The 51813-nt window shown below is 40.9% G+C and carries 51 protein-coding genes; 25 read left to right on the top strand and 26 right to left on the bottom strand.

The features are described 5' to 3' along the window. The 7 genes from ACYVRH_RS02560 to ACYVRH_RS02530 form a co-directional block, all read left to right on the top strand. Window positions 1-216 (top strand): hypothetical protein (locus ACYVRH_RS02560; RefSeq protein WP_461255364.1); only part of this gene is annotated, 216 nt, incomplete at its 5' end. Between the two features lie 201 nt (window positions 217-417). Beyond that, on the top strand, window positions 418-1623 hold the full coding sequence (locus ACYVRH_RS02555; RefSeq protein WP_461255363.1) for an ImmA/IrrE family metallo-endopeptidase: 1206 nt from the start codon (window positions 418-420) through the stop codon (window positions 1621-1623). Then, window positions 1623-1997: a hypothetical protein gene (locus ACYVRH_RS02550; protein WP_461255362.1), complete on the top strand. Its 375-nt coding sequence runs from the start codon at window positions 1623-1625 to the stop codon at window positions 1995-1997. The genes ACYVRH_RS02555 and ACYVRH_RS02550 overlap by 1 nt, the downstream gene beginning before the upstream one ends. An 84-nt stretch (window positions 1998-2081) precedes the next feature. Continuing rightward, window positions 2082-2486, top strand: a complete 405-nt coding sequence (locus ACYVRH_RS02545) for a DUF3842 family protein (RefSeq protein ID WP_461255361.1) — start codon at window positions 2082-2084, stop codon at window positions 2484-2486. 226 nt (window positions 2487-2712) lie between these two features. Beyond that, on the top strand, window positions 2713-4866 hold the full coding sequence (gene glgX / locus ACYVRH_RS02540; protein WP_461255360.1) for a glycogen debranching protein GlgX: 2154 nt from the start codon (window positions 2713-2715) through the stop codon (window positions 4864-4866). A gap of 3 nt (window positions 4867-4869) precedes the next feature. After that, window positions 4870-5481: a 5' nucleotidase, NT5C type gene (locus tag ACYVRH_RS02535; protein ID WP_461255359.1), complete on the top strand. Its 612-nt coding sequence runs from the start codon at window positions 4870-4872 to the stop codon at window positions 5479-5481. Further along, window positions 5478-7142: a B12-binding domain-containing radical SAM protein gene (locus tag ACYVRH_RS02530; protein ID WP_461255358.1), complete on the top strand. Its 1665-nt coding sequence runs from the start codon at window positions 5478-5480 to the stop codon at window positions 7140-7142. The genes ACYVRH_RS02535 and ACYVRH_RS02530 overlap by 4 nt, the downstream gene beginning before the upstream one ends. Window positions 7143-7201: 59 nt before the next feature. Here ACYVRH_RS02530 and ACYVRH_RS02525 read toward each other — a convergent pair whose 3' ends face one another. Beyond that, the gene (locus tag ACYVRH_RS02525; RefSeq protein ID WP_461255357.1) at window positions 7202-7780 is read right to left on the bottom strand and encodes a TetR/AcrR family transcriptional regulator; all 579 of its coding nucleotides are present in this window, start codon (window positions 7778-7780) and stop codon (window positions 7202-7204) included. Between the two features lie 139 nt (window positions 7781-7919). On the opposite strand from ACYVRH_RS02525, the gene ACYVRH_RS02520 reads away from it, so the two are divergent. From ACYVRH_RS02520 to rny, 5 genes are all read left to right on the top strand, one after another. After that, window positions 7920-10601: an efflux RND transporter permease subunit gene (locus tag ACYVRH_RS02520; RefSeq protein ID WP_461255356.1), complete on the top strand. Its 2682-nt coding sequence runs from the start codon at window positions 7920-7922 to the stop codon at window positions 10599-10601. Next, window positions 10601-11104, top strand: coding sequence for a DUF2147 domain-containing protein (locus tag ACYVRH_RS02515; protein WP_461255355.1), 504 nt, complete (start codon window positions 10601-10603; stop codon window positions 11102-11104). Before ACYVRH_RS02520 ends, ACYVRH_RS02515 begins: the two co-directional genes overlap by 1 nt. A 30-nt stretch (window positions 11105-11134) precedes the next feature. Next, entirely contained in the window at window positions 11135-11917 is a 783-nt protein-coding gene (locus tag ACYVRH_RS02510; protein WP_461255354.1) for an outer membrane lipoprotein-sorting protein, read from the top strand. Window positions 11918-11940: 23 nt separating this feature from the next. Then, entirely contained in the window at window positions 11941-13443 is a 1503-nt protein-coding gene (locus ACYVRH_RS02505) for a hypothetical protein (protein WP_461255353.1), read from the top strand. A gap of 211 nt (window positions 13444-13654) precedes the next feature. Next, entirely contained in the window at window positions 13655-15184 is a 1530-nt protein-coding gene (rny, locus tag ACYVRH_RS02500; RefSeq protein WP_461255352.1) for a ribonuclease Y, read from the top strand. Window positions 15185-15349: 165 nt separating this feature from the next. On the opposite strand, the gene ACYVRH_RS02495 is transcribed toward rny, so the two are convergent. Next, window positions 15350-16825 (bottom strand): LuxR C-terminal-related transcriptional regulator, encoded by a 1476-nt coding sequence (locus tag ACYVRH_RS02495; protein WP_461255351.1) that lies wholly within the window; start codon window positions 16823-16825, stop codon window positions 15350-15352. A gap of 248 nt (window positions 16826-17073) precedes the next feature. On the opposite strand from ACYVRH_RS02495, the gene ACYVRH_RS02490 reads away from it, so the two are divergent. Continuing rightward, entirely contained in the window at window positions 17074-17760 is a 687-nt protein-coding gene (locus ACYVRH_RS02490) for a hypothetical protein (protein ID WP_461255350.1), read from the top strand. Window positions 17761-17949: 189 nt separating this feature from the next. Here ACYVRH_RS02490 and ACYVRH_RS02485 read toward each other — a convergent pair whose 3' ends face one another. The 11 genes from ACYVRH_RS02485 to ACYVRH_RS02435 form a co-directional block, all read right to left on the bottom strand. Next, window positions 17950-18876 carry a permease gene (locus tag ACYVRH_RS02485; RefSeq protein ID WP_461255349.1) on the bottom strand — a complete coding sequence of 309 codons (927 nt, stop codon included), beginning with the start codon at window positions 18874-18876 and terminating at the stop codon, window positions 17950-17952. Continuing rightward, the gene (locus ACYVRH_RS02480; RefSeq protein ID WP_461255348.1) at window positions 18869-19867 is read right to left on the bottom strand and encodes a DUF362 domain-containing protein; all 999 of its coding nucleotides are present in this window, start codon (window positions 19865-19867) and stop codon (window positions 18869-18871) included. Before ACYVRH_RS02480 ends, ACYVRH_RS02485 begins: the two co-directional genes overlap by 8 nt. Before the next feature lie 145 nt (window positions 19868-20012). Further along, a complete protein-coding gene (gene mtnN / locus ACYVRH_RS02475; protein WP_461255347.1) occupies window positions 20013-20744 on the bottom strand; it encodes a 5'-methylthioadenosine/S-adenosylhomocysteine nucleosidase in 732 nt (243 codons plus the stop codon). A gap of 11 nt (window positions 20745-20755) precedes the next feature. Beyond that, window positions 20756-21262, bottom strand: a complete 507-nt coding sequence (locus ACYVRH_RS02470; RefSeq protein WP_461255346.1) for a hypothetical protein — start codon at window positions 21260-21262, stop codon at window positions 20756-20758. Then, complete coding sequence (locus ACYVRH_RS02465; RefSeq protein ID WP_461255345.1) at window positions 21234-21422, bottom strand: hypothetical protein; 189 nt, start codon at window positions 21420-21422, stop codon at window positions 21234-21236. Before ACYVRH_RS02465 ends, ACYVRH_RS02470 begins: the two co-directional genes overlap by 29 nt. Then, window positions 21419-21775, bottom strand: a complete 357-nt coding sequence (locus ACYVRH_RS02460) for a YraN family protein (protein ID WP_461255344.1) — start codon at window positions 21773-21775, stop codon at window positions 21419-21421. Before ACYVRH_RS02460 ends, ACYVRH_RS02465 begins: the two co-directional genes overlap by 4 nt. After that, on the bottom strand, window positions 21768-23048 hold the full coding sequence (locus ACYVRH_RS02455) for an HD-GYP domain-containing protein (protein ID WP_461255343.1): 1281 nt from the start codon (window positions 23046-23048) through the stop codon (window positions 21768-21770). The genes ACYVRH_RS02460 and ACYVRH_RS02455 overlap by 8 nt, the downstream gene beginning before the upstream one ends. 144 nt (window positions 23049-23192) lie before the next feature. After that, entirely contained in the window at window positions 23193-23603 is a 411-nt protein-coding gene (gene rplS / locus ACYVRH_RS02450; RefSeq protein ID WP_461255342.1) for a 50S ribosomal protein L19, read from the bottom strand. A gap of 24 nt (window positions 23604-23627) precedes the next feature. Continuing rightward, window positions 23628-24398: a tRNA (guanosine(37)-N1)-methyltransferase TrmD gene (gene trmD / locus ACYVRH_RS02445; RefSeq protein ID WP_461255341.1), complete on the bottom strand. Its 771-nt coding sequence runs from the start codon at window positions 24396-24398 to the stop codon at window positions 23628-23630. A gap of 34 nt (window positions 24399-24432) precedes the next feature. Further along, a complete protein-coding gene (locus ACYVRH_RS02440) occupies window positions 24433-24660 on the bottom strand; it encodes a hypothetical protein (protein ID WP_461255340.1) in 228 nt (75 codons plus the stop codon). A gap of 381 nt (window positions 24661-25041) precedes the next feature. Next, window positions 25042-25473, bottom strand: a complete 432-nt coding sequence (locus ACYVRH_RS02435; RefSeq protein ID WP_461255339.1) for a helix-turn-helix domain-containing protein — start codon at window positions 25471-25473, stop codon at window positions 25042-25044. A gap of 206 nt (window positions 25474-25679) precedes the next feature. Between ACYVRH_RS02435 and ACYVRH_RS02430 the strand changes: the two genes are divergently transcribed. Then, window positions 25680-26066 carry a hypothetical protein gene (locus ACYVRH_RS02430; protein WP_461255338.1) on the top strand — a complete coding sequence of 129 codons (387 nt, stop codon included), beginning with the start codon at window positions 25680-25682 and terminating at the stop codon, window positions 26064-26066. Window positions 26067-26076: 10 nt separating this feature from the next. After that, on the top strand, window positions 26077-27138 hold the full coding sequence (locus tag ACYVRH_RS02425) for a hypothetical protein (RefSeq protein WP_461255337.1): 1062 nt from the start codon (window positions 26077-26079) through the stop codon (window positions 27136-27138). A gap of 204 nt (window positions 27139-27342) precedes the next feature. Here ACYVRH_RS02425 and ACYVRH_RS02420 read toward each other — a convergent pair whose 3' ends face one another. The 5 genes from ACYVRH_RS02420 to rpsP all read right to left on the bottom strand — a co-directional run bounded on the left by ACYVRH_RS02420 (window position 27343) and on the right by rpsP (window position 29582). Beyond that, entirely contained in the window at window positions 27343-27738 is a 396-nt protein-coding gene (locus ACYVRH_RS02420; protein WP_461255336.1) for a PIN-like domain-containing protein, read from the bottom strand. Continuing rightward, entirely contained in the window at window positions 27735-28448 is a 714-nt protein-coding gene (locus tag ACYVRH_RS02415; RefSeq protein ID WP_461255335.1) for a DUF433 domain-containing protein, read from the bottom strand. Before ACYVRH_RS02415 ends, ACYVRH_RS02420 begins: the two co-directional genes overlap by 4 nt. 97 nt (window positions 28449-28545) lie before the next feature. Continuing rightward, on the bottom strand, window positions 28546-29076 hold the full coding sequence (gene rimM / locus ACYVRH_RS02410) for a ribosome maturation factor RimM (RefSeq protein WP_461255334.1): 531 nt from the start codon (window positions 29074-29076) through the stop codon (window positions 28546-28548). Window positions 29077-29084: 8 nt separating this feature from the next. Next, window positions 29085-29318, bottom strand: coding sequence for a KH domain-containing protein (locus ACYVRH_RS02405; RefSeq protein ID WP_461255333.1), 234 nt, complete (start codon window positions 29316-29318; stop codon window positions 29085-29087). Between the two features lie 12 nt (window positions 29319-29330). Next, window positions 29331-29582, bottom strand: a complete 252-nt coding sequence (gene rpsP / locus ACYVRH_RS02400) for a 30S ribosomal protein S16 (protein ID WP_461255332.1) — start codon at window positions 29580-29582, stop codon at window positions 29331-29333. A 203-nt stretch (window positions 29583-29785) separates the two neighbouring features. On the opposite strand from rpsP, the gene ACYVRH_RS02395 reads away from it, so the two are divergent. Beyond that, window positions 29786-31417, top strand: coding sequence for an adenylate/guanylate cyclase domain-containing protein (locus ACYVRH_RS02395; RefSeq protein WP_461255331.1), 1632 nt, complete (start codon window positions 29786-29788; stop codon window positions 31415-31417). 244 nt (window positions 31418-31661) lie between these two features. After that, complete coding sequence (locus ACYVRH_RS02390) at window positions 31662-32147, top strand: S-ribosylhomocysteine lyase (RefSeq protein WP_461255330.1); 486 nt, start codon at window positions 31662-31664, stop codon at window positions 32145-32147. A 28-nt stretch (window positions 32148-32175) separates the two neighbouring features. On the opposite strand, the gene ACYVRH_RS02385 is transcribed toward ACYVRH_RS02390, so the two are convergent. The 3 genes from ACYVRH_RS02385 to ACYVRH_RS02375 all read right to left on the bottom strand — a co-directional run bounded on the left by ACYVRH_RS02385 (window position 32176) and on the right by ACYVRH_RS02375 (window position 33696). Beyond that, a complete protein-coding gene (locus tag ACYVRH_RS02385) occupies window positions 32176-33000 on the bottom strand; it encodes a hypothetical protein (protein ID WP_461255329.1) in 825 nt (274 codons plus the stop codon). Beyond that, window positions 32993-33412, bottom strand: coding sequence for an AAA family ATPase (locus ACYVRH_RS02380; RefSeq protein WP_461255328.1), 420 nt, complete (start codon window positions 33410-33412; stop codon window positions 32993-32995). Before ACYVRH_RS02380 ends, ACYVRH_RS02385 begins: the two co-directional genes overlap by 8 nt. A gap of 77 nt (window positions 33413-33489) precedes the next feature. Beyond that, window positions 33490-33696, bottom strand: coding sequence for a hypothetical protein (locus tag ACYVRH_RS02375; RefSeq protein ID WP_461255327.1), 207 nt, complete (start codon window positions 33694-33696; stop codon window positions 33490-33492). A gap of 226 nt (window positions 33697-33922) precedes the next feature. Here ACYVRH_RS02375 and ACYVRH_RS02370 point away from each other — a divergent pair, with 226 nt between their 5' ends. From ACYVRH_RS02370 to ACYVRH_RS02360, 3 genes are all read left to right on the top strand, one after another. Then, window positions 33923-34549 carry a master DNA invertase Mpi family serine-type recombinase gene (locus ACYVRH_RS02370; RefSeq protein ID WP_461255326.1) on the top strand — a complete coding sequence of 209 codons (627 nt, stop codon included), beginning with the start codon at window positions 33923-33925 and terminating at the stop codon, window positions 34547-34549. Window positions 34550-34758: 209 nt separating this feature from the next. Further along, the gene (locus ACYVRH_RS02365) at window positions 34759-35925 is read left to right on the top strand and encodes an adenine-specific methyltransferase EcoRI family protein (protein WP_461255325.1); all 1167 of its coding nucleotides are present in this window, start codon (window positions 34759-34761) and stop codon (window positions 35923-35925) included. Further along, window positions 35915-36994: an HNH endonuclease family protein gene (locus tag ACYVRH_RS02360; RefSeq protein ID WP_461255324.1), complete on the top strand. Its 1080-nt coding sequence runs from the start codon at window positions 35915-35917 to the stop codon at window positions 36992-36994. The genes ACYVRH_RS02365 and ACYVRH_RS02360 overlap by 11 nt, the downstream gene beginning before the upstream one ends. Before the next feature lie 207 nt (window positions 36995-37201). Here the strand turns inward: ACYVRH_RS02360 and ACYVRH_RS02355 are convergent, their stop codons facing one another. After that, the gene (locus ACYVRH_RS02355) at window positions 37202-37933 is read right to left on the bottom strand and encodes a YesL family protein (protein WP_461255323.1); all 732 of its coding nucleotides are present in this window, start codon (window positions 37931-37933) and stop codon (window positions 37202-37204) included. Window positions 37934-38111: 178 nt separating this feature from the next. Here ACYVRH_RS02355 and ACYVRH_RS02350 point away from each other — a divergent pair, with 178 nt between their 5' ends. From ACYVRH_RS02350 to dapA, 3 genes are read left to right on the top strand one after another with little or no spacing between them, the layout of a single operon-like run. Next, window positions 38112-39485 carry an aspartate kinase gene (locus ACYVRH_RS02350; RefSeq protein WP_461255322.1) on the top strand — a complete coding sequence of 458 codons (1374 nt, stop codon included), beginning with the start codon at window positions 38112-38114 and terminating at the stop codon, window positions 39483-39485. Continuing rightward, window positions 39482-40258, top strand: coding sequence for a 4-hydroxy-tetrahydrodipicolinate reductase (gene dapB / locus ACYVRH_RS02345; RefSeq protein ID WP_461255321.1), 777 nt, complete (start codon window positions 39482-39484; stop codon window positions 40256-40258). Before ACYVRH_RS02350 ends, dapB begins: the two co-directional genes overlap by 4 nt. Continuing rightward, window positions 40255-41157: a 4-hydroxy-tetrahydrodipicolinate synthase gene (gene dapA / locus ACYVRH_RS02340; protein ID WP_461255320.1), complete on the top strand. Its 903-nt coding sequence runs from the start codon at window positions 40255-40257 to the stop codon at window positions 41155-41157. Before dapB ends, dapA begins: the two co-directional genes overlap by 4 nt. Before the next feature lie 7 nt (window positions 41158-41164). Here dapA and ACYVRH_RS02335 read toward each other — a convergent pair whose 3' ends face one another. From ACYVRH_RS02335 to ACYVRH_RS02325, 3 genes are all read right to left on the bottom strand, one after another. Next, window positions 41165-41356, bottom strand: a complete 192-nt coding sequence (locus ACYVRH_RS02335; RefSeq protein WP_461255319.1) for a hypothetical protein — start codon at window positions 41354-41356, stop codon at window positions 41165-41167. An 87-nt stretch (window positions 41357-41443) separates the two neighbouring features. Further along, window positions 41444-42151: an Rpn family recombination-promoting nuclease/putative transposase gene (locus tag ACYVRH_RS02330; protein ID WP_461255318.1), complete on the bottom strand. Its 708-nt coding sequence runs from the start codon at window positions 42149-42151 to the stop codon at window positions 41444-41446. Window positions 42152-42315: 164 nt separating this feature from the next. Then, on the bottom strand, window positions 42316-42648 hold the full coding sequence (locus tag ACYVRH_RS02325; protein ID WP_461255317.1) for a helix-turn-helix domain-containing protein: 333 nt from the start codon (window positions 42646-42648) through the stop codon (window positions 42316-42318). A 172-nt stretch (window positions 42649-42820) separates the two neighbouring features. Here ACYVRH_RS02325 and ACYVRH_RS02320 point away from each other — a divergent pair, with 172 nt between their 5' ends. Further along, on the top strand, window positions 42821-46417 hold the full coding sequence (locus ACYVRH_RS02320; protein WP_461255316.1) for a beta strand repeat-containing protein: 3597 nt from the start codon (window positions 42821-42823) through the stop codon (window positions 46415-46417). Window positions 46418-46447: 30 nt separating this feature from the next. Then, window positions 46448-50839: a beta strand repeat-containing protein gene (locus tag ACYVRH_RS02315; protein WP_461255315.1), complete on the top strand. Its 4392-nt coding sequence runs from the start codon at window positions 46448-46450 to the stop codon at window positions 50837-50839. Window positions 50840-51156: 317 nt separating this feature from the next. Here ACYVRH_RS02315 and ACYVRH_RS02310 read toward each other — a convergent pair. Then, the coding region (locus ACYVRH_RS02310; protein WP_461255314.1) for a M48 family metalloprotease at window positions 51157-51813 on the bottom strand (657 nt) is incomplete at its 5' end.

Genomic DNA, 51813 nt, shown 5'->3' with positions numbered 1-51813 from the left:
ATTATTTGTCCGCCCATCATTTCAACAACAGTCTTGCTGATTGAAAGCCCCAAACCAGTTCCGACTATTGTGCGGTTCTTTTCATTCTCGATCCGCTGGAAAGTATTGAAAAATTTCGGCGAGCAAAACAACGCTTTATTGAAAAATGCCGCCTTGGCTTTTGAGGAGTTTAATTTTACTGAAGCTACGGATTTGTTGTCTGATGTAACTGAATAGGTGCTTCTTAATTAGGAAGAGAAGCTTATTAAGGAAGAAGCACATAGGGGGTTTTACCTATAGAAAACTGGTAATTAATTAAATATATACAAAAAAGCTTAAAATTCATATTGACAATTTTTCTATAGGATATATAATTATTTAAAGATCGTAATATAAATTTATTTTTATTAAGAATAATAACTTTAGTTAGGAGTGTTTATGATAAATTCCGAATTACACAATTGTAAAAATATTCGAGAATTTATATCTGGATTTTATTCAATTTATCCGGATATTAGGGCAAAGGTTAATCGGCTACTTCCGAATAATGAAAATGTGAATTATGCAGAAAACCCTTTTGTCGATATCGAAGCCATTGCAAGAGATATTGGTATTAATAATATTTTATATATTTCACCAGAATTTCTTAAAAACAAACATTCTTTCCTTTTCAGAGACGGTGTCATACTACTAAATAGTAGCGACAGCAAAGAGGAACAACGGTTTTCAATTGCCCACGAAATTGCCCACTTTTTAATGGAAGGTGATAGTAAAAATAGTCCTATTTTCTCCAGAACAATTGACAAGCAATGGGATTCTTTAAAATCACAATTTATAATTAAGAATGAAGCTAAGAATGATAATATTTCCAGGGGAATAAAATTAGCAATTCATGAGGAAATGGAATTAGCGATTGGAGAAGAAATAGCCGACTATTTTGCTGTAAATCTGCTCGTTCCTACCGATCGATTTATTTTATGGAAAAATCATACAGATACTGAAATTGCTAAAGCATTTAAGGTAAGCGTAGAATGCATAAAAAAACGCAGGATTGAAATAAAAGATGAAATTAGCCTCATAGAGCCAACGACGATGAGTAAAACAATTAGTATTACTCGCGGCAGTATTGTTGGTATTGGTAAAGTTAAAATTCCAAAAACAAAAGAGTTAAACCAAGAAATTCAATTACTCTCATTTTTAGATATAAAAAAATCTGAAAATTTATTTATATCTACCTGTATTCATCTGCGTATTGATGGTTATGGTGAAACAGCAGAAGAGGCTGAAGAAGATATGGTTGAAAATGTATACTATTTTTTATGCCAGAATTTTAAAAACCTCTCTCTTAATGATGCATGGGAAAATTTAAAGATGTTACTTAAATCAGATGAATGGTCAAGTGAACTTTGGGATGCATATCATGAAGCTCAAATCCAATTATCAATAAGCGGAAAAACAACTGATAATATCATTTCTTTGTTAGAGAGGCTTAAATCTTTGGAAGATCGTGTAAAAGAATTGGAAAAACAAGTATTGAGTGAAAATTTAAAAGAAACTCGCATTAACCTTGCGGGTGAAATCCGTAAATTAGCGAAAGACTTAATTGTAGATAAAACTTACTTTAAGGAAGCAGATGCGGCATAATGATATATACAGCTGAATCTATTCTAAATGCATTAAAGAAGAATAGTAATTTATCTTTTAACAAGGATTTTTCTACATTGGATTGCCCTTCTCCGAAAACTCATGATGAATGTAACAATGATCCTTCTAATTGTATTAGATGTAAAAAACGGGCATGTAAACAGCCTTTAAATATTTCTTTAAAAGAAGGTGGAATACCTCTAATTATTATAAATTTCAGATTCATGATTCGGCTTAAAATGAATTCTGGTTCTATTCGTATAGGATTTATATATGAAGACGACAATGATTTGAATAAATTGATAAGGCATGAATTTATCGAAAAAAAAGATTTAATAGTTAAAACAGAAAAAGATTTTGCTTCATTGATATAGGATTACGGACAAAAACCTCCTTTTCCCCCTTTGTGAGAATCCTTGGTATTAATATGGTATACTGTTTATGCGGGGAGTAATCACATGAATATACTGATAATAGACGGCATGGGCGGCGGCATTGGCAAATCCATAATTGAGCATATTAAAAGTGAATCCGCCGATACTGTAATTACGGCGGTAGGGACAAATTCAATCGCTACATCGGCAATGCTTAAAGCGGGAGCGGATTACGGCGCGACAGGCGAAAACGCCGTAGTTTTTAACTGTACAAAAGCCGACATTATTATCGGCGTAACCGGCATAGTTTTCGCTAACGCAATGCATGGGGAAATAAGCCCCAAAATGGCGGAGGCGGTTTCCTCAAGCTCAGCGCACAAAATATTGCTGCCACTAGACAAATGCAATGTAACAATCGTGGGGGTTGACAACAAGCCCATCCATGCGTATATAAATGAAATTACCGCAATTTTAAATAACAAGCGTTAAATGCCATTTGTTCTAAACACGGACGTTTATTGGCGCTGTTGCGGGCATGGTTTTCAACAACAATGAAAAGATATTCGCCATTCGGAGATACATTTACCATTACCGTACCAAAAAGCGAGTATTTTCCTAGTAAGTGGTAAAGAAAGAGGGTAAAAGAGCATGAAGAATAGGGAAGATGTGATAAATAGCTATAGTTTTACAACTATTTTTGTGTTATGATTTACTTATGACTCTTATAAATCTTACGGTGGAGACAGGGAAAGCGTTGCCGCTTGGGGCGTCGTTGGCGCATGGGGGCGTTAATTTCGCTATTTTTTCAAGGAATGCCACTGCTGTTACGCTTATCATTTTTGAGTCTGCGGAAAAAAATAGCCCACGATTGGAAATCCCTCTTGATAAAAAGACGCATAAGACCGGAAATATCTGGCATTGTTTTATCAGAGGATTGCAGGCGGGAACTTGTTATCTGTACCGCGCCGATGGTCAGTATTTTCCGGAAAAGGGGTTGCGGTTTAATCCTCATAAAACATTACTCGATCCTTACGCTAAAGCTCTGACTGATATTAGCGAATGGGATTACGGAAAATGCGCCGGTTACGATACGGAAAAACCGGGACGCGATCTTACCTATTCTTATGACGATGATATCGCGCATCAGCCGCGCTGTATCGTAGTTGATGATAATTTTGATTGGCAGGGCGATATGCCGCTAAATTATCCGCTTAGGTTCAGCGTAATTTATGAAACTCATGTGAAGGGGCTTACCGCCCATCCCAATTCGGGAGTGGAACATCCTGGAACATATCGCGGAGTTATCGAAAAAATTCCGTTCTTAAAAGATTTGGGAATAACAAGCGTTGAATTTTTACCTGTCCAGGAATTTAACGAAAATGAAATTATCCACCATCATACGCGCACGGGAAAAAAATTGACTAATTACTGGGGGTATTCTACAGTGGCGTTTTTTGCGCCAAAAGGCTCTTATGCTTCGAATAAAAATCCGGGCGGGCAGGTTAATGAATTTAAAGAGATGGTGCGTGAAATGCATAAGGCGGGATTAGAGGTTATTCTTGACATTGTTTTTAACCACACTGCCGAAGGCAATGAAGAAGGACCGACTTTTTCTTTCAGGGGACTTGATAATTCAGTCTATTATATGTTAAACGAAAACAAGCGTTACTACCAAAATTATTCAGGTTGCGGCAATACGATGAACTGTAATCATCCTGTGGTGAGGACGTTCATTATGGACTGTCTTCGTTATTGGGTTATGGAAATGCATGTTGACGGTTTTCGTTTTGATTTGGGCTCGATTCTTGGGCGTGATCAATCTGGGCGTATAATGGAAAATCCGCCGACTCTTGAACAAATAGCCGAAGACCCTGTTTTAAATTCGACAAAAATTATCGCGGAGGCGTGGGACGCGGGCGGCGCTTATCAGGTGGGATGGTTTCCCGGAGGACGCTGGGCGGAATGGAACGATAAATTCCGCGATGACGTGCGCAGATACTGGAGAGGCGATCCGAAAGAAACGCGGTTTCTGGCTACTCGTATAGCCGGCAGTTCCGATCTGTATCTGCGCGACGGGCGAAAGCCTTTCCACTCAATCAATTTTATTACAAGCCACGATGGTTTTACAATAAATGATTTAGTTTCGTATAACGGCAAGCACAACGAAGATAACGGAGAGAATAACTGCGACGGCAGTAACGCTAATTTTAGTTATAATTACGGTATTGAAGGAACGACTAACGATCCGATTATCAGAACGCTTCGAGAGCGGCAATTAAAGAATTTTTTCGCCACTTTGATGGTTTCGCTTGGCACGCCGATGATTCTTGGCGGTGATGAATTTGGCCGCACCCAAAATGGTAATAATAACGCTTATTGTCAAGATAACGAAACTTCATGGTATGACTGGTCGCTACTTGAAAAAAATGCCGGTTTGTACCGTTTTGTCAAAGAAATGATAGCTTTTCGCCTTAGGCATCATGGTTTTATGCGCCCTGAATTTTACACCGGCAGGGGCGGCGCGTATAACGCAATTCCCGATATTACATGGTTCAATGAGAGCGGGACTTCTATCGACTGGGAAAAGATCGGTTATTATCTGGCTTTACGCCTGAATGGAACTAAAGCGGATACGTTAGCTGATACGGATGATAATGATTTTTACATTATGCTTAACGCGGATTCAGACCCAAAAAATTTTACAGTTGCCGATCCGCCGCCAAAGAAAAAATGGTGCCGCGCCGTCGATACGGGATTGTCAACTCCCAATGATATTCTTTTGCCCGGAAGTGAAGAACCTCTTTCTTCCCAGCGTTCTTATTCTGTTAAAGCCAGAAGCATAGTAATATTAATTTCCAAGGATGTTTAAATTATGGATGACAGCAGTTTTATTTTTGGCGTTGATCTTGACGGAGTTGTCGGCGATTTTTACGGCGAGATGAGAAAAATAGCCGCCGAATGGCTGAACAAACCGATTGAATCTCTTACAAATGAAGTTTCTTACGGTCTTAAAGAATGGGGCATCGATGAATTTGGCGGCTACGACAGATTGCACAGATTCGCCGTAACGCAACGAAATATTTTCGGCAAAATGGAACCTATCAGGCACGCTTCCGCCATTCTGCGCAAATTATCCAGTAAAGGCATAAGAATTCGTATTATCACACACCGGCTTTTTTTAAAATATTCTCACGCTACAACAATTAAACAAACAATAGATTGGCTAGATAGCTACGACATTCCCTACTGGGACATCTGCTTTATGAACGACAAAGGCGCGGTCGGCGCGCACGTTTATATTGACGACACTCCCGAAAACATAATTAGTCTGCGCAAACAAGAATGTAAAACAATAGTATTCAGCAATTCCACCAACCGAGGACTTCCCGGCCCCCGTGCCGAAAACTGGCTCGACGTTGAAAAACTTGTAATGGAAGCCTGCGAAGAATGGAAAACCGGCACCGTGGGACTCTTTGTTAATTGAGCGCTATTGTTCTTACGACAATTAACGCCAAATGGACACACCCCTCTCTCGCGCTGCGCCTCTTAAAAGCCAACCTTGGTTCTCTTGAAACCCAATGTGAAATAATCGAGTTTGCTTTGCGGCAACCGTTATGTGAAAAGACAGCTCCCCTGCTTGTCGCTGCTCCGCGCATTTTAGGCGTCTCAGTCTCAATTTGGAATCATATTGCTACGATAGAACTGCTTGAAGCTCTGGAAAAGCAATGGGCAACTAGACCCATTGTCGTCCTTGGAGGGCCTGAGGTTTCATATTTACCAGATGACGCGGATATTTTTAAGTATGCGGATTATGTTATTCGGGGAGAGGGAGAAAAAGCATTTTGTACGCTATGTGATTTTTTTTTAAATTGCAATAAACTATCCACTATCCGAGAGTCTCTTTTCCCTTCTCAAAAAAACATCTTCCAAAATGAAAATAAAATGATTGGTGCGGGTGCGCAAAGCTCTGTCGGCGACATATGGCTGAATTTCCAAAACGGCCACGCCAAAGCGTGCGTCAATCAATGCCAGCCATCCGGAGCCGGCAGGGCTTTGCGCACACGCACCAAAGAATTCATTTTCAATGTGCAAGATGATTTAGCGGAGATAAAAACAGGCTATCATCTCTATACGGAAGAAGATATTGCGCAAAAATTGATATATGTGGAATCAAGTAGGGGGTGCCCGTTTGAGTGTGAGTTTTGTCTTAGTGCGGTAAAATCGGAAGAGCGTGGGGGCGCGGTTAGGGAATTCCCGCTTGAGCAGTTTTTAGCTGATATGAATACGCTTGTTAATCGCGGGGTGAGGACATTCAAATTTTTGGATAGGACTTTTAACGCTAATATCAAACGCGCTTTAAGAATTTGTGAGTTTTTTCTTCAAAAACTGGAGGAGCGTAAGAGAGCGGGATTTGCTCCTTTTGTCGTTCACTTTGAGATGGTTCCTTCGCTTTTTCCTCGGGAGTTATGTGAAATACTTGCGCGGTTTCCGCCGGATTCACTCCGTTTGGAAATTGGCGTTCAAACATTAAATCCCGAAGTTTCCGCGCGGATTCGCCGCCCCGGGTGGCGGAACAAATCTATTAATCCTGAAAAAGAACTGGAAACGCTTCGCTTTTTGCGGAAAAATACTAACGCTATTATTCACGCTGACCTAATTGCCGGATTGCCGGGAGAAGACCTACAGTCTTTTGGAAGGGGATTTGATAGTCTTTGGCAGGCGGTATGCGAAGACGGCGATGCGGTTAAAAAGCGGGAAGCAAAAAATTCACGAGTGGAAATTCAACTTGGTATTTTAAAACAGCTTCCCGGGGCGCCAATTTCGCGCCACAATGAAACATTTGGTATGCGTTACAATTGCAAGCCGCCTTATGAAATAGAAGAAACTTCGTCAATTTCCAAAGTAGATTTACAACGAGTAAAAAACTTTGCCGCTTTTTGGGAGCGGCTTGTGAATCGCGGCCTGCTGGCTTTGGAAAGCGGATTGGTTTTTGAGAAATTTATGGCGCTCTCGGATTCGCTCTTGTCCCACTTTGGCAAAAACTGGGGGATTGATAAAGATGAATTGATGAAAAGAGCGGCTGATATTTGGGATGACTCAGGTATACATGGATTTTACGATAAAATAACGGACAAAAACCTCTAATCCTCCTTTGTGATCTTTGTTCCTTCGTGATCTTCGTGTGAACTCTTATCGAATAAATATCAAAACTTAATCAGATGATCTGTCCATTTCATCAGCATTTTGGCTAACTGGGGAATCGGCATTGCCATGTTGTCTTTTAGCCAGTGTTGGATTAAACCGATGGCGCCTTGTACGAGAAAAATGGTATAATAGGGCATTGTTTCATCGTTTTGCTGTTTTTCGGAAAAATATTTTGTTATCTGATTGTGCATAACAAAGTGGTATAACAATTTCTTTTGAAAATCAAGATCGCCATTTTCGCTTAACAATACGTGAATGGTGTTGCCGTTATTTGCAATGTGGGTAAGCATTTCTTCGACCATTTGCCCTGTCTCTTTTTTAGTCTGTTTATCTTTATACCTGTTCAGCATATCCTCAAAATAAGCGAGGGTTTCATCTTCTATTTGTTTTAATAAATCGTATTGGTCTTTATAGTGATCATAAAAAGTCGAGCGGCTTATGTCGGCAAGGTCGCATATATCCTTAACGGAAACGCTTAAAATCGACTTTTCTTTCATAAGTTCCATTAAACTTTCGCGTATTACCATCTTTGTATAACGGATTTTGCGGTTTTCTTTTTTTTCCGTGTTGTTTTCCATATTTTCTCCCTACATTTTAATTAAAAATGTAGGGTATCAAACAGGAGCATAGCGTTGTGTAGGATACACTTCAAATCTAATCAAACTGTATGTAGCTTTATATTTACATTGTAGGTTATTTAATAGTATGAATCAAGGTATGGAAAAACTTTTTAAGCATCCGGCGTTGATTGTCGGTATTATTACGATTATCACGGTGTTTTTAGGACTCCAGCTTCCGCGCGCTGAATTGGATAACAATAATATCCGTTTCTTGCCCGATAAAAATCCGGCAAAAATTATCTCGGAGTATATCGATGAAACTTTCGGCGGGCAGGTTATGATTCTGGTCGGGCTTGAGCGCCCTTACCGAACTGTTTTTGAAAAAAGTTTTCTGGAGCGAATTCGGGATTTCTCGCAGAAAGTTGAAAATACCGAATACATTAAATCCGTCAATTCGATTATGTCAACGCAGTATATAACCGGCGATAGCGACACTATTCTCGTTTCGGATTTGGTGCCGGAAGATTTTTCAGGGACTGATGAAGAAATTACCGAACTTATGCGTCGTATAGCATCATGGGATTTGTTTCGCGGTTCCCTCGTTTCCGATGATCTTTCGGCAACGCAGATTCTTATCACGCTGGATGCCCTGACCGCTGATTTTACGCGCCCTGAAGTAACGCTCAGCGTTGATAAAATCCGCAAGATAGCGGGAGAAATATTTGCAGGCGAAGCGGAAGTGTACTTCACAGGACAGCCGATTATCAACACGATTATCAATAGATCCATGATTTCAGATAACATTTTGCTGATACCGTTAGTTGTCATCGTGCTGTTGGCAATGCTGTTTTTTTCGTTCAGGCGATTTACTTTTGTAGTATTGCCGTTTTTAACAGTTATAATAGCGGTTGTCTGGGCTATAGGGATAGCGGCGCTGCTCGGGATAAAACTTTCTGTTATCACAACAATACTGCCTGTTATTTTGGTAGCGGTTGGCAGCGCTTACGGTATTCATATAGTTACACATTATATGGAAGATACTCGAAATAGACCGCTGACTATCGAACCTCAACCAAGCCCGAAGGGCGAAGGTTCCCCTCTTGAAGAACATCGTACTTTGGTTTTGGATTTGGTAAGAAAATTGATTAAGCCGGTATTCCTTGCGGCGCTTACTACAATGGCGGGTTTTATTTCGTTCTGTTTTACGCCGATTGTCCCGATGAGGGAATTCGGGTATTGCGCCGCCTTCGGAGTGATTGCCGCTTTTGTTGTAGCAGTACTGTTTATTCCGTCAATGTTTCTGCTCCGCCCGACTACTTTTCAAAATGGTCAGGTCCTGCCGGAGAAAAAGAAGGAACAAAATAATAACGGCAGTCTGAGCAATAATATCGCGGGAATTTTTACCGGTATTGCAGAGAGAAAAAAATTGGTGCTTACTCTTGCGGGGCTGGCTGTGATCATTTCGCTGTACGGGCTTTCAAAAGTTATAATTGACAATGCGATAGTCGAATTTTTTAAAAATGAAACCGACATTAGCCGCTCTGACAGATTTATCCGCGAGTATTTTGGCGGCTCAAAAGATTTAAATCTTGTGATCACTGCCGATACTACTGAAGAACTTTTGCACCCCGACGTGTTGCAGGCTGTAGATAATCTTTCCGCATACCTTACAAATAATGTTTCGGATGTGGGAAAAGTAGTCGGTTTTACTGACATTATCAAGCGTATTAATCAGGTGTTTAACGTAGGTGAAAGCCCCGATGGGCTGCAAAAAACAGTGTCGCATAACGCGGGGGACAGTTTTGGGTTTGATGATAGCGATGATTTTGGTTTTGACAGTTTTGGTTTTAACGATTTTAGTTCTGATGATACTAAATATACTGAAATATCACGACAGGAAAATAATTTTAATATAAGCCAATACAACACAGCGGATATTTTACGGTTTTTGGACAATGCCGCGGGAAAATCGCCCCGCTTGAGCGGAAGCGATTTGGTAAAGGAACTGAAACGACTTACCAATTATGACGGCATGGCTTATTATGAGATTCCCTCTAATCCACGGCGTTACGGCAAAGAAACGGATGAAGAGCTTCAGCGGCTGATAGCGAATTATCTTGTTCTGCTAGCGGGGGATGAAGATTCCGGGTACTCCAACGACCCGCTTGAACCTACGGCGATCAGAACAATGATACAAATGCGCACAACAGGAAACAGGGATTCAAAAGCCGTTATCGACATAATTAAAGAATATATGGCCGTAAACTTTCCCAAAAATGTGAATGTTATAATCGGCGGCGGCATAACGTATGAAATGGCGATTACCGATTTAATTTTTAATTCCCAGCTTATATCAATTTTTATTTCCGTGTTTATTGTTTTTCTTATCATGGCGCTTTCAAATAATTCCCTAATTGCGGGAGTTATAGGTTCAGTTCCGGTGGCACTGGCTATTCTTTGCAATTTCGCGGTGATGGGTTTTTTGGGAATTAAACTCAGTCTTGGAACAGCCCTGATTTCCAGCCTTGCCGTCGGCATCGGCATTGATTACACAATCCACTTTATCGAGTTTTTTAAGCATGAGTACCAGTCAGGGGAACCAGACTTTCTTCGCCGCACTTTTATCGGCTGCGGAAAAGCCATTATGATCAACGCCCTTGCCGTGAGCGCGGGATTCGGAGTGCTTGCGCTTTCACAATTTAGAATTATCGCGCAGCTTGGCGCACTTATCGCTTTAAGTATGCTGATAACGGCCTTTGTCAGTCTTACTGTAATACCGGCTCTGCTTACTACCATAAAACCGAAATTTATATATAATAAGAATAAGGAGGATACGTAATGAAAAAAATTATTATAACGTTAGCCGTCATATTATTTTGCGCCGCAACTACTTTTGCCGCCGATCCGGTGGAGGGATTTTGGCTGAGTGTAGACCCTATAACAGAGAAAATTCAGTCCGGTTGGGAAATGTACGAAAGTAACGGCCACTTATATGGAAAAATGTTATCCGCTGTTGGCTGCTCACCAACCGATAAGGCTCATAAATGCGATGAGAGTTATCCCGATTTTCCAATAGCCGGAAAAGTAAACCAGCTTCCAATTATCGGCACTCCCTGGATGTTCGGCCTTAGCATGGAAAGCCCCGGACATTGGACTAATGGTTATATTGTCAACCCTGATGACGGCAATATGTATAAACTATCGCTTACATATCATCCGGCGGACGGTAAGAAGTTTCACGGAGAAACGCTGGAAATACACGGACAGCTTCTTCATCTTGCTCTCGCCGTCAGTCAATATTGGCGGCGGGCAACCCGTGAGGAAGCTAGCGCTTTGAAGTAAAAATAATTATAATATTGAAGGAGGATCAAAATGAAAAAAATTATCGTATTGGCAGTGTTATTGATGAGCGCTGGTTTTCTGAACGCTCAAGATGCGGCGGCAAATGCCGATTCCATTATGAATTTGGCAAGAAACCGAATTAAATCGGATACTATGTCTTCACGCTCCCGCATGGTTATTACCGCAAAAGACGGAAGCACAACGGAACGGGTTATCGATCAGTATTCAAAGGACGGTCCTAACGGGGCGCGTACCGTGATAGTGTTCCAAAAACCAGCTACTGTAGCGGGGACCCGGTTCCTTACCATGGATACCGCATCAGGCGGTTCTGACCGTTGGATATTTTTACCGGATCTCGGTAAAGTGCGGCGCGTTGCGGCATCGGAAAGCGGTGGCAGTTTTATGGGTACGGATTTTTCTTATGACGACATCTCGTTAATCGGCAGAAAAGTCAATCTTGATACTCATACAATATTACGCGAAGAAACGCTGAACGGAAGCCCTTGTTATGTGATTCAATCCGTTCCTAAAGACAGTTCTTATCAGTATTCCAAATCAATCTCATGGGTCGAAAAGACCCGTTATCTGACATATAAAAGCGAAATGTATAACCGCCGAGGTGAGTTGATAAAGTTAATGGAAATGTCAGAGTATAAAGACGTACAGGGGCGGCTTACGCCTATGCAGACTAAAATATCAACAGTTGGAGCCGGAACCTCAACAACAATATATATGGAGAAAATCGTATACGACGCTCCAATACCTGAATCGGTATTTACTACCGCCTATCTTGAAACAGGAAAGGCAAAATAAAAGCGGGAAATGAGGGATTAAAAATGAGAAATAAACTGAAAATATTTTTTGTGTTGTTATGCGTAATTATTTGCGGTAATATTTACGCGCAGGATTTTGGCTTTGATAATGACGACGGCGATTCCGGCGGAAACGGCTCAGCGCTTACAGTTACTGTCGGCGGCGAAGTTTCAGTGTCACCTCTTGGTTATTTTGACGATATTTACAAAGGAGCGGATCATACGAATCTTGGCGATATATTTTCAGGCAAACTAAATTTTTCCGCCGGAACATCATTTGCTGACGGGGTAATCAATCTGAAAATACAGGCAACCGAACAGCCGGTATCCGTTGACGAGGCGTATGTCCGCGCCTACTTCGGCGCTCTGGAAATTGAAGGCGGTTTACGAAAACTCACCTGGGGCAAGGCCGACAGTTTTGGCCCTTTGGACGTGATCAACCCTCTTGATTACACTGAACTGACCGATTTAAGCGATATAATAAATCTTAAAATCGCGCGCCCCCTCATTCACGCCTCGTACCGTATTGGCTCTTTTTCAAAGATTGAAGGCGTATTTGTGCCGTCTTTTGAACCGTTGCGTTACGCGTCAAAAGGAGATCGCTGGGAACCTGCTCAGATGAAAAAGTTGAGCAACCTTCAAGGTCAGATTCAAAATCAGATTCAGACACAGATTTATGAGCAGCTTCAGCCAATTGAGCAAATTTTACAGATGAATGGAATTCCGCTGCCTACGGTTACGGTGAACACGCCTTCTGAATATAAGCCTGATGACATATCAACGCTTTTATACGCGCAGGCAGGAGCGCGGTTTACAACGACCATAGGTCCTGCCGACATTGGTTTACAGTATTACTACGGGCGTTTAACCAGACCTGCCGTTACTAGTACTATTACTTCTACTACTACATATATTCCAGTGTCTCTGCCGCCTCCGCTTCCATCTCAATTACCTTCTGCTATATCTGCAGATGTAGACCTGAATTACGCCTACAATCCATATCATCAAATTGGCATTGATTGGGCGCAGGTGCTTTTTGGGTTTAATATCCGCGCTGAATTTGCGGCTAACATAACCGAAGATTTAGACGGTGATGACGGAGCAGTTTACAATCCCTCGCTTTTATGGTCTTTTGGCTTTGACCGCGATCTTTTTTGGGGTATTAATCTCAATTTCCAGTGCAACGAATCAATCCGTCTTATGGATGACAAGATAGGTAATAAAACGTTGGATGACGGCGTTTTTACAAAGATAATTACTGACACGGAGGAGAATACCGACAAGATAGCCACGCAAATCATTGCCGCCCTTTCCAAAAAGTTCTTCCGTGACGAACTTGAACTTAGGTTTGCCGCCTTGTGGGAAATTGAAGCCAACGATTACCTGCTCATGCCCGCGATAATCTGGACAAGAGACACGGTATCTGTCGAACTTTCCGGCGGAATATTCGGCGGCGATGAAGACGGGCAATTTGGGCAATACTATAAAAACAATTTTGTGAAGGTATCGCTGACATACAGTTTTTAAGTGTCATGAATTGGAGTTTTTATATCATTTATCGGGACAGCCAAACTCCAATTCAAAAAACAGTCAAAATTTAAGCCTTTTTTGCCCAAAATTCGTGTTTTTATCATTTTTTAAACTTTTCTGATTTTTTTTCAGCATATTCTCTTGACACCCAACATAAATTTAGTGTATTCTTACAATAGATTTTGAAATTATCTTCGGTAAGGGGTACATGATGTGGATATGGTATATTATCCTCCCTCTTGCCGGGTTAACCTTAGGCTGGATTATTAGATGGTTATATGCCAGATTTCAACTTACGGCATCAGAGCAGTTCGCAGAACGAATAAGACAGGATGCAATAAAAGAGGCGGAGGCAAAGAAGAAAGAGATTCTTCTTGAAGCAAAAGAACAGGTTATCCGTGAAAGGAACCAGCAAGAAAGAGAGACCCGGGAACGCAGGGCAGAGTTACAGCGGTATGAACGCCGCGTTGTAGTTAAAGAAGAAGCGATTGATAAAAAAACCGCTCAGATAGAAAGGACAGAGCAGTTATTCGCAGAAAAAGAAAAGTGGTTTATGACTCGCGAGGACGCGCTTTCCAAAGAGGAAATGCGTTATCGCGCTGAGCTTGAACGTATTTCGGGGTTAAGTTCCGAAGAAGCCAAAGCTTTGATAATCAAAACCCTTGAAAATGACGCGAAACACGATGCGCAATCGCTTATCAACAAAATCGAGCAGGAAGCCAATCTCGCGGCTGAAAAGAAAGCGAGGGACATCCTTGTAACAACAATTCAACGGCTGGCGACTGAAGTTACGGGCGACGTTACCGTAACCACAGTCACCCTGCCCAATGATGAAATGAAGGGGCGGATTATCGGCAGGGAAGGCCGCAATATCCGTACCCTAGAAACCTTAACGGGCGCGGACATCATCATTGACGACACGCCCGAAGCGGTTGTTATTTCCTGTTTTGATCCGGTACGCCGCGAAATAGCGAAAATCGCCCTTGAGCGGCTGATCCTTGACGGGCGGATTCATCCGGCGCGTATTGAGGAAATTGTCGTCAAAGTAAGCAAGGACATTTCGCAGAAAATTTTTGAAGAAGGCGAAAAAGTCCTCTTTGACATGGGTATTCATAATATCAAACAGGATGCCGTCCGCGCGCTTGGGCGGCTTTATTTCCGCACCAGTTACGGGCAGAACGTACTCCACCATTCAAAAGAAGTGGCAGTAATTGCCGGTATGCTTGCGGCTGAAGTAGGCTGTAACCGCGATCTTGCCAAACGCGCCGCATTGTTACACGACATTGGAAAAGGCACGGAGTCAAATTCCGATTTGAACCATGCTGAGATCGGCATGGACATGGCGCGTAAAATGGGAGAAGATCCTCGTATTATCAACGCCATCGGGAGCCATCACAATGACATTGAGCCGACCTGCATAGAGGCGGTTCTTGTACAAATAGCCGACGCAATTTCGGCGGCACGTCCCGGAGCGCGAAAAGAAACCTTGGACAATTACATGAAGCGCCTTGAAAATCTTGAAAACATAGCTACCGGCTTTACCGGTGTAGACAAGTCCTATGCTATTCAGGCTGGCCGCGAACTTCGCATAATAGTGAACAATGAAGCTGTCAATGACGAACAAACCAGAGAGATGGCAAAGGATATTGCTAAAAAGATCGAAAACGATCTTCACTACCCAGGTCGCATCAAGGTTACGATGATCCGCGAGACAAGAATTACGGAGTACGCTAGGTAGGAAGAGAAGTGAAAAGCAATTAACAGTGAGCAATTAGCAGTGAGCAATGTTGTTGTTCGTTATCTATGCGTTGGCTTCACGATAAGATAACGGACAATAACACATTCTTCCTCTTTGTGTTCTTTGTACCTTTGTGATCTTTGTGTGAGATATTTCGTAATATCCCTAATTAATCAACTTAGCCAAAAATATCGCTCGTCCCTTGTTCTTGCCGTCTATAATGCCGAATTTACGGAAAATATTTGTTATATGAAACGAGATTGTGTTGTTGGATACAAAAAGACGCTCGCCAATCTCCGTATTGTCAAGCCCTTCAGCCATTAAACGGGCAATTTCTTTTTCACGTTCCGTTAAACCGCATGAATTGTATACCTTTTCACGCGCGGACGCGGGATTAGCCGCTTTTTCCAGCAGCAAACTTTTTTCTTTAAGTTCCCTGTCTTTTACAAGGGACATTCGAAATAACATAAGCGTAACCGACAATACAAAGACAACCATACTGTAACGGCTTAAATCCAGCGAGTAATGCAAAGCAAAAGAATCAAAAAGATCAATAACTGAGGTTAGGACAATAATGACAACGGCAACTAACAGATTCCCCGGATAAGTATTAACCAATGTATCAATAAATTTTCTGCCTTTTTTCATTTCACGGATAATCGGAAAAACAATGTTATAAACAAAAATCCACATCATTGCCGGAATACTCACTAACTGCCAGACAATCAATGTCTCGCTTCCGTAGGCTTGCGAAAAAAACAACTGGGTTACCGCCAGAATCAAACAAAAAATGCCGTATATTTTTGTTACAATAGAATAACGCCCGTTGCAAAGTTTATCCGTATAAGCCATAAGAGCCAGTATCATAAAATAGATCGTAAAAAATTCCAGCCTGACTACAACGGCGGTATTGGGGATAATTTGATATATCCAGTGAGTCCGCCACAGATAATATAAACCCGTACCAAGAGAAAAAATTCCGCATATCAGGTTATAACGGTTATTGCGGAAAATGGCGAAAAACAGGAAGTGGTATATCCCCAACATGACAAGTATTGATATTACAATTATTTGATCAATCTTGTTATGTCTGTGCATTATATAATTATAGTCAGCAATATAATAAGGCGCTCTATATCCAAAACCAGTTGAATAACCGGTTGGATCTCCGACTATGTGAAACACAAGAACATTTTTGCCTTTTTGCAGCAGATTGCTGTTTATGGGGACAATTACATTGCGCTCGCTATGATGTTCCATGATACGCCCATCGATTAAATACATTTCCTTTTTGATCAGAGTCCCATTCAGATATATTTCCCAGTTGGCGCCGATAGACGCTAAATATAAACATGGGAATAACGGCGCATCAGCATCCTTATTGGACGCGTCCATTGTAAAGGGAATTACAAAAGTCCACTCTTGTGCCGGTCTGCCCAATGGCGACAGAAAGGCGCGTTTTGGCAATCCGGGCAAATCCAGTTTGCGTATAACGGCGCCATGCCATTTATCCCTGACCTGCCATGAGTCGTCCTGTAAGTTAGGAGAAACAGCGTCGGAAGGGTTAAAACCGGCCTTGATATACAGCGGAGATTTCTGCAAGTCGATATAAAAACGATCATCATCTTGAGTTTGTGCCACCTTACAACATGTAAGGGCTAATAAAAAGATCAAAATGACTGTAAAAAAGAACCTACAAACCATTGTGGTTTTTCCTTTTTTATAAAAACTAGAACCCATTGTAGGTCTCAAATAAAAATAATTGCGATATAAAGAATACCATGAGGTGCGTAAAAAAACAATATGCGCTATCCCGTTGGGGTAAATTCTGTCTGTAAAGACAGGCAAACACAGTAAAACTTTGTTACCAAAGTAAGGAGAATAAAACTATGGTAAGTAAAAAAATCTTGTTGGGAATACTGGCAATGGCGCTGGTATTTGGAATAACGGTTATCGGGTGCGATATTATTGAGGATGATAGCGAATCAAGTGGGGGCGGATCAGGCGGCGGAGGTACCGGCACAGTAGTATTTAAAAATAGTTTTGGCATAGATTTAAGAAAGATAAAACTGACCAATGGCGGCAAACAAGCCGGTTATGATGAATTGCTTGGGAATAATAAAACGAAAACATTTTCCAATGTGCCTACCGGTTTGTGTACCATAGGATTTCAGGTTAATAGCCAAAATGCATCCCATAATTTTACCGTTAGCTCCGGAGAAACAGTAAATATAAATTTTTCTTCAAACGGAAACTTCGTGATTACAAGGAGCGGCGGTTCAGGTGGCTCTGATTCAGGCGGTACCGCCAATGCTGATACCGGGTCAATAAAATTTATCAATAATTCAGGTTATGCCACACGGGTAGGTACGATAATCGGACCAAGCAGTAAAGGCATCCCGGCAATCGCTAAAGGTGGAAACGTCACAGTTTCAGGGGTTCCCGTTGGAACTTATACCGTGCAAATTTCAAGTTTGCGCGGCGCGAATTTATATTATTGGAAAAAAACCTCTGTTAATGTAACTAAAGGCAGCACAACCACGGTTTTTGTCACCCCTACGGGGTGGGGTTTATAGTTTAAAATTAAGGCAAGAAGAGTTCACACGAAGAACACGAAGGTACAAAGATCACAAAGGGGAAGAAGGAATTGTTGTCCGAAAGCTATGCGTGAGGTTTACGATAAAATAACGGACGAAAACCCCTGATTCTTCTTTGTGATCTTCTCTTTCTTTGTGTTCTTTGTGAGAATCTTTTTAAAAATAACCTTAATGAATTGCCCCATAAATTATATCTACCAAAACGCCGCCTGCAAACGCGAATACTACGGTAAATAACAAATAGAAAAAAAAGTGTTTTATGCCAAGTACAATTTTTAACGCTCCCAGGTTTGTTATTTTGGTGGCGGGGCCTGTAATCATAAATGCCGCCGCGCTGCCCATGCTCATGCCGTTACGCAGCCATGTTTGGAGTAACGGGATGGTTCCGCCGCCGCACATGTACAGGGGGACGCCTATGGTAGCCGCCATTAATATGGCGAAGCCTCTTCCTGCTGGGGTAGTGCCGCCGAAAAGTCTGGCAAAGCCTTCGGGCGGAACATAGCGCTGAAAAAGGGCGGAAAGTAATACGCCAATTAGAAAATATACGGCGGTTGCTTTTACATTGCGGACAAAATTTTTAAGAAAGCGTAATATAGGGTTTGGGTGGGTGTCCCTGTTTGCGGGGGCGGTAAGACCGGAGAAATTAAAAAATTGTTTGTTTTTAAAAAAGAGCCTTATCACCGCCCCCGCGGCAATGCCGCACAAAAAACAGATAACAAAACGTATAACCAGCGCGTCCACCCCAAGAGCAGCGCTGTAAAAAAGAAGCTGAGGGTTTAACAAAATGGAAGCCATCATAAAAGCGGCAAGCCAGTCTTCTTCCATTCCTTTTTCGGCGAAAGACGCCGCTATCGGGATAGTGCCGTACATGCAAAGGGGAGAGGCGATCCCTAAAAGCGACGCGGGTATAACGCCGAGGAAACCCAGTTTTTTTTCGCGCAGACGCGAAAACATTTCGTGGATTTTTTCTTTGCCAAATACGGAAATAAAAGAGCCAAGCGCCATTCCAATCGCCCAGTACCCGAAAATCTGTTCAAATTGAATCGAGAAATAATACCATATATAAATAAATTCGCGCTTTAAAACTTCAACCATCAATACGGACTAACCTGTACGTCTTGCTTCCCAAGCCGATTTCTTCCGCGTGTTTTATTGTCAAAATACCGTTTCTTGATTCTATCCGTGCGATAAGGTCTTTGCCGTCTTTTGCATTGTACACAAGATCGACGCAAGCCTGATCAAGAGCGACGGGATCAAGGGAGGCTAGTATGCCGATGTCTGCCATTGTCGGAGGGGTGGGTCTGCCGTTGCAGTCGCAGTCAACGGAAAGATGGTTCATTACGTTAATGTAGAGTATTTTTCCCTTGTTAGCGTCAGCGACCGCTTTGGCGGCTTCCGCCATTGATTCAAGGAATTCGTTTTGATCGCCTCTAATGCCGCTTTTGCTTTTTCCCGCCGAATGAATCCATGACTTGCCGGCAGATGACGCGTAACCGATGGACATATTTTTAAGCGCTCCGCCGAAGCCGCCCATTTGATGCCCCTTAAAGTGAGACAGCACAATGTGAAAATTAAAGTCCTTAAAACGCGCGCCTACAATATCTTCTTTTAAATGTTTGCCGCCTGTAACGGGAATACTGATCTCCGATTTTTCGTCCAAAATCACAACCGGCGCGATTGCCGTAAAACCGTGATCTTTCGCCACCTGATAATGCATAGCGGTATTCGCCCGCTTTCCGCCGTAAGCGGTGTTGCACTCGACAATAGTGCCGTTCACTTTCTGCACAAGATTTTTTATCAGCGTAGCGGAAAGAAAGTGGGGATTGCCCGGCTCTCCGGTGCTTATTTTAACCGCAACCTTTCCGCTTGCCTTCAGTCCCAGAGCGTCATAAACTGCAAGCAAGCCTTCGGGAGTTATTTTGTCTGTCATGTAAACAACAGGCGTACCCGTTTGCGGCTGTTCACTACGCGCCGGTTCCTGTGTTTTCGGTTTCTCCTGCGCCTCAGCGCGTAAACAGCCGGTAACCAATACCGCGCATAACACCACGGCGGTTAAAAACAACGCCACTATTCTTTTACTTTTCATAACACCCTCCGTTTTGAACATATTTATATGAACATCTAAAAACTTCAGTTTTTAGATGTTTTCATAACCTATGAAGAAAATCGCACTACAATAATTTCTTATGCTACAATAAATCAGCGATTTTCTTCGTGGAACCTCTAAAAACCTAACCGAGGTTTTTAGAGGTTCCCTTATTCTTAATAATTCTCATCACTATATGCGCGGAATGTTTAGACGCAATTGGTAAAAATTCATCAAAGGTTAACGGCGATTGCGTCCCTGCAATGTCAGATAACGCGCGGATTACTAAAAAGGGAACGGAAAAAAGATGGCAGCAATGCGCTATCGCGGCTCCTTCCATTTCCACAGCGTCAACGTCAGGGAATATGCGGCGCACTTCTGCTATACGCTCAGGTTCATGCATAAAAATGTCGCCGGAGCCAATCATGCCTCTGCGGTGGGTAAATTCGGCGGGAAGAATCTTTTCCGCTTTTAATTCATCAACGGCGTTTTCCGCGATCTTTACAAGTTTTTCATCCGCCGGAAAAACCTGAGGCTGACCGGGAAGTTGGCCGGGCGCATAATTAAACGCCGTAACATCAACATCGTGATAAAGAAGTCCGGTGGATATTACGGCATCGCCGACTTTTAAATCGGAATGAATACCGCCGGCGGAACCGGTATTTATTATGCAGTCCGGCGCAAATTTTTGAATGAGCAGGGCGCAGCCGACTGCGGCGTTTACTTTGCCGATGCCGCATCTCAGTATCGTAACATCTTTCCCTTCGAGCTTTCCCGTAAAGAATTCAAATATCCCGATTTTTTCCGCGATAAACTTTCCCATTGTTTCACAGAGAAAAGTCAATTCATCTTCCATTGCTCCGATAACGCCAATCATAAAATCTCCTTTTATGTAATCGAAAAATATTCGCTTATAGGGCGGCGCCATTCGTTTTCAGTGTCTTTGGTTTCCCATTCAAATATTTTCTTAATTACAAATTCTCTTGTATCAAGAGGATTTGTATAATGAATTATTCCAAAACGCCCGCCGCCAATGTAGCATACGCTGTCATTGTGTTCCAGTTTTTCAGTTTCAGCAATCCGCGCAAGCACACAGTCAAAATGTACAGGGCGGCCTGTTTCTTTATCTGAAATAGCGGTAGTAATATCTTTTATTGGCTTTCCGCACCAGGGGCAATCCGGAGTAGTGATGGGGTTAGCGGGCAGTTCCGGCGTTGTCCATTGAGGCCTCTCGTGCGTGCTTATTTTGCTTTTTTCCGTTTTCCCGTCAAAAAACAAATTTTCCTGATCATTTGCCGAGGTATGTTTCTTTAAAAATTTTTGAGGATCATCTCTCCGTCCGGAGAAACGCTGGCGATTTTTTCGATTATTTCCGCCTTTTCCGTTGCCGCTCATAACACCCGCCTTCATGGGTAATATCCATAATTTCATTGCTCAATACAAGAGCCAGTCTTTGAATGGCGGCATGGAGATAGTTTTCGTCATTTATGCGCCGCCGTAACAATTCCAGCCTGATATCAGGTATTTTGGAATTCAAAGCCTGTTCTAATATCATACACTCTCCGTGAAGGCAGACGCAAGATGGATAGTAGTGTTTTTTTTAACAAATATAACGTCAAAACGAATTGTCATATTACTATATTTTCGATTTTCAGACAGAAAATACTTAGCGGTTTTAATGATTTTATTCTGTTTTTTTATATCAATGCTGTATTGCAGATCTTCCATGCCAAGCGAAGACCATGTTTTTACTTCCACAAAAACGATTGTTTCACTGTCAAGGGCAATAATATCGATTTCTCCCGTTTTTGACCTGTAATTTTTATTGATTATTTTCATTCCGGCAGCTTCAAGAGCGGCGGCAGCCTTCTCTTCCCCCACTTTACCCAATCTGGCGGTATTAAGCATAATCAGCCGGATCTATCGCCTGCTTAATAAACAGCGTTCTTTCTTCTAAAAGATCGACAATTTCCATACCCCCGGAATTAAGAGCATTTCCCTTTCTGTCCGTCAGCATTTGGACTTTTGGCCGCATCGGAGCGTTAATATGTATGCTTACAACTCTAGCTAAAGAACTGTCATTTAGGCGGACAATTGAACCAATAGGATAAATCCCCATTATTTTGGTAAATGCGATAATTACCGCAGGATCAAAACGACGCGCATTATCAGAAAGCAGGTTCCTTATCGCCTGATAGCCAATCATGGAATTCCTGTAGGACTTTTTAGTTACCATTGCTTCAAACGCGTCGGCTACCGATACAATCCGGGCGCCAATATCAATAGCCTGACCTGAAAGGTTACCGGGATACCCCTGGCCGTCCCACCGCTCGTGGTGTTGAAGTGCGATTAAATTTACTTCGTGAGGGCCGAATAATTCTTTTGTAACGATTTTTGACGTGTGCAAAGGATGGCTTTTTATCTGTTCTAGTTCCGCTTCGGAAAGACCGCCTTTTTTCTCTGTAATGCCTTTGGATAACCTGAGCATTCCAATATCGTGAAGTAACGCCCCCGCGACAACATTATGTATTTTATGATTAGGCAGTTTAAGTTCCTGAGCGGTTAACGCGGAAAGAATCGCCGTATTAACCGAGCTTTTTGCCAATTCATTTCCTGAAACTTCTCCGCCAAGAATAAAACCAACAAAACTGTCCGGACTTTCCCGTAAATCCTGAAGTAATTGAATGCAAATATTATCGACCTGACGCATTTCTGTATCCGTTCCGGATTTTAAAGCGGTAAATAAAGAATTTAGTTTATCAATAAAAGTTTTATACTTTCTATACTGACTGGAATTCTGACGGACATCAGTTATGGAAAATTTAATATTTACATTCTTTAAAGGCTTTTCATCTTCTTCAGTAATTTTTTTTGAAGAAATTTCTTCTGGAATTATTTCTTCAGGAAGAATTTCTTCCGGTTCGCTTATTGCTTCTTTTATTTGTTCTTCTAATACTTTTATTATTACTTCGCTTGATTCATCTTTTAAACTCAGCATATGTTTAGTCTCTTTTATTTCTCCGTCTGTTCTGACATATTCAATACCCCATGTATTTAAAACGTCAATATCTCTTTGGCGAAGGGGAACATTGGCGGATACAAGCATATATTCACCTTCTGAATACACCGGCGCGGAGAAAATTTGTCCGGGTCTGAGGTCGCTGGTATTTACAACATTCATTCTGGTTTCCTTGGGGAATTAATTTTCATTAAGGAAGTTGTTCGGAAACTGAAGTTTCCGAACAACTCTATTAATGGTAAATTTACAGTTCCCCTTATAAATTTCGGCTTAAAATGAGGAGATGTAAAGAAAATTTATAAATAATTATTCGGCGGCGGTACTGTCGGCTACGGCGCCGGTAACAGGCACATGCGCGCCCTTGGAACCCTTCTTGATAATAAGTTCTTTAATTTTCGCGCCCTTGCCGATTTTTTCACGGATATAGTAGAGTTTTGCCCGTCTGACTTTTCCGGGGCGCACTACCTCAACCTTAACGATACGCGGCGAATGAAGCGGAAATACCCTCTCTACGCCTACGCCGTAGGAAATTTTCCGCACTGTAAAGGTTTTTCCAACTTTGGAATTTTTCATGGCGATAACAAGGCCTTCGTAAATCTGAACGCGCTCAGTTTTACCTTCAATAATTTTAAAGTGAACCTTAACTGTATCTCCAACTTTGAATTTGTCGGGTTCTTTTTTCATTTGGTCGGCTTCAATGGCCTTAATCTCGTTCATCTCTCTCTCCTTAAATTTCCCGACTCAACCGCCGGATTGAGCGGTTAATCGGTCTATTATTTTAATAATTTCATCGCTAAAAACCCTGCTTCCGTCTGGAGCCGGTTCTCTGCCTTGCCGTATTAAGTCCGGTCTTTGACACAGGGTTTTTTCAACCCGCTTTTCCAACCGCCAAAGACGTATCTGCTCATGGTGACCGGACAGCAATACTTCTGGGACTTTCATTGTATCAAAAACTTCCGGTCGTGTAAACTGGGGATACTCCAAAAGTCCGCCGGAAAAGCTTTCCTCGTCAAGAGATTCCGCGCAAATTACGCTGTCTACAAGACGGTAGGTTGCGTCTATTACCGCCAATGCCGCCACTTCGCCGGAAGAAAGAACATAGTCCCCAACGGAGATTTCATCATCCACGTAACGGTCGATTATCCGTTGATCGATACCCTCATAACGCCCGCAAATCAGTATTAATTCCTTTTCGGCGGCCAATTCGCGGGCAATTTCCTGATTGAATGGGCGGCCTGAGGGTGAAAGGTAGATAACGCGCGGTTTTGCGGCTGTGTTTTCGGCGGGAAGTATGCTTTTAATAGCCAAATCCAGCGGTTCCGGCAACATTAGCATACCAGGGCCGCCGCCGTAGGGCGCGTCATCGCAGGTTTTATGCTTATCTGTAGCAAAATCGCGTATATTTATTGCCTGATACTCGATAATTCCCCGTTTTATTGCCTTTGCCATGATGGAATTGGCGAAGAAAGCATCGGGGATTTCTGGAAATAGGGTTAAAAGTGTGTATTTCATTTAAGAATCCATATATGAACACTATACGTCGCAATTATCCTTTATGAGCAACAAGAGGAACTTTCAATGTAGATCTCGTGCTAGAAACGGAGTCTGCTACTGTCAGCTGGCGTGGTTTTTTGGTAACCTTTAAAACTGTTGTTTTGGCATTGGATTTGGTTTTAGGTTTAGCCTTGGCTTTTGTTCGCAACTCTGTAAAATAGCCTTTTTCTTCCATTTTTTCAAATGATTTGGCAAATACAGCTTCATCTTTTTTCGTCATTGTTGTTCCCTTATTATAGAACGAGTAAAAGAGAATAATAAACTTTGGCTTATTCGCCCTCTCGGTTTTATTGTATAAACCGTTTCCCTATTAACTTTAATTTCTAATGCTCCTTCAGCGTTTTCAATGAATGTAATCGGTATACTCTTTGATTCAATTAGGATTTTTGTTGATAATACCAACTTTTCATCCTTTTCTTTACCTGTAGTTTACGCACTCCTAAAATCATTTTCGGCAAAATCATCTTCCCATTGAATTTTTGTAGACGTATATGCCTCCATAATACTTGGGAAACCCGTCTCTTATCGCTAATATCTCCCTCGTGTGGTTAAATTTGATTGCCACAATGTCTCCCCTCGCCCCAATATTTTATGTATATCATTATGTTGATTGTATGTCAACAAAATTGTGAAATTGGTGACTGTCACCTTTTTTATTGACTGTCTTTGGCGTTGTCTGATTGGAAAGCACATCTTTTGCTTCTTCAAGTTGTTGTTTGATAAACTTGATTATTTTGCCTTCCAATTCAAGCATAAATTCATCCGTATTTACAACATCGGGAACAATCGCTCTTATAGTCGTTACAGGTTCAAATAGCTGATATGCGTCTATATGTAAAACATTAGCTAGTTTTAGGATTGTCTTGTCGCTAACCCACATTCTGCAACCTTCAATATCGTTGATTGTCTGTGATGAAAGATTGGCTGCTTCTGCAAGTTTTTCCTGAGTTAAGCCGAGAATTTTACGTTGTTTCTTTATATTTTGTGAAAGAGTCCTCCTTAAATCATTCGGTTCATCAAATTCTTTCCTCATTTGTCAAATTTAGGGTATTAACAAGTATTTACAACTTGTTAATTACAATTTTTTGTACTTGTTATTGACAAGTTTTAGAATTTGGATTATTTTAGAATAAACGCTGGAATGCCCTGTATGTGGTTTTTGGTTGTTTTTAGGCTTGTCCATATGGGCAGGCAATTTATTTTAGAGCTTGAATAGTTCAAGCTAAAAGGAGGTTATTTATGTTGAAAAACATATTTCACGTTGCGAGTAAACTAGTAGCAGTACTGCTATTAGGAATTACAGTTACCGGGTGTGCAACAACCCATCATGGTATTGAGATCAGTAATGTATCGAATATTAGAGAAATCTATATCAGAAATGCAGGGACAACTAATTGGGGTACGAATATCGCAAGCAAAATTAAGGATATAAATAAATCGGAATTTTCAGAAATGGTAGATATAAGAGTCATAGACACTGGAGGTGTTGTTTATAGTAAATATAACATACCTTTCAATGATGCTGTCTTTGTAGAAACAAGTAAAACCTCTTCTATAAACCCTTTTGCAGGAGGATTATTGGCCATAGGTTTGTTAGGAGCGATTGGTTTAATTCCAAAACCTTAAGGAGAATAAAATGAAAAAACTTACTGCTTTTTTTATATTCGTTATATTAATTAGTTTTGTATCATGTGATACAGTCACGCATTATACTTTAAAGGTATCTGTGGATAGAAACCCAACCTTGATAATAGAAAATAGAACAGGATATCCAGTTATTGTAAATGCTCCTGTATCTTCAAACATAACCAATGGAGCAAGTACTCAATTTCAACCAACTGAAACGAGGGGAACTATTAATGTTACTTACAGAATTGGGCCAATTCAATTTACCGAACAAGCAACTATGAATAATGCGGATGTTACTGTAACCTTAACCAAGAGACCGCCAATAATTACTGTGATAAATCAAACAGGACAACAGGTTAGTTTAACTGCCCCTGTAGCTGCAGTTTCAAACATAAACAGTGGAGAAAAAACTGAATTTCTAGCACCGGCATTGAATCAAGTTATTAATATTACTTACAGGATTGGGCAAGTTCAATTTACCGAGCAAGCAATTATGGATAATGCGGATGTTACTGTAACTTTAACCAAAAGTCCGTTAACACTTACTGTGATAAATCAAACAGGCTATCAAGTTTTTGTAACTACTCCTATATCTTCAAACATAGACATTGGAGCAAGAACCGGATTTCTAGTGCCACCAGCATCAAATATTGATATTACTTACAGCATTGGACAAGCTCAATATACTGAGAAAGTAACAATGAGAAACGAAAACTCTACTGTTACTTTAACCAAAAAACCGGCAATGCTTACTATAGTGAATAATGTAGGCGCTACAATTAACACTATTTTTCTGCGTACACCCGGCAGTCCTACATGGGTAGGCGGAAATATAGTTATAAGAGGCGGTACTGTACAACTAGCTGCAGCCGGAGGAGCGCAAACAGGAGATATTAGCGGAAGTATCGTAAATAGAGACAGCATGAAAATTTGGCTTGGAAATATTCCAATTTCAGGTAATGTTTTTGATATAAGGATTGATGATGTTCAAACAAATACTTATGTAAAAAGTAATGTTCAAGTGAATAACGATATGACTCTGACATTTACTCAGGCTGATAAACGTTAAGGGTATTATTCTTTTTGCCCTTGTACACTATGAAGTTTGAATTTTACCACGAACCAAATGAACCAGCACGAACAGCGACCAGATTTGTGCAAAAAGTTCGTAATGTTTGTGTGGTTCGTGGTAGAAATTTATCTTTTTTGACAGCCCATCTATTTTCGTCATTATTGTTCCCTTAGATAATGGCTTCTGTCATGATATTTTATATTATTCAATAACGGTTATTTTCCCATTAACAGTCAATTCAAATGATTTGTTCTTTTTATTTTGACTAATAATTTTTTTCAAATCTGGCCAATACCTTACAAATCTCCATGCTATACCCCAAAAATCATAATTCATCCAGGATTTAGGAAGAAAAACAATAGGAATATGTGATTCTTGCCACGCCTGTCTTTCATGCGGCTTTTTTCTTATTTGATTATCCTTAGTTATTACAAACCAACCGCCTTCTTTTGACAACTTATTTATCCATTCAATATCTGGAGTATTTGGAGGGAATTTTTCATTAAGATGTTCTATAGCAATACCATCATCTCCTTCAAGAAAGCTGAGGGTTTTTGCTAATTTTGGAGGTAAATGAGTGTCAAAAAGACATTTCACGCTACAAAACCTTCTTCATAGTTAATGGCTGCTTTTATTGCGTTTTTATCCATTTCGTACCAATCGCTGATTTCACTGATACTGTGATTGGTTTTATAAAGCTCATATATCAATTCAGTTTTTACATTGTATTTATTCAAGATAGGCTGTCCCATATTTCTAGCCGGGTCTAATACAATTTCCCGTTCTTTTCCTAATGGCCACCATTTTTCTGCATAATCATGTTTGCCAAAATCTATACATTTGAATAATAGCGGCTCTATTATTTTCCCTAATTGGTATTGTTTATTTAATAAATCTAGAAGGGATAGATCATTTTCTTTTTGCGCAATTTCCGCGAATATTGACTTTCCATCGGTAAACATTTTCCGTATAGCAAAAGGGTGGGAAGTTTTTAGCAAATCTGAGGCAATAATAGCAGCTTTTCTTATCTTTTGGATGCTTATTCCATATTGTATAAAACTATTGATAAAAAGCAGTTCTGTCAGATCTAGAAAACTGATAATAACGTCATTGGGATCATATTCAAATTCAGTTTTAAATAGAGGTTTATAAGAACAACATTCCATGTTTTTGAGATATGTATAACCTTTAATCCATCGGCGCATTTTTTGCGGATTCATTTTGAAGATTTTTGCGGCAGTTGTCAGCGTATAAATGCCTTTCCCAAAATAGGTCATGGATGCCTCCTTATTTTCATTATACATCATTTTTTAATTTCCCTGTCAATTTAGGTGGGGAAAAATGCCCCGTATTAATCAGTGTTTCACACAAGGTGTCTAACAGCAACTTTCTGTAAAATGTATTTCACTCCAAAACCCAAATATTTCTAATCACCACCCTCCCCTTCTGCGGGCTAATCTCAGAAAAAAACTCCTTCCTAAAAGGAACCAAACGTTTTTCGCCGTTTAAAAGTTTAATTTCTGCCAGTTCCCCGTTACCGCCTTCGATAATATCGGTAATAGAACCGACAATTATCTCGCTTGCGACATTCTCCCCTTCCGCGCCGGAAAAAATTACCTGTAGCCCTTTCAAATCTTCAATATAAAACTCATTATCGCCTAAAGGAGCGGCTTGCTCGCGTCCGGCGATTAATTGCGCCCCATTCAAGGTTTTAGCCTTTTCGGGGCTGTCAATACCGGCAAAACGCATCAGTACTGAGGGCGGAGCGGGGGTAATTTCTTCAATTTGAAGAGTTCGCTCTTTGTCGTCTTTGCTGATTACTGTCGATTTTAATTTTAGAAGATGACCGATTTCCCCAGATAAGGGATTAACTTTTACAAAACCTTTAACGCCAAAAGGAGCACCAACCAGTCCAATAATGAACTTTTCGGTCATTTATCGTATCAGTCCAATATTTCCAGTACTGTGTGTTTGCCGGTTCTGGCGCTGGCCGCTTGTAACACGGTCCTTATTGCCTTCGCAATTCGCCCGTGTTTGCCGATTACTTTGCCAATATCTTTTTCCGCAACCCGCAGTACTAAAATAGTGGATTTTTCGCCCTCGACAATATTGACCTGCACCTGCGAGGGATCGTCCACAAGGGATTTCGCAAGATATTCAATTAAATCTTTTTCCATTGTACTGCCTTGTTATTTTACGGAAATATTCTTTTTGTTGAAAAGTCTGCGCACCGTATCGGAAACGATTGCGCCTTTTGCAAGCCATGATTTGGCTTTTTCCGCGTCAAAAACAATCTGCTTGTCTTCCGCTTCGATGGGGTGATAGTAGCCAAGTTCCTCGATGGTTTTTCCGTCCCGTGGCGCTTGTTTGTCCATAACAACAATGCGGTAATAAGGCCGCTTCTTTGTTCCAAATCTTTTGAGCCGTATCGTGGCGCTCATAAAAAGTCCTCCATAGTCTGACAATTTGAATTGGGCGGCAGCTCAGACATACTGCCAATTTAAGTGAAGTGTAGCGATTTTATGGGGGTTTGTCTAGCGGTAAAGTCGAATATATATCGGTATATTAGTCGCATTGGATGTTATTAATATTGAATTGTCAAATTATTAAAAATGTGATAGTTTTACTTTATAAGGAAACGTATATGAGTAAAAATCAAAAATCCACAAATTCAAATTCATTTTTGGGAAAATTGACGAAAGCGATTGGGGTACAGTTGACGTTGAGTCTGTTTTTTATTTCAGCATTGATGGTGCTGTTGGTTTCGATAGTTGTAAATATTCATGTGAACCATTATGTAAGGATGATTACCGAAGCGACACAGGATCATTTAAAGGCGGCGGCTCAGGCAGCTGCGTTATATGTCGATGCTGAAGAATTGGATCGTTATCATACTGTGGATGACGCAAAAAATCAAAGTTACCGCGAGTTAAAAATGCGGCTTATCCAGTTTGCCCAAGAATACAATGTTTTGTATGTTTCCTATCTGCGGCAATACGATCATGACAACTTCCAATACATTGTTGACAATGACTTTGACCCCAAAACCGTAGTAGGTCCGGGGACTATTTTACCAATTGAAGACATTGCCAGAGCCGCCCTTGCGGGAAATGTAACGGCGACAGACCTGGGCAGTTATAATGAAAGTTGGAACGGGCTTATTGCCGGTTTTGCTCCGGTATATGATCAGGATGGCAATTTTTACTGTGTTGCGGACGTGGACATAAGCGACAAAGTTATTTTAGACCAGCGTAAATATTCGCTAGTTATGACAATTCTCCAAATACTCGCCCTTTCCGTTTCCGTACTTTTCGGCATTTTAAATACGATGTTGTACCGAAGGAAAGCGCAGGAAATTGAGGAAGCCCATATCAAGCTCCAGTATTTCAACAATAATATGCGTCAGGCTTTTTCCACATATTTGTCAGAAGATGTGGTAGAAGAAGTAATATCAGACCCCACCCGAATGCAACTTGGCGGAATAAACCGGCACATGACCGCTTTGTTTTCCGATATAAAGGGATTTACCGGTATAGCGGAAAAACTTACGCCTGGTCATCTGGTCGATCTCCTTAACTATTATCTTTCCACCATGAGCGATATTATTCTGGAAGAAAAAGGGACAATCGACAAATATCAGGGCGACGCTATTGTTTCTTTCTTTGGCGCTCCGCTGGAGCTTGATGATCACGCATTGCGGGCATGTACCGCCGGAATAATCATGAAGCGGATGGAGAAGGACATAAACAGATATGTTTTAGAAAAAGGCATAAGCCCGTCTCCGTTGTTGACCCGTATCGGCATTAATACCGGAGAAATGGTAGTGGGAAACATGGGAACGCAAAAAAAGATGAATTACACTATCATCAGCAACGCGGTAAATTTGGCTTCCCGTCTTGAAGGAGTGAACAAGCAGTACGGAACATGGGTTCTTGCCTCGGAATCTACGGTACTGGAAACAAAAGGCAAGTTGCTCACCCGGCGGCTTGACCACGTTAGAGTCGTGGGCATAAACGAGCCTGTGCGTATCCATGAAATATTGGAATTAAAAGCCGACGCGTCAGACGCTTTATTTGAACAGGTTTATCTTTTTCATAAAGCGCTGGATATTTTTGAAATGCGCAATTGGAAAGACGCGGAGAACGCGTTTAATAAGGTATTGGAACTATACCCAGAAGACGAACCTTCCAAACATTTTATTGAACGTTGCCGTCAGTATCAGGAATATCCACCGCCTGCCGATTGGGACGGAAGTTTTAATATTATGGAGAAATAGGAAGTATCTGCCATTGAAACGGCAGATACTTCCACGCTAAGCGACATTAAAACGTCGCTTAGCGTAGCGGTTTACGGACGGCTTTTGCGCCTTGCGGCGCGCCGCCCTACATTCCGCCTGAGGCGGAACGTCGTAAACCGCCATTAGAGAGTAAGCGAGTTGCCTCAAAAAGAAATTTTACCAAAATGACCAGTTAGTTGCTTAAAGGCATATATCCTGTTATAGTTAGCTAAAGGAGAGCGGTATGGAAAAAATAACTAGTTTTCAGGTTGATCATCTTAGGTTAAAACCAGGAGCTTATGTTTCACGGAAAGATCAATTTAAAGACGTGATGCTTACCACGTTTGATCTTCGTTTTAAAGAACCAAACAAGGAGCCGGTAATGGATCAGCCGGCGGTGCATACTATTGAACATTTATGCGCGACATTTTTACGTTCACACAAAGTATGGAGTCCAAAAACAGTATACTTCGGTCCGATGGGCTGCCGCACCGGTTTTTATTTGATTTTGGAAGGAGATTATAAATCCATCGATATTCTTCCCCTATTAACAGAAATGGCTGATTGGATAGAAAAATTCGAAGGAACTATTCCCGGCGCTTCACCCGCCGAATGCGGCAACTGGCGCGATCAAAATATCGACATGGCAAAATGGGAATGGCGCAGATACATCGGACTGTTAAAGAAGGCATCTAAGGAGAATTTGGAGTACCCTAGCGAAATGGTGTAGGGGTGCGAGGGAAGGAAAATTTGTAGTTTTATTGAGTATTTTGATAACAATAGAAACTACAACTTTTTATAACTATCTCATTTTTACATTCATTAAAATATTTTTCACCAAAATAATTGATTAAAAAAAGAGGAAAAGGTGACAATGCAACAATTTGATTTTTGGGCAAGATAAAATTTTTGTATTGCTTTTCCTGTATTTGTTTTACAATTATCGCGTTGTTTTCAAACCAATGTTTTATACTTTGATAATCAGAAACCGTCTCATAAATATTATTCACCAAACAAAATGTTCGTTGAATGTTTATCATTGTTAAATAGTGCCAAGTGTTCTCATCATATTTTTTTATATCTTTATAATGGCTTATTTTATCAATTATATTTTTATAGTTAATATTATCGGACATATCAAGAAACGCATCTTTGAAACAATCAGTAGGGTTATTTGTACAATGTTTAATGGCTTCTGTCATAGGATAACTAAGCCAAAGTTTCCCTTGCTCAAATTCATTATTAAAAGTGCTAAGTAATTTATTTATCATTTTATTGTAATCTTGCGGTGACATTGCACCTAAATGAGAATGGCCGTCATGATCGAAAAAGAGGTGTACCTCTGATACATCTTTTCTTAACAGATTTTTAATATCTGAGTTGAGTTCTTCCTTGAGAACTTCTACAACATCAAGAGCATCATCATCCTTTATTTTTTCCCAAAGTTGATAAATTTCAGCTTTAAAACTGCTTCTAATTATTTGTTGTCCATTGGAATTCGAGAAAAATATTTTCTCAATGCTATTAAATAATTGTCCTTCAATTTTTTCTCCTTCAAAAACGAGCAATATAGTATTACTCATTAAAAGCGCCTGCGCGATACATTTTTTCTATATTATGAGCGGAACGCAATTCTTTTTTTGTCGATGATGATAAAGATTTAATTTTATTCTTGTACATTAAGAAAAGACAATCAGGGCGCATAATATCATTTGACATTACCCCTGTGTCGTGTGTAGTAAGAATAAATTGGCAGTTACTTATTTTTTTAATAACATTTATGACATATTCGGACAAACGCTGGTGATAAAAAGCGTCAAATTCATCAATAAATATAAATGAAGGCGGTTTTTCATTGTATATTGCGTTTTGCAACCAAAAAAATAACACAGTCAATGACTTCATTCCGGTATAGCAGTATGTAAAAAAATCAATTAAGAATTTATTGCTTTGCATTGCTTCGTATTCAAAAAAGACTTTTGTTTGATTATCCATTTTAGTAAATATTATATTTGCTGGAACATCTGCATTCGCTAAAAAAGATTTAAAATTATCAAAATGATTTTTCTTTACTATTCCGTCAAATAATTGATAATAATATCCATTATCGCCAAACCTAAATTTGATTTCCCTACCCCGTTATAACCGTAAATCAAAGCTTTATGAGCATACCCATTCCTAACACATTCCTCGTTAAATCCATAATTTGACGAGGTAAGATCGAGCGTTATAGCATCTTTGAAACCACGGTAATTCTTAACAGAATAAAAACACAACATATATATATTATCGTAATCAATAAACAAGAAATTTACAAGTTGCCGTAAAAAAATTACGGAAGCATTTTCAAAATATAGCCATTATTTAGTAAAAACAACATAAAAACGGAAAATATCAAGGTTGCGAAATAGTGTAACCAAACGCCAGTTTAGTAAAAAAGAATAAATTGCCTCGTTTTTTTGTGTTTTATTATGTTTTATCCTTTTTAATATACAGGAGGATATTATGGTATATGGATATATACGAGTCAGCACGGATAAACAAACAGTCGAAAACCAGCGTTTTGAAATTGCGCGATTTTGCAAAGCGCAAAGATTTAAAATTGAGAAATGGATAGAAGAAAAAATCAGCGGGACAAAAGCACCGGAAAAAAGACAGTTGGGCAAACTATTAAAGCTTGTACAAGAAGGGGATACTATCATCTGCTCTGAATTGTCCCGCCTTGGAAGATCATTTTTTATGATAATGTCGATCCTTTCAGGTTGTATGGAACGAGGCGTAAAGGTTTGGACAATAAAAGATAATTACCGTTTAGGCGATGACATACAGAGTAAAGTTTTGGCTTTTGCTTTTGGGTTGTCTGCGGAAATAGAGCGTAACTTAATCGCACAGAGAACAAAAGAAGCTCTTGCCCGTTGTAAAGCAGAGGGAAAAATTTTAGGTCGCAAGCCGGGTAGAGCCATCAACGTAAGATTAACCGGACATGAAAAAGAGATACGGAAAATGCTTCGTGAGGGGAAAAATAATGTCGAAATAGGAAAGCGATTCGGAGTTCATCGGCAGACTGTAAGATATTTTATCCGTGAAAGGCTTACAAAATGGAAATTAAAAAAGCTGTTTCCTGTGACATAATCTTTTGACCGTTTGTTTGTGCCGTTATGAACTCAGAAAATATCCATCTTTTCTTATATATATATTGACATGAAATTTTAGGTTTTATCAAGCTAAATTTTATACAAAAACCAGAAATTTTGTAAAAACAAGTAAGAAATATATATAATTAACTACAAAAAATGAGCCGATTTTCCACTTTTACGGCACAAACAAACGGTGGAAAATAAATGGCAGGTGGTAATTTAGACAATGCTAAGAAACTAAAAGCCGATGAATTTTATACACAACTTTCTGATATAGAGAAAGAACTAAAAAATTATAAAAAACACTTCAAAGATAAGGTCGTATTTTGTAATTGTGACGATCCGGAAACTTCCAATTTTTATTATTATTTTGTTTCTAACTTTGAAGAATTTGGTCTTAAAAAATTAATAACTACACATTTTGAAATTGATAAAGCAAGTTATATGCTTGAATACGAAGGTGGAGCCGATTTACAAGGAGATAAAGAAACCGTAGTAAAAAGAGCAATTAAATTAGGGAAAAAATCCAAACTAAAGCAAAATTTCCAGCAAGGTGATCAAGGTGTTTTATTTGAAGAAGAACCAACCAGATCATTCAGCGGCGATTTTCGCTCTCCCGAATGTGTCAAATTACTGGAAGAAAGTGATATTGTGGTTACTAATCCTCCATTCTCACTTTTTCGTGAATATGTCGCTCAACTTATAGAATATGGAAAGAAGTTTATAATAATTGGTAATAGCAATGCAATATCTTATAAAGACATTTTCAAATTAGTCAAAGAAAACAAACTATGGATAGGTCCAAGCATACACAGTGGCGACAGGGAGTTTCAAGTACCAGTTAATTATCCGTTAAATGCGGCTGGTTTTCGTGTTGACGAAAATGGTAATCGTTTTATTCGAGTTAAAAGCGTTCGTTGGTTCACAAATTTGGATTTCAAGGCTCGACATGACAATCTGATTCTTTTTAGAAATTATAACAAAACTGATTATCCAAAATACATTAATTATGATGCCATAAATGTTGATGTAACAAAAGAAATACCATGTGATTATGACAAAGTAATGGGGGTTCCCATTACTTTTATTGATAAATATAATCCTGATCAATTTGAAATTATTGCTCTTGGCATTGTTGGTAGTTGTGAATTTTCCAGTAACAGAAAAATGGAAATTCTCGATAAAAATGGAAAACCTACAGGCAAATTTACAATTAACGCAAAAGGTACTCTTTACAGAAAATATAATCCTAAAAAAGATAAAAAACCGGCTTTCAAAGACATAAAAACTGGTGTGTTATATTCCAGTATTTATGCCCGTATTTTAATAAAAAATAAACATCCAATTAAAGGAAGGAAAAATGAAAATTGAATTACACGAAATCGCAATTAAAGACCTTGTAAAAGACTATGAAGACAAACAGGAAGAAGGTGTTTATGGTTATGGCGGCAAATTAAATATCCGCCCAAAATATCAACGTGAATTTGTTTATAAAGACAAACAGCGAGATGCGGTTATTGATACTGTCCAAAAAAATTTTCCTCTTAACGTAATGTATTGGGTAAAAAATGGAAAAACTTACGAAGTCCTAGACGGACAACAACGGACTATATCTATTTGCCAATATGTAAATGACGATTACAGTATAGATGCTCGTTATTGGCATAATCTTAAAGATGATGAAAAAGAGAAAATCCTTAATTACAAGTGCATGATTTATTTTTGCGATGGTACGGACAGCGAAAAATTAGCATGGTTCAGAATAATCAACATTGCCGGAGAAAGATTAACCGAACAGGAATTACGAAATGCCGTTTATACGGGTACTTGGCTTACAGACGCTAAACGTCATTTTAGCAAACCCGGTTGTGCCGCTTATGGACTTGCAAAAGATTATGTAAATGGTTCACCTATAAGACAAGACTATTTAGAGACAGCCCTTAATTGGATAAGCAAAGGTAAAATAGAACAATATATGGCTGTTCACCAAAATGATAATAATGCCGATGAATTATGGCAATATTTTCTAGCAGTTATAAATTGGGTAACTTCTGCATTTCCAAAATACAAAAAAGAAATGAAAGGTCTCCCGTGGGGTGAACTTTATAATTCTTATAGTAAAAAGAAATTTGACGTTAAAAAACTTCAAGCTCGTATAGATGAACTAATGAAAGACGATGACGTTACGAAAAAATCAGGTATATATCCGTATTTAATAACAGAAGATGAAAAACATTTAAGTATCAGAGCCTTTACAGAAAACGAAAAAAGAACCGTATATGAAAAACAAAAAGGGAAATGCCCTATTTGCAAAGAACATTTTGAAATAGAAGAAATGGAAGGGGATCATATTACGCCATGGTCAGAGGGCGGAAAAACCAACATAAAAAATTTGCAAATGCTTTGTAAAGACTGTAATAGACGGAAAGGGAAAAAGTAAAAACATGAAGAAGATAACAAACAGAAACCCTCTCTCTCCTCTTTGTGATCTTTGTCCCTTCGTATTCTGCGCACTGGCGGCTGCCTAAAGGCCGCCTTGCTTTATTACAGACAGCGGCATTTATTGGTGCTACGCTATGCGGCATTATTGATCCACACGGCTACGCCGTGCGTTTATTGAGCGGGTGTGAGGTCTTTCAGAGCTATTTTAATCCTTCCACGGAAAAATAAAATTCTTCAAAGTGCGATTCCCGGTCTTTTCGCGTTCATCTATCAACAGCGCGTCCCAGGGGATTTTTTTACGGTCGGCTTCGGGGTTGGCATCTAAATAATCGTACTTTAACAAACGTAGGCGGAGGGCTTCATCAAGATAAAGAAGAACGCCTACGGGGCCGGGAAACATAAAGACAAATATTATTGAAATCAGCAAGGCGAGAATATTGTGTATAAATAGAAAAATTGACATTCCGGTATTGTCTAAAGAAATTAACATGCATTTTCTAAATGATTTCATTATATTCGCGCCGAGTCTGGCGTAAACGGCAAAATAAAATTGAAAAGAAAGGAAAACGAATATTAGTACCCAGATAAGCAATGCCGATAAAGCTAAACCGATTAGTGAAGCCATCGCGGCATAAAAAGGAATTACAATTGATACTACAATATAAACAATGAATAAAAACACAAACATGGCAATGCCGGCAGGCCACGCTGTTTTAAGGTTCGTGAAAAAATCACTAAAAGTAAAAGTTCCGTAATCAGAAATTGACTTTATTGTAAAAGCCGCTGTGGCAAGATAAATCGAGCAAATAAGAGTTCCCAGAACGGCAAATACTATTACCAATGGATTGGAGCCGAAAATTTTGGGCAATAATGCGGGAAGGAGTGGAAAAGCGGTACAAATTAAAAAGCCCAAATTAAGCGCGACAATCCTGATCATATTGTCCCATAAATCGTATAGAGTTTTTTTTATTAGAAAGCCAATCATAGGGAAATAATAACAGAATAGCGTATTACAGTCCATTGCCCCAGTTCGCGTTTTTTTGTATAATTGCGTAAAGTGCCATATACAGGATAAAGCGGACAGAAAAGCCGCTTGTCTGTATTAGGAGAAGAAAATGATAGTAATGAAATTTGGCGGAAGTTCCGTGGCAAACGCGGAAAGAATACGCCATGTTACAGGCATAGTAAAAACACAAATGCCAAAACAACCGGTGCTTGTGTTATCTGCTATGGGAGATACGACTGACCATCTTCTTGAAGCCGGAAGTCTGGCGTTAAAAGAAGGAAAAGTCGATATTAAACGCATAGAAAAACTTCATCAGGAAACTATCAAAAATTTAAAATTGCCCGCTCAGAAAGAAATCGCAAGCCTATTTGACGAGCTTACTCGCCTGTTATCGGGAATCGCCCTTATCAGGGAACTTACTCCAAGAACAAAAGATTATCTTGTCTCTTTTGGCGAACGGCTTTCCGTGCGTGTCGCTGGCGCTTTTTTAAAGGCTTCCGGCATTAACGCAATGGCTTTTGACGCGTGGGAGATGGGATTTATTTCTAATTCCGATTATACCCGCGCCGAACTGCTCAAAGAAAGTTGGGACTTGATCCCTGAAAAAATTCTGCCGCAGATAAAAGGAAATGTTCTTCCCGTTGTAACGGGGTTTTTGGCTAAAGACGAAAAAGGCGGCATAACGACACTTGGGCGCGGCGGATCGGATCTTTCGGCGACAATGATCGCTGCGGCGTGCAGAGCCGAAGAAGTTCAGGTTTGGAAAGACGTTGACGGAATACTAACGGCTGATCCAAGGATTGTAAAAGCCGCAAAACCCGTTCAATTTGTCACTTACGAAGAAGCGTCGGAACTTGCGTACTTTGGGGCGCAGGTACTCCATCCAAGGGCAATGCAGCCGTGCATGAAGACGGGGACACCAGTTCTTGTAAAAAATTCGTATAACACTGACGCGCCCGGCACGCGGATTGAAAGCGCGTCAACGGCTGCAAAAAAAGGCCCGCCCGTCCGCGCCATCACTTCAAAACACAATGTAACGCTTGTGGATATTGTCTCTACAAGAATGTTAGGCCAATACGGTTTCCTTGCGGAAGTTTTTTCAATCTTTGCAAGGCACAATATTTCCGTAGATATGGTAGCCACCAGCGAAGTGTCAGTATCCCTCACATTGGATACCGCATTCGATTTAGCCGAGGTAAAAAAAGAATTAAGCAAAATCGCAGGCGTGGAAATTAAAACAGGAAAAGCGATAGTTTCAATCATCGGCAATGTTAAGCGCTCTTCTGAAATACTGGCAAGGGCTTTTAGAATTTGCCAGTTAATCGGCGTGTCCGTGCAAATGATTTCTCAAGGCGCAAGCAAGGTGAATATCAGTTTTATTGTTAACGAAACAGAAGCGGCAGAAGTTGTTAAGTCGCTTCATCTGGATTTTTTTGAGTCTCAAAAAAGCCCCGCCTCAAGCGGCGCACAGGAGAAAGCATGAATATCGCGTTAATCGGTTACGGCAAAATGGGAAAAATGGTAGAACAGGCCGCCATCGCTAAGGGGCACAAAATTTCCGTCATTGTTGACCCGTTTGCAGCTAATGCCCAATCGGAAATAAAAATATCAAAATCAATCGCGGAGGCAGACTTAAGTTCCGTAGATACCGCGATTGAATTTACCCAACCTGATACGGCGTCTGCAAATATCCTCGCCCTTGCGGAAAAAAGAATTCCAATAGTGGTAGGGACTACGGACTGGCACGTTCATCTGAATAAAGTAAGCATGGCGATTGGTAAAGCTGACACTTCCATGATTTGGGCTTCCAATTTTTCAATTGGGGTAAATATTTTTTATCGCATCGCGTGGTACGCCGCTGAGTTGGCAAATAATTTTCCCGAATACGACGTAGGCGGTTTTGAAGTTCACCATAACAAAAAAATTGACAGCCCTTCGGGAACGGCAAAAATTTTGGCGGAAGGCGTACTTTCCAGAATTGACCGAAAAAATAGAATTGTATGGGAGACAATGAATAAAAAACCGGAAGCCTACGAGTTTCACTTTCCAAGCCTGCGGATGGGCAGCGTTCCAGGCACTCACAGCTTGTTTTTTGATTCTCAGGCGGATACAATCGAAATTACCCACACAGCCCGCACGCGCGAGGGATTTGCATTAGGCGCGGTACTGGCCGCGCAGTGGCTTATTGCGGAAGAGCGGCACGGAGTTTTTACAATTCACGATATGATGAATGATTTATTTAAGGAGATTTTATGACAGTTTTTCGCGGGGCATATACGGCGCTTGTTACGCCGATGACGGAGTCGGGGGAAATTGACTATGAAGGTTTCCGCAGGCTTATCAAGTTTCAGATAACGGAAGGTATAGACGGCATTGTCCCTCTTGGAACAACCGGCGAAAATCCCACTCTTGACGAAGACGAAGAAGACAAGCTGATAGAAATCGCCGTAAAAGAATCCGCCGGCAAAATTAAAGTAGTCGTAGGCGCCGGTTCAAACGACACGAAGCACATGGTAAAGTACGTTGAGCGCGCAAAAAGATTCGGCGCAGATGCGGCACTTGTAGTAACTCCATACTACAACAAACCAAACGACAGCGGTATGTTACGCCATTTTGAAGCTGCCGCGAAACCCGGCATCCCGATCATTGTTTACAATATCGCCTCTCGCACGGGTAAAAACATCCCCACTCCCCTCATGAAAGAGATCGCCAAAATTCCGGGCATTGCCGGAGTAAAGGAATCTTCAGGCGACATTAATCAGATGGGAGACGTTATCAGGGAAATCGCAATGCCGCGCAAAAACAGTCAGGATAAATTCTGGGTTCTTTCAGGTGACGATGGCATGACTCTTCCTTTAATAAGCATGGGCGGCGAAGGAGTAATCTCTGTCGTTTCTAATCTGTTACCTGCAAAAGTAAAGAACATGACGCAAGCCGCACTTGACGGCAATTTTGAAAAAGCCCGCGCTATCCATTACGAAATCCTACCCTTTATAAAAGCGGCTTTTATCGAAACAAATCCTGTCCCAATTAAACAAGCCCTTTTCTGGGCGGGTCTTCCCTCAGGCCCTACGCGCCTTCCTCTTGGCAGACTTGAACCGTCAAGCGAAGCGGTTCTTAAAAAGACGATGACGGAGTTGGGGATTTTAAAATAGGATTTTTTCATCCACACGGCTGCGCCGTGCAAGATTGTGCGCCTGTGAATTGATTAAGACGCTGCTTAATTTCGTCTGTGGTCAATCCTTGATCTAGCAATTCATAAAAATACTGACAGTCTTCTTTTCGAGTTTCTTCACTAGCTTCTCTCCGATTAACGGCAATGTCCATATCACGGTCATATTCACCAAAAATCATATTTCCCTCCGAGCGCGCTGCTCCAGCTAAAGCTGTCGCGCATTTTTCATCTTATATAACTTTAATTTAGCGCTACGCTGTGTTAACTCATTCATCCACACGGCTACGCCGTGCAAACTTGTGCGCCTCCGAAGCGTGAGCTTCTAAATATTCTTTCAGTATGTTGCTCTTTATACAGTATTCTATCACAGGGGTTATCAGTTCTTCAAGAGTTAATCCTTGCGTCTGGTATTCCCTAATCTTGTTTATAAAAAAACTGTAGCCGTACAGGCTTTCGCATCTTTTCAATATTTCGGGGTTATGTCCGTGGTTGATATTGTACACGGGCACAATTAATTCCAACGGTATTTTATCAATACCTGTCAATTTCAGACATTCAATGTCCATGAAAGCATCGGAAAGTTTCAGTTCCGAATAATCAGGATACGGATCTATGCCGTTGTACAGAACGATAAACTCCGGTCTTGGGATTTTCACAAGACTCTTTTGGTACTTTTTCTCTATGTCAATTATTTTTTCGTAAATCCGCCCTGAGTATTCCAGCAAACGGAGCGGTATGTTCCTGTTTATGGAAGATTGATGTTCAATCAGCACGACAAGACGATTGTCGATTAAGAAAGAAACGTCGTTTATCTGTTTCATAAAAAGGACGTTAGAAAGAGTATTAATATCGATGCGAATATCCGGCGGGATGGTAACACCTTCGATAGCGGAGTAAAGCTCCCGCAAAGCATCCGGTGTACTGAACAGCGAAGAAAACACGCTGTTCTTGTGGTTTCTGTTAACATTTTCCATAGTGGCCTCCAAAGTGGTTTTGTCCCGCCTGACCACTTGCAAGTGGTCAGGCACCTATATATGGCGTGGAGATGCCATTTTGCTTGACTGAAAAATGAAATTTTTTGAAGAAATTTCTCACCAAGAACACGAAGGAAGAGAAGATCACAAAGAAGGGATGAAAATTATTTTATCATATTAACAATTTCATTGAATGAATCGTCAAATGAACGTTTTATTTTAATTAATTTTTTAACGGCTTCATTAGAATTTATTGATTTTGAAAAGGTGTTTTTACTTGGTAATAATAATTGAAAACTCTCAATTTTAAGAGCATCCGCAAGACTTTCAAGAGTTTTATCGCTTACCCATGTTCTATGACACTCGATGCTATTCACTGTTTGCCATGATATATTAGCCATTTCTGCCAGTTTTTCCTGTGAAAGACCAAGCATTTTCCGCTGTTCCTTAAGATTAACCGCTAAGATTATCTTTAAATCGGTCTTTTTCCCTTTCATTTTTATATAATCATACATTTTTGTATATTTTTATTGACACGTATTAATATGAATGATATAATATTAGTAATATGAGGGGTGATTGCTGAAAAGGGTAATTGATTAAATAAAATTTTGTAAGTGATTTTAAATCATTTTGGTAGAAATATTAAAACTAAAAAGGGGTGTTTTTATGAAAAAAATGGTTAAAAGGTTGGGTATTGCGGCTTTTACGGCAATGTTGATTTTCGTGCTGGTAGCTTGTGAAGACGAGCCGAAAGCGCAGCCGCAATCTAAGGACAGTATCGTCAATATTGCCGCCATACAGGGCGTTACTATTCCGGTAACCGGGGCAACACCGGTTGGAGCAATTGATAATGCGCAGTACAGCGGGACCGTCACATATAAAGTGGCTTCTTCAGGTAGTGTCCATACCGGCGCATTTTTCGCTGCAACGCAGTATACGGCAACCATTACATTAACTGCAAAATCAGGCTATACCCTGCAAGGAGTGACTGCTAACTTCTTCACAGTAGCGGGGGCGATGAGTGTCAGCAACAGCGCGAACTCCGGCGTTATTACGGTGGTGTTTCCGGCAACTGTAAGTACCGACGGCAGTTTCACACATCAGGTTACCATTGATATGTATGATTCTTATGGCGACGGATGGAATGGTTGTGCATTAAGGATAAATATTAATGGAATAAATCTTTCTTCCAATGCAACAATAAGCAGTGGTTCTTCGGGCAGCTACACTTTTAATGTGGTATCTGGAGACTCAGTCAGTATTTATTGGGTTAGTGGAGATTATCAAGATGAATGTTCATTCATAGTATATTACACCGACACGCCGCCCAGTCCGGCTTTTACTACCAGTAATAATGACTACTGGAATGGCGCTAACGCATTGGTTTATGAATTGCAGGGTACAATGAACGGCATAAGCGGCGGTACATTGCTGGGTTCATTTACAGTTCAAAATGGAAATATCGACGTAGATACGATAATCGATATAGCCGCTATACAGGGCGTTACTGTTCCGGTAACAGGTGAAATTCCTGTTACAAGCATTACGGAAAACGAACAGTACAGCGGAACCGTCACATGGAGCGGTAACCCATCTGTTTTTGCCGCAGAAACACAATACACGGCAACTATTACCTTGACGGCAAAAGAGGGCTATACCCTGCAAGGAGTGACTGCTAACTTCTTCACAGTAGCGGGGGCGATGAGTGTCAGCAACAGCGCGAACTCCGGCGTTATTACGGTGGTGTTTCCGGCAACTGTAAGTACCGACGGCAGTTTCACACATCAGGTTACCATTGATATGTATGATTCTTATGGCGACGGATGGAATGGTTGTGCATTAAGGATAAATATTAATGGAATAAATCTTTCTTCCAATGCAACAATAAGCAGTGGTTCTTCGGGCAGCTACACTTTTAATGTGGTATCTGGAGACTCAGTCAGTATTTATTGGGTTAGTGGAGATTATCAAGATGAATGTTCATTCATAGTATATTACACCGACACGCCGCCCAGTCCGGCTTTTACTACCAGTAATAATGACTACTGGAATGGCGCTAACGCATTGGTTTATGAATTGCAGGGTACAATGAACGGCATAAGCGGCGGTACATTGCTGGGTTCATTTACAGTTCAAAATGGAAATATCGACGTAGACACTATAATAAATATAGCCGCTATACAGGGTGTTACTGTTCCGGTAACAGGAGCAATTCCTGTTACAAGCATTACGGAAAACGAACAGTACAGCGGAATTGTTACATGGAGCGGTAATCCTTCCGTTTTTGCCGCTGCAACACAATACACAGCAACCATTACATTAACGCCTAAAACCGACTACACTTTGCAAGGAGTATCAAGTAACTTCTTCACAGTTGCAGGAGCAACATATGTAAGCAATTATTCCAACTCCGGCGTTATTACTGCGGTATTTCCGCAAACTGCCGCAATCGTTATCGACATACCTGCTATTCAAGGCGTTACCGCCCCTGTAACCGGTGTAATTCCGGTTACAAGCATTACAGCTAACGAACAGTACAGCGGAACCGTAACATGGAATGGCAATCCTTCTACTTTTGCCGCAGAAACACAATACACGGCGACAATCACTCTGACTGCAAAAACAGGGTACACTTTGCAAGGTGTAACATATAACTTTTTCACAGTTGCGGGGGCAACATCAGTTAGTAATTCCGCCAACTCCGGCGTTATTACAGCAACATTTCCGCGAACTAACGCATTAATGCCAGCCAACAGGATTGAATACTACTGGATTGACCAACACGGCAGTCTTGTAACCACAAGCGGCGGTGCAGTTACTGTAGCCGCAGGCGCAACACTGACCATAACCGCGCAGAGTGCCGGTTATGTAGTCAAACAATGGTATTTGGACGGTGTGAATACCGGGCAGAGTGGAAATACATATAGTTTTTCGAGCACGACAGCAGGAAAACATACGGTAGGATTGTTTGTAGAAAAAAACGGCAGAGTGTATAATACCAACATTACAATTACGGTAAATAGCGTTACCGTAACCTATAATGTCAATGGCGGTACTGGAACAACGCCATCTGCGCAAACGGCAAGTGCCGGTTCCAGCATAACTCTTAATAGCGGAAGCGGGCTATCCAGAACCGGCTATACATTCAACGGCTGGAACATCGAAGCCGCGGGAACTGGAACCAATTATGCTGCCAGTTCTTCCTTTACACCGACCGGCAACATCACCTTGTATGCCAGATGGACTTCCACAGTAACCTTTAATATTAACAGCGGAACCGGAACGGCACCGACATCACAGACGGTTTCTGCCGGTTCCAGTATAATGCTCCCCGGCGGAACCGGGCTTACCAGAACAGGCTATATATTCAGCGGCTGGAATACCAATTCCTCAGGAACCGGAACCAATTACAATGCCGATTCTTTTTATACGCCGACTGGAAACATTACTTTGTATGCAAAGTGGCTCACTAGTGTAACTGTTACATTCAATGTTAATAGCGGAACCGGAACGGCTCCCACAACACAGACAGTTGTTGCTGGTTCCGTTATAACGCTCCCCAGCGGTAGCGGGCTATCCAGAACCGGCTATACATTCAGCGGCTGGAATACCAATTCTTCAGGAACCGGAACCAATTATAATGCTGGAGATATTTATGTTACTCCAACCAGCAACATCACTTTGTATGCCAGATGGACTACAACTGTAACCGTTACATTTAATATTAACAGCGGAACCGGAACGACTCCGTCCTCACAGACGGTAATTGACGGTTCCGTTATAACGCTTCCCGATGGGAGCGGATTTACCAGATCAAGCTATACATTCAGCGGCTGGAATACCAATTCTTCAGGAACTGGAACTAATTATAACGCTGGGGCTTCTTACATTGTTCCAACCAGCAACATCACCTTGTATGCCAAATGGATTATCAATCCGATATCTTTAACTGTCTCTACATGGACCGATGGCAATATCCAATCATCAGGTGGTGTGCAGTGGTTCAGTTTCACCGCAACTGCCACTACGCAGTACATACACGTCAGTTTTGGTACATTGTCAGATCTGTATGTTCAATTGTATGACTCAAGCGGCACTACTACGGTTGGAGCTCAGACAAATATGTATAGTAGTACAAAATCCGCATCCCGGACTTTAACGGTCGGACAAGTATACTGTGTAAAGGTATGGCCTTACAGCTCTACTGGTAGTGGTACATATAAAATAACATTTAATACGTCATCAACGGCACCAGCACTATAGTAGTTGGAATAATAATGAGGAGAAAAAATAATGAGAAACGGAGAAAAAACTATGAAAAACATGAAATACGGTATAACATTCGGGATTGCGTTGGTTTGCGCGATGTTGTTTACTGCTTGCGATAATGTTACTGATACGCCGGAAATTCAAAAGCCGGTTGAGAGCGGCTATGGCAGAATAAGTATCAGTTTTACAGGAGAGGACTTTGCGCCGGAGACGGCAGAGCCAAATATGGCTAAGACAGTGTTACCTCAAACTGTTTTTGATAAATATGTGTATACTTTTACCAAAACAGGCGAAACAGGTGTGGAGAAAGAACCCGATAGCAACGGGTACTTTACCCTAGAAGTTGGTAATTATACAGTGGCGGTACAAGCCTATATCGGTACTACGGAGCCTTATGCTTTGGCGGCAAGCGGCGAATCCGCACAGTTCAGCGTCGGTTCCGGAAGTAATACTAAAGTATCAGTTCCGCTTACAAGGGTTACTGCCGAGACAGAAGGGAAATTAAGTTACACCATTACCTATCCTGTGGGCGCTGAGGCGGTAATTTCTCTAAAAAAATGGTCTGATATGACCAATGTTCCGTTAAATCCTGTAATAACAACACAAGTGCAAGCGCAAACGCGTCAAATTAAAATTGATATGTATGATTCTTATGGTGACGGCTGGAATGGTGGTGCATTAAGAATAAATGTTAATGGAACAAATCTTTCTACCAATGCAACGATAAGCAGTGTTTCTTCTGGCAGCTACATTTTTAATGTGGTATCTGGCGACTCAGTTAGTATTTATTGGGTTAGTGGAAGTTATCAATATGAATGTTCATTTATCATGTATTACACTGATACGCCTCCAAGTCCGATATTTAATACCAGTAATAATAGCAGTTGGAACGGTACAAACGCATTACTCTACAGGTTATGTACTTCTACAACATCCGGTACAGTAAGTGGTACATTGCAAGGCACGGCTAATGGCGCATTGCTGGGTTCATTTACAGTTGGTTCATCGAACGCTATCCAAGGAAACGGAAAAACCCAGACGCTGGAATTAGAAGCCGGTTCTTATCTGTTTACTGTCCTTGTCAGTAAGACAGGACTTTACGCGGGGTTAAGCGAGGCGGTACATATAAACCCGTTGCTTACTACCATATACACAAAGAATTTTATCGACAGTGATCTGGTCGCCGCAAAAATACCTCTTTCCAGTGACTATACCATCAGCGGAACAGGATCAGTCATTTGTGACGGCAGTGCCAAAACTGTAAGCGTTACGCCAAAAACGAGCGTTTCGCCGGGAAATGTTACCGTCTACTATACAGGAACGGGTGTTACGATATATGAAAAAAGTACAACCGCCCCTGTAAATCGTGGAACATATATAATCACCTTCGATGTTGCGGCGGCGACAGGTTTTGCCGCAGCGACGGGATTACCAGCCGGAACTTTAACCATCGACTATCCCACACCCGCTGTAAGTGATTATACCATTACCGGAACGGGAACATTCACCTACAACGGAACTGCAAGAACCGTAACTATAACGCCTAAAGCAAATGCGTCGCCGGGAACGGTTACCATTCTTTACAATGGAACATTAACTGATCCGGTTAATGTTGGGGAATATCCCGTAACATTTAATGTAGAAGCAACCTCAAGTTGGAATGCGGCGAATGGATTTTCTGCCGGAAACATCATTATTAATAAAGCCGCAGGAGCGACTGTCAGCGCTTCAACAGGGGCGTCAACAATAACCGGAAACAGCATTACCATAAATGCCGTAACCGCTCCAAGTAATGGGCAGACAGTCGAATATGCCTTAAGTACGTCTACCACGACTCCTTCATCAGGCTGGCAGGACGGTACAACTTTTAACAGTTTAAACGCATCCACATCATATTATATTTATGCCCGTACAAAGGCAAATACAAACTACAATGCGGGTACGGCAATTAGAAGTACAACGGCAGTAACAACTCTTCATGTTGTTTCATCTGTTACCGCCAATGGTTCATCATCGCCAAAAACAAAAACCACCACCCTTACATTTAATTTTAGCGGCAACCCCGGTACTGTAAATACAAGCAATATCAGCCTGAGCGGTAATGCATCAATAGGTAGCGCAACGATTTCGGGTAGCGGAAACACCAGAACTTTGTCACCTATTACGCTTACCGGTACTAACACGACCAGTAATGTAACGGTTACTTTTACCATGACCGGTGTTGTAACCTATTCAACTACCGTAACGGTGTATAATCCTATTACTGCTGGTTTGTACGCCAAAGCGCCGCCTGTATCGGGGAATGATAGTCCGGTTAATCTTTCCTCTACAAGCGGAACTAATATCGTTGACCAGGCATTTAACTACATCAATGCTAATGCCGGAACTTACACGCTCGTGCTGGATAGTGATATAAGCGTTGCGGGACACAGTACTGATGAAATTACCAATGTTTCTGCTACCAGACATTTAAAAGTTAACAACGCCAAACTGACCATTATCGGCATGGACGCGGAACGAAAGATCAGTGTAACTCAAAGCTCGGGATATGGAATATTTGCCGTGGGGCGAAGCGGGTATACCGGCATTGAACTGACCATCGGAAACAACATAACGCTGGTAGGTACTACCAGTTACGTCTATGATCACACGGTACAAGTTCAAAACGGAGCTACTTTTACCATGAAAGACAACGCCACAATGTCCGGTAATTATAATAATAGAGCGGTGAGTGCCAGCAACAGTTCTTTCACAATGCAGGATACCGCAAAAATAACCAGCTATGGTGTAACATTTACCGGTTCCGGTGACTTCATCATGAGCGGCAGCGCATCAATAGTTGGTGGGCTGTCTGGTGGTAATATTACTATGAGCGGCAATGCTTTATTGACCGGAGGGATAAATGGAAGTGGTGGTTATATAACAATGAGTGATAATACTTTGGTGTCGGGCGGAGTATCTGGTAGCAACCGCACCATTACCATGAGCGGTAATTCCTCGGTGTCGGGCGGCGTATCTGGTTCCGGCAGTACCTTCACCATGAGCAATAGCGCCTCGGTAATCGGCGGCGTGGATATAGGCAGCAGCAGCACCTTTAATATGAAGGATTATGCTTCGGTGTCCGGTGCCAGCGCAGACGGGGTTACTGTAGGGAGCAGCAGTAAATTCACTATGTTGAATAACGCCAAGGTTTTTAATAATGGAGAAGACGGAGTGTATGTAACCGGTTCCGGCAGTGAATTTACTATGAGTAACAATTCCTCAGTATTTGGTAATGTCACAGGGGTATATGTATACTCCGGGGGTACTTTTATCATGCAGGACAGCTCCACAGTGTCTAATAATACTTCATACGGTGTGTATGTAGAAGGATATAGCGGTTATGCCACCACTACCTTCACCATGAAAAACAACGCTTCGGTATCCGGCAATACGGCTTATAACGGCGGCGGGGTATATGTAAAAGGTTATAACTCCTCCTATCGTGCAAGCTTTATCATGCAAGACAATGCCTCAGTGTCCGGTAATACCGCTACTAACACCGGTACCACCAGCGGCGGTGGCGGAGTGTATGTGACCAACTACGGTACCTTTGAAATGAAGGGCGGCCTTATATGGGGCAATAAAGCCACCGGCGCTTCCAGTAACGGCGGAGGAGTATATGTATACAATAACGGGACTTTCACCATGTCAGGCGGTACGATATATGGCACTGATCAGTCAACAACCACACTCAGAAACACTACTGCCGGAAGTGGCGCGTCGCTGTATGTAAACAGTTCCGGCTCCGCCAAATTTGCAAGTAATAATAGTGATATTACCACTCCCGGAACCGGCCGTGACACTACCATTACGGTAGGAACAACACCGACAGTAAATGTAACGGTAACTTATAACATCAATGGCGGAACTGGAACAACGCCTGCTGCACAGACAGTTTCCGCCGGTTCCAGCGTTACGCTTCCAAGTGGAAGCGGGCTTACCAAAACAGGCTATACATTCAATGGCTGGTATACCAGTCCCTCAGGCTTAAGCGGGACACATTACAACGCCGGAACTTCTTATACTCCGGTAGGTACTATAACTTTGTATGCCCATTGGGTTATTGTATTAACCGCAAATACATGGAAAGACGGCACTATTCCAACATCAAGCGATGTGTTCTCGTTCACCGCAACCGCTGCTACGCAGTACATACACGTCAGTTTTGGCACGCTGACGGATTTGTACGTCCAAGTTTATGACGCAAGCAGTAATACGGTTGGTAGCCAGACATATTTGTATGGTAATACCAAATCCATCTCACGGACTTTAACTGTCGGAGAGATGTACTATATAAGAGTATCGCCTTACGGTTCCAATAGCGGCACATACAAAATAGCGTTTAACACGTCCTCAACGGCGCCGACACAGTAACAAGTTAGTGGTGGCAACGTACACACTTGTACTTGTCACCACTTTTGCGTTATGCCGTCAATCTGACCACTTGAAGCTAAAGAGCCATAGGTTTTTTAGCAGTGGTCAGAGGCGGCAAAACAGATACCAATTTTAAAATAAGCGATAAAGATGTATGCCCAATAAAATACTTGAAGGTGTGGCGGGAAAAAATGACTCGACGATAAGTTACGGCTTTTTTCTCTTGACAATTAGCAGGTTCATTTTAAAATTCTTTAAATATATTCTTTTCATAATTTTACAAATAAATCAAAAATTAACATATAACGTTTTGTTGTTCATTTAGCTGTCATCATATCATTTAAAATATCACTCATTTTATTATATTCGTTTAGGTTATCATTATAATATAATATACTAGGGTTGCTAATTTGATATTGTTTTAACAAATTTACTTTTCTGTTTATTGGAGGTGGGTGTGTAGTGTATACTATCTTCATATTCTCTTTTCCTTCTTTTAAACGGTCAATTTTATCAAATATGTCAAACAAGAATAATGGAGCATATTCATAACGATATTTGCAATAAGCATAATTGATAGAATCATCTACCGTGTTCATGACTTCAAGAAATATCTTATAGCCGTATGTATCTGCTTCGAATTCATCGGTACAATCTACCTTGTCTATTTCTATTTGACAATTCCGTTCATTCATAGAAAACTGCTTTGTTATTGTACCTTTTGTATGTCCTAAAATGTGATGACTTATTTCGTGGGCAAACAGAAAAATTTTGAATGCATTATATAAATATACGGCAAATTCCGCAGTCTCGTAATCCTTTTTCAGGAGTTGTGTTAATGCGTCTTTTTTATCTATATGTTTTAAATAATCAATAACAACATCTTGTACCAAATGAGCATAATAGTTAAAATTTTCTTCTTCAATATAATTGTTTGCCCCGAATTTAAAAATATTTGCTAATATATATAACAT

This window comes from Treponema sp. R80B11-R83G3 (assembly GCF_054786115.1).
This window is presented reverse-complemented; position numbering and strand designations above follow the sequence as displayed.

Bases quoted from the DNA above. Each gene is read 5' to 3' on its own strand.
- ACYVRH_RS02555 (WP_461255363.1), top strand. From the start codon at position 418: ATGATAAATTCCGAATTACACAATTGTAAAAATATTCGAGAATTTATA.
- ACYVRH_RS02550 (WP_461255362.1), top strand. From the start codon at position 1,623: ATGATATATACAGCTGAATCTATTCTAAATGCATTAAAGAAGAATAGT.
- ACYVRH_RS02545 (WP_461255361.1), top strand. From the start codon at position 2,082: ATGAATATACTGATAATAGACGGCATGGGCGGCGGCATTGGCAAATCC.
- glgX (WP_461255360.1), top strand. From the start codon at position 2,713: ATGACTCTTATAAATCTTACGGTGGAGACAGGGAAAGCGTTGCCGCTT.
- ACYVRH_RS02535 (WP_461255359.1), top strand. From the start codon at position 4,870: ATGGATGACAGCAGTTTTATTTTTGGCGTTGATCTTGACGGAGTTGTC.
- ACYVRH_RS02525 (WP_461255357.1), bottom strand. From the start codon at position 7,780: ATGGAAAACAACACGGAAAAAAAAGAAAACCGCAAAATCCGTTATACA.
- ACYVRH_RS02520 (WP_461255356.1), top strand. From the start codon at position 7,920: ATGGAAAAACTTTTTAAGCATCCGGCGTTGATTGTCGGTATTATTACG.
- ACYVRH_RS02515 (WP_461255355.1), top strand. From the start codon at position 10,601: ATGAAAAAAATTATTATAACGTTAGCCGTCATATTATTTTGCGCCGCA.
- ACYVRH_RS02510 (WP_461255354.1), top strand. From the start codon at position 11,135: ATGAAAAAAATTATCGTATTGGCAGTGTTATTGATGAGCGCTGGTTTT.
- ACYVRH_RS02505 (WP_461255353.1), top strand. From the start codon at position 11,941: ATGAGAAATAAACTGAAAATATTTTTTGTGTTGTTATGCGTAATTATT.
- rny (WP_461255352.1), top strand. From the start codon at position 13,655: ATGATGTGGATATGGTATATTATCCTCCCTCTTGCCGGGTTAACCTTA.
- ACYVRH_RS02490 (WP_461255350.1), top strand. From the start codon at position 17,074: ATGGTAAGTAAAAAAATCTTGTTGGGAATACTGGCAATGGCGCTGGTA.
- ACYVRH_RS02485 (WP_461255349.1), bottom strand. From the start codon at position 18,876: ATGGTTGAAGTTTTAAAGCGCGAATTTATTTATATATGGTATTATTTC.
- ACYVRH_RS02480 (WP_461255348.1), bottom strand. From the start codon at position 19,867: ATGAAAAGTAAAAGAATAGTGGCGTTGTTTTTAACCGCCGTGGTGTTA.
- mtnN (WP_461255347.1), bottom strand. From the start codon at position 20,744: ATGATTGGCGTTATCGGAGCAATGGAAGATGAATTGACTTTTCTCTGT.
- ACYVRH_RS02470 (WP_461255346.1), bottom strand. From the start codon at position 21,262: ATGAGCGGCAACGGAAAAGGCGGAAATAATCGAAAAAATCGCCAGCGT.
- ACYVRH_RS02465 (WP_461255345.1), bottom strand. From the start codon at position 21,422: ATGATATTAGAACAGGCTTTGAATTCCAAAATACCTGATATCAGGCTG.
- ACYVRH_RS02460 (WP_461255344.1), bottom strand. From the start codon at position 21,775: ATGCTTAATACCGCCAGATTGGGTAAAGTGGGGGAAGAGAAGGCTGCC.
- ACYVRH_RS02455 (WP_461255343.1), bottom strand. From the start codon at position 23,048: ATGAATGTTGTAAATACCAGCGACCTCAGACCCGGACAAATTTTCTCC.
- rplS (WP_461255342.1), bottom strand. From the start codon at position 23,603: ATGAACGAGATTAAGGCCATTGAAGCCGACCAAATGAAAAAAGAACCC.
- trmD (WP_461255341.1), bottom strand. From the start codon at position 24,398: ATGAAATACACACTTTTAACCCTATTTCCAGAAATCCCCGATGCTTTC.
- ACYVRH_RS02440 (WP_461255340.1), bottom strand. From the start codon at position 24,660: ATGACGAAAAAAGATGAAGCTGTATTTGCCAAATCATTTGAAAAAATG.
- ACYVRH_RS02435 (WP_461255339.1), bottom strand. From the start codon at position 25,473: ATGAGGAAAGAATTTGATGAACCGAATGATTTAAGGAGGACTCTTTCA.
- ACYVRH_RS02430 (WP_461255338.1), top strand. From the start codon at position 25,680: ATGTTGAAAAACATATTTCACGTTGCGAGTAAACTAGTAGCAGTACTG.
- ACYVRH_RS02425 (WP_461255337.1), top strand. From the start codon at position 26,077: ATGAAAAAACTTACTGCTTTTTTTATATTCGTTATATTAATTAGTTTT.
- ACYVRH_RS02415 (WP_461255335.1), bottom strand. From the start codon at position 28,448: ATGATGTATAATGAAAATAAGGAGGCATCCATGACCTATTTTGGGAAA.
- rimM (WP_461255334.1), bottom strand. From the start codon at position 29,076: ATGACCGAAAAGTTCATTATTGGACTGGTTGGTGCTCCTTTTGGCGTT.
- ACYVRH_RS02405 (WP_461255333.1), bottom strand. From the start codon at position 29,318: ATGGAAAAAGATTTAATTGAATATCTTGCGAAATCCCTTGTGGACGAT.
- rpsP (WP_461255332.1), bottom strand. From the start codon at position 29,582: ATGAGCGCCACGATACGGCTCAAAAGATTTGGAACAAAGAAGCGGCCT.
- ACYVRH_RS02395 (WP_461255331.1), top strand. From the start codon at position 29,786: ATGAGTAAAAATCAAAAATCCACAAATTCAAATTCATTTTTGGGAAAA.
- ACYVRH_RS02390 (WP_461255330.1), top strand. From the start codon at position 31,662: ATGGAAAAAATAACTAGTTTTCAGGTTGATCATCTTAGGTTAAAACCA.
- ACYVRH_RS02385 (WP_461255329.1), bottom strand. From the start codon at position 33,000: ATGAGTAATACTATATTGCTCGTTTTTGAAGGAGAAAAAATTGAAGGA.
- ACYVRH_RS02380 (WP_461255328.1), bottom strand. From the start codon at position 33,412: ATGGATAATCAAACAAAAGTCTTTTTTGAATACGAAGCAATGCAAAGC.
- ACYVRH_RS02375 (WP_461255327.1), bottom strand. From the start codon at position 33,696: ATGTTGTGTTTTTATTCTGTTAAGAATTACCGTGGTTTCAAAGATGCT.
- ACYVRH_RS02370 (WP_461255326.1), top strand. From the start codon at position 33,923: ATGGTATATGGATATATACGAGTCAGCACGGATAAACAAACAGTCGAA.
- ACYVRH_RS02365 (WP_461255325.1), top strand. From the start codon at position 34,759: ATGGCAGGTGGTAATTTAGACAATGCTAAGAAACTAAAAGCCGATGAA.
- ACYVRH_RS02360 (WP_461255324.1), top strand. From the start codon at position 35,915: ATGAAAATTGAATTACACGAAATCGCAATTAAAGACCTTGTAAAAGAC.
- ACYVRH_RS02355 (WP_461255323.1), bottom strand. From the start codon at position 37,933: ATGATCAGGATTGTCGCGCTTAATTTGGGCTTTTTAATTTGTACCGCT.
- ACYVRH_RS02350 (WP_461255322.1), top strand. From the start codon at position 38,112: ATGATAGTAATGAAATTTGGCGGAAGTTCCGTGGCAAACGCGGAAAGA.
- dapB (WP_461255321.1), top strand. From the start codon at position 39,482: ATGAATATCGCGTTAATCGGTTACGGCAAAATGGGAAAAATGGTAGAA.
- dapA (WP_461255320.1), top strand. From the start codon at position 40,255: ATGACAGTTTTTCGCGGGGCATATACGGCGCTTGTTACGCCGATGACG.
- ACYVRH_RS02335 (WP_461255319.1), bottom strand. From the start codon at position 41,356: ATGATTTTTGGTGAATATGACCGTGATATGGACATTGCCGTTAATCGG.
- ACYVRH_RS02330 (WP_461255318.1), bottom strand. From the start codon at position 42,151: ATGGAAAATGTTAACAGAAACCACAAGAACAGCGTGTTTTCTTCGCTG.
- ACYVRH_RS02325 (WP_461255317.1), bottom strand. From the start codon at position 42,648: ATGAAAGGGAAAAAGACCGATTTAAAGATAATCTTAGCGGTTAATCTT.
- ACYVRH_RS02320 (WP_461255316.1), top strand. From the start codon at position 42,821: ATGAAAAAAATGGTTAAAAGGTTGGGTATTGCGGCTTTTACGGCAATG.
- ACYVRH_RS02315 (WP_461255315.1), top strand. From the start codon at position 46,448: ATGAGAAACGGAGAAAAAACTATGAAAAACATGAAATACGGTATAACA.